At 68.9% G+C, this 57,671-nt stretch carries 44 protein-coding genes and 2 tRNA genes (1 of these 46 running past the window's edge); 28 read left to right on the top strand and 18 right to left on the bottom strand.

Annotated features, from left to right (window positions below):
* On the bottom strand, positions 1 to 779 hold the 5' portion of the coding sequence (locus ACWD3C_RS30530) for a glycosyltransferase family 87 protein (protein WP_451149396.1). It extends 721 nt beyond the left edge of the window; 779 of the gene's 1,500 nt are visible here — the first part of the coding sequence; it begins with the start codon at positions 777 to 779; its stop codon lies beyond the left edge, outside the window.
* Between the two features lie 129 nt (positions 780 to 908).
* Positions 909 to 3,551: a transglycosylase domain-containing protein gene (locus ACWD3C_RS30525; protein WP_451149395.1), complete on the bottom strand. Its 2,643-nt coding sequence runs from the start codon at positions 3,549 to 3,551 to the stop codon at positions 909 to 911.
* 373 nt (positions 3,552 to 3,924) lie between these two features.
* On the opposite strand from ACWD3C_RS30525, the gene ACWD3C_RS30520 reads away from it, so the two are divergent.
* From ACWD3C_RS30520 to ACWD3C_RS30505, 4 genes are all read left to right on the top strand, one after another.
* Entirely contained in the window at positions 3,925 to 4,608 is a 684-nt protein-coding gene (locus tag ACWD3C_RS30520; RefSeq protein WP_451149394.1) for a helix-turn-helix transcriptional regulator, read from the top strand.
* A gap of 43 nt (positions 4,609 to 4,651) precedes the next feature.
* Positions 4,652 to 5,734 carry an inositol-3-phosphate synthase gene (locus tag ACWD3C_RS30515; protein WP_451149393.1) on the top strand — a complete coding sequence of 361 codons (1,083 nt, stop codon included), beginning with the start codon at positions 4,652 to 4,654 and terminating at the stop codon, positions 5,732 to 5,734.
* Positions 5,735 to 5,842: 108 nt separating this feature from the next.
* On the top strand, positions 5,843 to 7,105 hold the full coding sequence (locus ACWD3C_RS30510) for an MFS transporter (protein ID WP_451149392.1): 1,263 nt from the start codon (positions 5,843 to 5,845) through the stop codon (positions 7,103 to 7,105).
* Between the two features lie 119 nt (positions 7,106 to 7,224).
* Positions 7,225 to 7,680: an LppU/SCO3897 family protein gene (locus tag ACWD3C_RS30505; RefSeq protein ID WP_451149391.1), complete on the top strand. Its 456-nt coding sequence runs from the start codon at positions 7,225 to 7,227 to the stop codon at positions 7,678 to 7,680.
* Positions 7,681 to 7,800: 120 nt separating this feature from the next.
* Here ACWD3C_RS30505 and ACWD3C_RS30500 read toward each other — a convergent pair whose 3' ends face one another.
* Positions 7,801 to 9,243 (bottom strand): CCA tRNA nucleotidyltransferase, encoded by a 1,443-nt coding sequence (locus ACWD3C_RS30500; protein WP_451149390.1) that lies wholly within the window; start codon positions 9,241 to 9,243, stop codon positions 7,801 to 7,803.
* A gap of 223 nt (positions 9,244 to 9,466) precedes the next feature.
* Here ACWD3C_RS30500 and ACWD3C_RS30495 point away from each other — a divergent pair, with 223 nt between their 5' ends.
* The 7 genes from ACWD3C_RS30495 to trxA all read left to right on the top strand — a co-directional run bounded on the left by ACWD3C_RS30495 (position 9,467) and on the right by trxA (position 19,192).
* Positions 9,467 to 11,887 (top strand): DUF6049 family protein, encoded by a 2,421-nt coding sequence (locus tag ACWD3C_RS30495; protein WP_451149389.1) that lies wholly within the window; start codon positions 9,467 to 9,469, stop codon positions 11,885 to 11,887.
* 47 nt (positions 11,888 to 11,934) lie between these two features.
* Positions 11,935 to 14,169, top strand: coding sequence for a murein biosynthesis integral membrane protein MurJ (gene murJ, locus ACWD3C_RS30490; protein WP_451149388.1), 2,235 nt, complete (start codon positions 11,935 to 11,937; stop codon positions 14,167 to 14,169).
* Between the two features lie 118 nt (positions 14,170 to 14,287).
* Positions 14,288 to 16,021, top strand: coding sequence for a protein kinase family protein (locus ACWD3C_RS30485; protein ID WP_451149387.1), 1,734 nt, complete (start codon positions 14,288 to 14,290; stop codon positions 16,019 to 16,021).
* Positions 16,022 to 16,046: 25 nt separating this feature from the next.
* Positions 16,047 to 16,760, top strand: coding sequence for an RNA polymerase sigma factor SigM (gene sigM, locus ACWD3C_RS30480; RefSeq protein ID WP_451149386.1), 714 nt, complete (start codon positions 16,047 to 16,049; stop codon positions 16,758 to 16,760).
* Positions 16,757 to 17,668, top strand: coding sequence for an anti-sigma factor family protein (locus ACWD3C_RS30475; RefSeq protein WP_451149385.1), 912 nt, complete (start codon positions 16,757 to 16,759; stop codon positions 17,666 to 17,668). Before sigM ends, ACWD3C_RS30475 begins: the two co-directional genes overlap by 4 nt.
* A gap of 176 nt (positions 17,669 to 17,844) precedes the next feature.
* The gene (trxB, locus tag ACWD3C_RS30470; protein WP_451149384.1) at positions 17,845 to 18,816 is read left to right on the top strand and encodes a thioredoxin-disulfide reductase; all 972 of its coding nucleotides are present in this window, start codon (positions 17,845 to 17,847) and stop codon (positions 18,814 to 18,816) included.
* Positions 18,817 to 18,859: 43 nt separating this feature from the next.
* Entirely contained in the window at positions 18,860 to 19,192 is a 333-nt protein-coding gene (gene trxA / locus ACWD3C_RS30465) for a thioredoxin (protein WP_122616554.1), read from the top strand.
* A 75-nt stretch (positions 19,193 to 19,267) separates the two neighbouring features.
* Here the strand turns inward: trxA and ACWD3C_RS30460 are convergent, their stop codons facing one another.
* From ACWD3C_RS30460 to rpmH, 9 genes are all read right to left on the bottom strand, one after another.
* Positions 19,268 to 19,885, bottom strand: coding sequence for a GNAT family N-acetyltransferase (locus ACWD3C_RS30460; protein WP_451149383.1), 618 nt, complete (start codon positions 19,883 to 19,885; stop codon positions 19,268 to 19,270).
* Positions 19,886 to 20,211: 326 nt separating this feature from the next.
* Positions 20,212 to 21,312: a ParB/RepB/Spo0J family partition protein gene (locus ACWD3C_RS30455; protein ID WP_451149382.1), complete on the bottom strand. Its 1,101-nt coding sequence runs from the start codon at positions 21,310 to 21,312 to the stop codon at positions 20,212 to 20,214.
* Positions 21,309 to 22,382, bottom strand: a complete 1,074-nt coding sequence (locus tag ACWD3C_RS30450) for a ParA family protein (RefSeq protein WP_451149381.1) — start codon at positions 22,380 to 22,382, stop codon at positions 21,309 to 21,311. The genes ACWD3C_RS30455 and ACWD3C_RS30450 overlap by 4 nt, the downstream gene beginning before the upstream one ends.
* A 373-nt stretch (positions 22,383 to 22,755) precedes the next feature.
* Positions 22,756 to 23,472, bottom strand: coding sequence for a 16S rRNA (guanine(527)-N(7))-methyltransferase RsmG (gene rsmG / locus ACWD3C_RS30445; protein WP_451149380.1), 717 nt, complete (start codon positions 23,470 to 23,472; stop codon positions 22,756 to 22,758).
* Between the two features lie 107 nt (positions 23,473 to 23,579).
* The gene (locus ACWD3C_RS30440) at positions 23,580 to 24,092 is read right to left on the bottom strand and encodes a Jag family protein (RefSeq protein WP_451149379.1); all 513 of its coding nucleotides are present in this window, start codon (positions 24,090 to 24,092) and stop codon (positions 23,580 to 23,582) included.
* Positions 24,093 to 24,111: 19 nt separating this feature from the next.
* On the bottom strand, positions 24,112 to 25,395 hold the full coding sequence (gene yidC / locus ACWD3C_RS30435; RefSeq protein ID WP_451149378.1) for a membrane protein insertase YidC: 1,284 nt from the start codon (positions 25,393 to 25,395) through the stop codon (positions 24,112 to 24,114).
* 3 nt (positions 25,396 to 25,398) lie between these two features.
* On the bottom strand, positions 25,399 to 25,752 hold the full coding sequence (gene yidD, locus ACWD3C_RS30430; RefSeq protein ID WP_451149377.1) for a membrane protein insertion efficiency factor YidD: 354 nt from the start codon (positions 25,750 to 25,752) through the stop codon (positions 25,399 to 25,401).
* Positions 25,749 to 26,120, bottom strand: coding sequence for a ribonuclease P protein component (gene rnpA, locus ACWD3C_RS30425; protein ID WP_451149376.1), 372 nt, complete (start codon positions 26,118 to 26,120; stop codon positions 25,749 to 25,751). Before rnpA ends, yidD begins: the two co-directional genes overlap by 4 nt.
* Before the next feature lie 21 nt (positions 26,121 to 26,141).
* The gene (gene rpmH, locus ACWD3C_RS30420; protein WP_003956500.1) at positions 26,142 to 26,279 is read right to left on the bottom strand and encodes a 50S ribosomal protein L34; all 138 of its coding nucleotides are present in this window, start codon (positions 26,277 to 26,279) and stop codon (positions 26,142 to 26,144) included.
* A gap of 421 nt (positions 26,280 to 26,700) precedes the next feature.
* Here rpmH and dnaA point away from each other — a divergent pair, with 421 nt between their 5' ends.
* The 9 genes from dnaA (at position 26,701) to ACWD3C_RS30375 (ending at position 39,915) form a co-directional block, all read left to right on the top strand.
* Complete coding sequence (gene dnaA / locus ACWD3C_RS30415) at positions 26,701 to 28,722, top strand: chromosomal replication initiator protein DnaA (RefSeq protein ID WP_451149375.1); 2,022 nt, start codon at positions 26,701 to 26,703, stop codon at positions 28,720 to 28,722.
* A gap of 1,126 nt (positions 28,723 to 29,848) precedes the next feature.
* Positions 29,849 to 30,979: a DNA polymerase III subunit beta gene (dnaN, locus tag ACWD3C_RS30410; RefSeq protein WP_451149374.1), complete on the top strand. Its 1,131-nt coding sequence runs from the start codon at positions 29,849 to 29,851 to the stop codon at positions 30,977 to 30,979.
* 272 nt (positions 30,980 to 31,251) lie between these two features.
* Complete coding sequence (gene gnd / locus ACWD3C_RS30405; protein ID WP_451149373.1) at positions 31,252 to 32,127, top strand: phosphogluconate dehydrogenase (NAD(+)-dependent, decarboxylating); 876 nt, start codon at positions 31,252 to 31,254, stop codon at positions 32,125 to 32,127.
* 53 nt (positions 32,128 to 32,180) lie between these two features.
* Positions 32,181 to 33,302: a DNA replication/repair protein RecF gene (recF, locus tag ACWD3C_RS30400; protein WP_451149372.1), complete on the top strand. Its 1,122-nt coding sequence runs from the start codon at positions 32,181 to 32,183 to the stop codon at positions 33,300 to 33,302.
* Entirely contained in the window at positions 33,299 to 33,859 is a 561-nt protein-coding gene (locus tag ACWD3C_RS30395; RefSeq protein WP_451149371.1) for a DUF721 domain-containing protein, read from the top strand. Before recF ends, ACWD3C_RS30395 begins: the two co-directional genes overlap by 4 nt.
* 330 nt (positions 33,860 to 34,189) lie before the next feature.
* Positions 34,190 to 36,253 carry a DNA topoisomerase (ATP-hydrolyzing) subunit B gene (gene gyrB, locus ACWD3C_RS30390; RefSeq protein WP_451149370.1) on the top strand — a complete coding sequence of 688 codons (2,064 nt, stop codon included), beginning with the start codon at positions 34,190 to 34,192 and terminating at the stop codon, positions 36,251 to 36,253.
* Between the two features lie 42 nt (positions 36,254 to 36,295).
* Positions 36,296 to 38,908: a DNA gyrase subunit A gene (gyrA, locus tag ACWD3C_RS30385; RefSeq protein WP_451149369.1), complete on the top strand. Its 2,613-nt coding sequence runs from the start codon at positions 36,296 to 36,298 to the stop codon at positions 38,906 to 38,908.
* 18 nt (positions 38,909 to 38,926) lie between these two features.
* Positions 38,927 to 39,715: a DUF3566 domain-containing protein gene (locus tag ACWD3C_RS30380; RefSeq protein ID WP_451149368.1), complete on the top strand. Its 789-nt coding sequence runs from the start codon at positions 38,927 to 38,929 to the stop codon at positions 39,713 to 39,715.
* 123 nt (positions 39,716 to 39,838) lie between these two features.
* Positions 39,839 to 39,915: transfer RNA gene (locus ACWD3C_RS30375), tRNA-Ile, on the top strand.
* A 258-nt stretch (positions 39,916 to 40,173) separates the two neighbouring features.
* Here the strand turns inward: ACWD3C_RS30375 and ACWD3C_RS30370 are convergent.
* A complete protein-coding gene (locus ACWD3C_RS30370) occupies positions 40,174 to 44,409 on the bottom strand; it encodes an nSTAND1 domain-containing NTPase (RefSeq protein WP_451149367.1) in 4,236 nt (1,411 codons plus the stop codon).
* A 684-nt stretch (positions 44,410 to 45,093) separates the two neighbouring features.
* Here ACWD3C_RS30370 and ACWD3C_RS30365 point away from each other — a divergent pair.
* From ACWD3C_RS30365 to ACWD3C_RS30355, 3 genes are all read left to right on the top strand, one after another.
* Positions 45,094 to 46,308: an amidohydrolase family protein gene (locus tag ACWD3C_RS30365; RefSeq protein WP_451149408.1), complete on the top strand. Its 1,215-nt coding sequence runs from the start codon at positions 45,094 to 45,096 to the stop codon at positions 46,306 to 46,308.
* Between the two features lie 197 nt (positions 46,309 to 46,505).
* Complete coding sequence (locus ACWD3C_RS30360; protein WP_451149366.1) at positions 46,506 to 46,706, top strand: ferredoxin; 201 nt, start codon at positions 46,506 to 46,508, stop codon at positions 46,704 to 46,706.
* Positions 46,703 to 47,626 carry an FkbM family methyltransferase gene (locus ACWD3C_RS30355; protein ID WP_451149365.1) on the top strand — a complete coding sequence of 308 codons (924 nt, stop codon included), beginning with the start codon at positions 46,703 to 46,705 and terminating at the stop codon, positions 47,624 to 47,626. The genes ACWD3C_RS30360 and ACWD3C_RS30355 overlap by 4 nt, the downstream gene beginning before the upstream one ends.
* A 63-nt stretch (positions 47,627 to 47,689) precedes the next feature.
* Here the strand turns inward: ACWD3C_RS30355 and ACWD3C_RS30350 are convergent, their stop codons facing one another.
* The 3 genes from ACWD3C_RS30350 to ACWD3C_RS30340 form a co-directional block, all read right to left on the bottom strand.
* Positions 47,690 to 48,460, bottom strand: a complete 771-nt coding sequence (locus ACWD3C_RS30350; RefSeq protein ID WP_451149364.1) for a glycosyltransferase family 2 protein — start codon at positions 48,458 to 48,460, stop codon at positions 47,690 to 47,692.
* Positions 48,461 to 48,468: 8 nt separating this feature from the next.
* Positions 48,469 to 49,122, bottom strand: coding sequence for a UTRA domain-containing protein (locus ACWD3C_RS30345; RefSeq protein ID WP_451149363.1), 654 nt, complete (start codon positions 49,120 to 49,122; stop codon positions 48,469 to 48,471).
* A 234-nt stretch (positions 49,123 to 49,356) separates the two neighbouring features.
* On the bottom strand, positions 49,357 to 49,668 hold the full coding sequence (locus ACWD3C_RS30340; RefSeq protein ID WP_451149362.1) for a DUF6344 domain-containing protein: 312 nt from the start codon (positions 49,666 to 49,668) through the stop codon (positions 49,357 to 49,359).
* Positions 49,669 to 50,005: 337 nt separating this feature from the next.
* Here ACWD3C_RS30340 and ACWD3C_RS30335 point away from each other — a divergent pair, with 337 nt between their 5' ends.
* Positions 50,006 to 50,134: a DLW-39 family protein gene (locus ACWD3C_RS30335; RefSeq protein WP_003999697.1), complete on the top strand. Its 129-nt coding sequence runs from the start codon at positions 50,006 to 50,008 to the stop codon at positions 50,132 to 50,134.
* A 313-nt stretch (positions 50,135 to 50,447) separates the two neighbouring features.
* Positions 50,448 to 51,953 carry a hypothetical protein gene (locus tag ACWD3C_RS30330; RefSeq protein ID WP_451149361.1) on the top strand — a complete coding sequence of 502 codons (1,506 nt, stop codon included), beginning with the start codon at positions 50,448 to 50,450 and terminating at the stop codon, positions 51,951 to 51,953.
* A 73-nt stretch (positions 51,954 to 52,026) separates the two neighbouring features.
* On the opposite strand, the gene ACWD3C_RS30325 is transcribed toward ACWD3C_RS30330, so the two are convergent.
* Both ACWD3C_RS30325 and ACWD3C_RS30320 read right to left on the bottom strand, forming a co-directional pair.
* Positions 52,027 to 54,063 carry a protein kinase domain-containing protein gene (locus tag ACWD3C_RS30325; protein WP_451149360.1) on the bottom strand — a complete coding sequence of 679 codons (2,037 nt, stop codon included), beginning with the start codon at positions 54,061 to 54,063 and terminating at the stop codon, positions 52,027 to 52,029.
* Between the two features lie 127 nt (positions 54,064 to 54,190).
* Positions 54,191 to 54,739, bottom strand: coding sequence for a helix-turn-helix domain-containing protein (locus ACWD3C_RS30320; RefSeq protein ID WP_451149359.1), 549 nt, complete (start codon positions 54,737 to 54,739; stop codon positions 54,191 to 54,193).
* A 182-nt stretch (positions 54,740 to 54,921) separates the two neighbouring features.
* On the opposite strand from ACWD3C_RS30320, the gene ACWD3C_RS30315 reads away from it, so the two are divergent.
* The 3 genes from ACWD3C_RS30315 to ACWD3C_RS30305 all read left to right on the top strand — a co-directional run bounded on the left by ACWD3C_RS30315 (position 54,922) and on the right by ACWD3C_RS30305 (position 56,960).
* Positions 54,922 to 54,994, top strand: a tRNA-Ala gene (locus ACWD3C_RS30315).
* A 251-nt stretch (positions 54,995 to 55,245) separates the two neighbouring features.
* Entirely contained in the window at positions 55,246 to 56,154 is a 909-nt protein-coding gene (locus tag ACWD3C_RS30310) for a DNA-processing protein DprA (protein ID WP_451149358.1), read from the top strand.
* A 230-nt stretch (positions 56,155 to 56,384) separates the two neighbouring features.
* Complete coding sequence (locus ACWD3C_RS30305; RefSeq protein ID WP_451149357.1) at positions 56,385 to 56,960, top strand: ComF family protein; 576 nt, start codon at positions 56,385 to 56,387, stop codon at positions 56,958 to 56,960.
* Positions 56,961 to 57,671: the final 711 nt, after the last annotated feature.

Genomic DNA, 57,671 nt, shown 5'->3' with positions numbered 1-57,671 from the left:
GCCAGCAGTGTGGTCCCGAACTCCCGCCACTTGCCCGCCCGCCAGCACAGCACGAGGAGCGGGCCGAGCACCAGGAAGGGGTAGAACTTGGCGGCCGTGGCGAGCCCGATCAGCACGCCGGACGCGAAGGGACGCTGTTGCGACCACATCAGCATGCCGGCCGCCAGGAGAGCCACGGCGAGCAGGTCCCAGTTGATGGTGGCCGTCAGCGCGAAGGCGGGTGCGAGGGCGACCAGGAGACCGTCCCAGGGGCGCCGGCGGTGGATGCGCGCGCAGCAGACGGCGATGACCGCCGCGCACACCATCAGCATCCCGGCGTTGACCATCCAGTACCACTGCTCCTGGTGCTGGATGCTGCCACTGCCGGGGGTGAGCCAGGACGCGACCTCCATGAACACACCGGTCAGCACCGGGTATTCGAGGTACTCCATGTCGCTGGGCAGCTTGTCGAAGTACGGGACCAGCCCGTCGGCGAAGCCGCGGCCCTGGTAGAGGTGCGGGATGTCCGAGTAGCAGGCGTGTGTGTACTGCGAGCTGGCCCCGAAGAACCAGCCTCCGTCATAACAGGGCAGCTTCTGCACCATGCCGAGGGCGAACATGCCGATCGCCACGAGCGCGACGACCCGCACGGGCGTCCACCAGGACGTCCCGAGCAGTGCGCGCCGCCCGATGGGGCCGCCGATCAGCTCACTGCCGGTCGCTGCGACCTCGTCCTCCTTGGTCGGCCGTACCGGCTCCGACTCGTCCACGCTCACTCGTGTCGTCTCTGCACTGGGCATGCCGCACATCCTGCCGTACGTGCCCAGGAACACGCTGAGGGCCGCCGCACCTGGTGGGGTGCGGCGGCCCTCGTTTCACGTGAAACACGTCACGGGGGGTGTTTCACGTGAAACACCCTCTGGGGGCGACTATCCCGTCGGTCCCGCGAAGATGCCTCCGTTCTGGTTGCCTCTCGTCGCATCTTCCGACTCCGTCGGCGTGCTGGTCACGTCCTCTTCCGGGGCGCTGGTCTCCGTTTCGACCGGGTCCGTACCCGTGTCCTCACAGTTGGGGTTGAACGGGTTGTTGCAGATCTCGGTCTCCGAGGGCGAGGGCTCGACCTTCGTCTCGCTCGGCGTCGGGCTCGGCTCGATGCTCTCTTCCGGAGACTCGGAAGGCGTCGGGGTCGGGGTCGGGGTCGGGTCCGGCTCGTCGTTGATCACCTCACCGATGGGCTTGGGCTCCGGGAACTTCTCCGCCGGCTGCCCCTTGAGCGCCTCTTCCATGTAGGCGTGCCAGATCCTGGACGGGAACGAGGCACCGTGGATCGTCTCCTCGCCACCTGTGCCGTACATCTCCAGGAACTCGCGGTTCTTGTTGTTCTCGTCGTCGTCCATGCGGTACATACCGATCGCGGTCGACAACTGCGGCGTGTACCCGACGAACCAGGCCGACTTGTTGCCGTCGGTGGTACCGGTCTTGCCGGCCACCTCACGGCCCTCCAGCTGAGCGTTGGTACCGGTGCCCTCTTCGACCACGGTCTTCAGTACGTCGGTGACATTGTCGGCGACGTCGTCGGTGAAGGCCTGCGTGGTCTCCGCGATCTCATCATGCTGGAAGACGGTGCCGTCCTGGTTCGTGACTTCCTTGACCGAGTAGATGTCGTGCCTCTCGCCGCTGGACGCGAAGGTGGCGTACGACCCTGCCAGGCGAATCGCGCTGGGGTCGGAGGTACCGATCGAGAACGTCGGGAAACTGGTGCCCGCCAGGCTGCTCTCGAGGATGCCCGCGTCCAGGGCGGATTCCTTGACCTTGTCCAGGCCGACGTCCATGCCGAGCTGAACGAAGGCGGAGTTCGCCGAGACCCTCATCGCCTCACGGAGGTCGATCATGTAGTCCGGCGCGGTACCGATGGACTCATCCCCGTCGTTCGCCTGCAGCCACTCCTTGCCCTTCCCGTTCTTCCAGACGTCGCCGTTGTACTCCTTGATCTTCAGCTTGTTCTTGCCGCTGTACAGGCTGTCCGGCGACACGATGGTGCGTTCGTCCTGCGCCTGGGTCTCGTCCCCCTCGGGATCGCGCACACCCCACTTCATGGCGGCCGCCAGCACGAACGGCTTGAACGTCGAACCCACCTGGGCACCGGTCTGGTCGGCGTTGTTGGTGAAGTGCTTGGTCGCGTCCACACCGCCGTAGATGGCCCTGATCGCACCACTGGCCGGGTCCACCGAAGCCCCGCCGAACTCGACGTGGGTGTCCGTCTCCGGGCGCTTCTCGGGGTCGATCTTCTCGTCGCGGACCTGCGTCACGGCCTTCTCGAGCTGACCGACCATCTTCTTGTCGAAGGTGGTGTGGATCTCGTAGCCGCCCAGTTGCAGTTGGTCCGCGGTGATCTCGGTGTTGTTGATGATGTACGCCTTGGCGAGATCGACGAGATAGCCGATCTGGCCGCTCAGCTGGGTGTTCGACCGCGGGCTCTGGATCTTGGGGAAGTCCGGGTACTTGTCCCGCTCCGCCTGCGTGAGGTGCCCGTCCTTGACCATCTCGTCGAAGATCCAGCCCCAGCGCTCCGTGGCCCGCTCGCGGTTGGCCTGAGGAGTGGCAGCGGGGTCGATCGACTCGGCGCCCGCCGGGTCGAAGTACGTGGCGCCCTTGAGCACCGTTGCCAGGAAGGCGCACTGGCTCGCGTTCAGTTTCTCGGCGTCCTTGTTGAAGTACGCGCGGGCGGCCGCCTGGATGCCGTAGGCGCCACGGCCGTAGTAGGCGGTGTTCAGGTACCCCTCCATGACCTTCTCCTTGGGCACCTTGGCGCCCACCTTTATGGAGATGAAGAGTTCCTGGAACTTCCGGGAGAGGGTCTGCGACTGATCGTTCAGCATCGCGTTCTTCACGTACTGCTGGGTGATGGTCGAGCCACCCTGCGTCTGGCCGCCCTTGGCCATGTTGACCAGGGCGCGGGCGATGCCCATGGGGTCGATGCCGTTGTCGTCCTCGAACGACTTGTTCTCGGCCGAAATGACCGCGTACCGCATCTCTCTGGGGATCTTGGAGTACGCGATGATCTGGCGGTTGATCTCACCACCGGTGGCGACCATCGTGGTGCCGTCGTCCCAGTAGTAGACGTTGTTCTGCGCTGTGGCCGCCTTGGCCGGGTCAGGTACACCCACGAGTGCGTAACCGATCCCCGCGACCGCCACCAGGCTGCCGACAAAGCCGATGAACAGCCCCGTCACGAGCCGCCACGACGGCACCCAGCGCGCGGCGCCGTACTTGCCCGCGCGCGGGTAGTCGATGAACCTCTTCCGGGAGGGCGGTGCCGCGCGGCCTCTGCCACGGCCCGCGGGGTCGGCAGCTCTGCGCCGACCGCCTCCACTTGCTCGCTGCGCCGCCCGCCGGGCCTCGGCGCGGCCACCGTACGGGCGTTCCTCACCTCCCGAGTCATAAGAGCCGGAAGGAGACCCGGTGGCGCCTCGCGGTGCCGCACGGCGGCCGAAGGACGCCGACTGGCCGCGTCGGGCCGCGGCACGTCCGCCTCCCTGCGGCTGCGGCGGTTTGCGACGGTGCTCGCTCATCGAACGACTACTCCTCGGGCAGGCGCACCCTTGCGCGCCTGGAAACGGCGGCTGGTTTCCGGTCCCCCCGAAGTACGGATGTGACCGTGCTCGCATTCACCCGTACTGCACCGAGGAGGACGACGTGCTCAGACGTCACTCGGTTCCCGGTGGTGTGCATGCCGCACAGACTACGCACTGTCAAAACCCACCGAGCACCGAACTTCACCCCAAATCAGGCAACTTGCTTCCTACGAATCGGTGATGTGATCCCGTTCACCGCACCCCCTCTTGTCGCGCCGGGAGAGGCGTTCTATCGTCTTGATGTATCGAGTCGATACATCAGCACGGCATAAGGGCGTATCGGCAAGGCTGCGGCAGAGAGGAGGCGACGATGAGCCGGCGTTCCGGGATCCTCGAGTTCGCCGTACTCGGTCTGCTCCGCGAATCTCCCATGCACGGCTATGAGCTGCGCAAACGACTCAACACATCACTGGGTGTGTTCCGAGCGTTCAGCTACGGGACGCTCTACCCCTGCCTCAAGACGCTGGTCGCCAACGGCTGGTTGATCGAGGAGTCGGGGGGCACCCAGGACGACGCTCCGGCCGCCCCGCTCACGGGACGCCGCGCCAAGATCGTCTATCGGTTGACGGCGGAAGGTAAGGAGCACTTCGAGGACCTGCTCTCGCAGACCGGGCCCGACGCGTACGAGGACGAGCACTTCGCCGCTCGCTTCGCCTTCTTCGGGCAGACCTCTCGGGATGTGCGCATGCGCGTCCTCGAGGGCCGCCGCAGCCGGCTGGAGGAGCGCCTGGAGAAGATGCGCGCTTCTCTGGCCCGCACCCGGGAGCGCCTCGACGACTACACCCTTGAGCTCCAGCGCCACGGGATGGAGTCCGTGGAGCGCGAAGTGCGCTGGCTGAACGAGCTCATCGAGAGCGAGCGGGCCGGGCGGGACCTCAAGGGTCCCGGCTCCGGGGGGTCCGCTTCGCAGGACACCACATCTGGAGCGTCGGGCGGCCTGCCCCGGTCCGGGGACGAGCCCCGGCCGGATACGCCCGACGACACCGCCACGTGAGGTCCGCTCAGGGCCTCACTCGTACACACAGGGAGCAACCGGAATGGGTTCGGTTCGCGTAGCCATCGTCGGCGTGGGCAACTGCGCCGCGTCGCTGGTGCAGGGCGTCGAGTACTACAAGGACGCCGACCCGGCGTCCAAGGTGCCGGGCCTGATGCACGTCAAGTTCGGCGACTACCACGTCAGTGACGTCGAGTTCGTCGCCGCCTTCGATGTCGACGCGAAGAAGGTCGGCCTCGACCTCGCGGACGCCATCGGCGCCAGCGAGAACAACACCATCAAGATCTGCGACGTGCCCACCACGGGCGTGACCGTCCAGCGCGGCCACACCCTCGACGGCCTCGGCAAGTACTACCGCCAGACCATCGAGGAGTCCACCGAGGAGCCGGTCGACATCGTCCAGGTCCTCAAGGACAAACAGGTCGACGTCCTCGTCTGCTACCTGCCGGTGGGTTCCGAGGACGCGGCGAAGTTCTACGCCCAGTGCGCCATCGACGCCAAGGCCGCCTTCGTCAACGCCCTTCCGGTCTTCATCGCCGGCACCAAGGAATGGGCCGACAAGTTCACCGAGGCGGGCGTCCCGATCGTCGGCGACGACATCAAGTCCCAGGTCGGCGCCACCATCACGCACCGCGTCATGGCGAAGCTGTTCGAGGACCGGGGCGTCGTCCTGGACCGCACGATGCAGCTGAACGTCGGCGGCAACATGGACTTCAAGAACATGCTCGAGCGCGAGCGCCTGGAGTCCAAGAAGATCTCCAAGACGCAGGCCGTCACCTCCCAGATCCCCGACCGGGACCTCGGCGAGAGCAACGTGCACATCGGGCCGTCCGACTGGGTCGCCTGGCTCGACGACCGCAAGTGGGCGTACGTCCGCCTCGAGGGCCGCGCCTTCGGTGACGTCCCGCTGAACCTGGAGTACAAGCTCGAGGTCTGGGACTCCCCGAACTCGGCCGGCGTCATCATCGACGCCCTGCGCGCCGCGAAGATCGCCAAGGACCGCGGCATCGGCGGCCCGATCCTCTCCGCGTCGAGCTACTTCATGAAGTCCCCGCCGGTCCAGTACTTCGACGACCAGGCCCGCGAGAACGTCGAGAAGTTCATCAAGGGAGAGGCCGAGCGCTAGCAGCGCACCATGCTGCGCGCCGAGGCTCGCTGAAAACGCTCCTGCCAGGGCTGCTGAGGGTCCCCGGGCGTACGCCCGGGGACCCTCCCGTATGTGAGGCTGTGCCCCATGGCCGTCGTCCGTGACCTGCGCGTCCTCCTGCGCTTCCAGGGCTTCAGACGCCTGCTCGCCGTACGCCTGCTCTCCCAGGGCGCCGACGGCGTCTACCAGGTCGCGCTCGCCACTCACGTCGTCTTCTCCCCGGAGAAGCAGACCTCGGCCGCCGCGATCGCCTCTGCGATGGCGGTGCTGCTGCTCCCGTACTCCCTCGTGGGCCCTTTCTCCGGCGTCCTGCTGGACCGCTGGCGCCGCCGCCAGGTTCTCCTGTACGGCAGCCTGCTGCGCGCTGTGCTGGCCTCCGCGACGGCCGTGCTGATGGTCAGCCACGTCCCGGACTGGCTCTTCTACGTCTCCGCCCTGTGCGTCACCGCCGTCAACCGCTTCGTCCTGTCCGGCCTGTCCGCCGCACTCCCGCGTGTGGTCGACGACGAGCGGCTCGTGATGGCCAACTCTCTTTCCCCCACCGCCGGAACGCTCGCCGCGACCGCGGGTGGCGGTCTCGCCTTCGTCGTACGGCTGGTGGTCTCGGACTCCGACGCCGCCGTGGTGCTCCTGGGTGCCGCCCTGTACCTGTGCGCGGGGCTGGCGTCGCTGCGCATGACGCGGGAACTGCTCGGTCCCGCCCGTGAGTTGGTACAGCCACGGCTCGGGAAGGCCTTGTCCGGCACCGTACGCGACCTGGCGGCAGGTGTACGGCATCTCGCCGCACCGCCCCGCCGGGAGGCCGCCTGGGCACTCTTCGCGATGACGTTGATGCGCTTCTGCTACGGCGCCCTGCTGGTCATGGTTCTGATGCTGTGCAGGTACGCCTTCTCCTCGAACGCCAACGACGGACTGGCCCTGCTGGGACTGGCGTTGGGCGTCTCCGGCGCCGGCTTCTTCGCGGCGGCCGTGGTGACGCCCTGGTCGGCGGGACAGCTCGGCCCCGGCCGCTGGATCGTCGTGTGCGCGGCGGCCGCGGCGGTCCTGGAACCGGCGCTCGGCCTTCCGTTCGCCACCGCCCCCATGCTGGTCGCGGCGTTCGTCCTGGGCCTGACCACGCAGGGCGCGAAGATCGCGACGGACACCATCGTGCAGTCCTCCGTCGACGACGGCTTCCGTGGCCGGATCTTCTCCGTTTACGACGTCCTGTTCAACGTCGCCTTCGTCGGCGCCGCCGGAGTGGCCGCCCTGATGCTGCCTCCTGACGGTCGCTCAGTCCATTTGGTGGTCACTGTGGCCATGATCTACGGAGTGATTGCTGCGGCTATGGCCCGCTTTGAGCGGCAGTAAGTGTCACATCAACGCCACAGAGCCCCCTGAAGTTCAGAGTTGTCTGTGAGTACCGATAGCTTACGGGCGTCTTATTTCGCGCCAAGCGCGCCTACTTCCTTCCAAGGGGGACCCTCAAAGTGACCACGCCGCCGCCCCAGGGCCAGAACCCGTTCGCTCCGCAGCCGGCCCAGCCGGGGGTGCCCCAGCAGCAGCCGTACCCGCCCCAGCAGGACACGACGTTCCAGGGGGCTCCGGTCCCGCCACCCGCACCGAAGAAGCGCTTCAGCAAGAAGCTGCTGCGCCTCGGAGCCGTCATCGTCGTCGCGATAGCCATCGCCGGGGGCAAGTGGTATCTGAATCAGACCGACGCCGAGACCGCGTCCGTGGGCAGTTGCATGCACAACGAGGGCACCATGAGCGAGCCTGACCTGAAGACGGTCGACTGCTCCTCGGGAGACTCCGAGTACGAGGTCGTCGAGAAGTTCGACGACACCAGCGACCGCAGCAAGTGCGAAACCGTCGCGGACGCCGAGATCGCCTACTACCAGATCGGTGACAACCACGACGTGGTGCTCTGCCTCAAGGAAGTGTGAGCAAGTCTCGCCCACCGCACGAGGGGGCGATGTTTCACGTGAAACATCGCCCCCTCGGCGTATGCGGAACCAGATCGCCGGGGTCATGTTTCACGTGAAACATGACCCCGTTTCGCGACCTCAGTCCTGCTCGGCCCACCACTCCTTGAGCGCCGCCACCGCCGCGTCGTGCTCCATGGGCCCGTTCTCCAGCCGTAGCTCCAGCAGGAACTTGTACGCCTGGCCGATGACCGGGCCGGGGCCGACGCCCAGGATCTCCATGATCTGGTTGCCGTCGAGGTCCGGACGGATGGCGTCCAGCTCCTCCTGCTCCTGGAGCTGCGCGATGCGCTCCTCCAGGCCGTCGTACGCCCGTGAGAGGGCCGCCGCCTTGCGCTTGTTCCGCGTGGTGCTGTCGGAGCGGGTCAGCTTGTGCAGACGGTCGAGGAGCGGGCCCGCGTCGCGCACATAGCGCCGGACCGCGGAGTCCGTCCACTCCCCGGTGCCGTACCCGTGGAAGCGCAGATGGAGTTCGACCAGCCGCGAGACGTCCTTCACGAGCTCGTTGGAGTACTTGAGCGCCGTCATCCGCTTCTTGGTCATCTTGGCGCCCACCACCTCGTGGTGGTGGAAGGAGACCCGCCCATCCTTCTCGAAACGACGCGTGCGCGGCTTGCCGATGTCGTGCAGCAGCGCGGCCAGCCGCAGGGTCAGGTCGGGGCGGTTGTCCTCCAGCGCCATCGCCTGCTCCAGCACGATCAGCGTGTGGTCGTAGACGTCCTTGTGCCGGTGGTGCTCGTCCCGCTCCAGACGGAGCGCCGGCAGCTCGGGCAGCACCCGGTCGGCCAGCCCGGTGTCGACCAGGAGCGTCAGACCCTTGCGCGGCTGCGGAGACAGGATCAGCTTGTTCAGCTCGTCCCGCACCCGCTCCGCCGAGACGATCTCGATGCGCCCGGCCATCCCGGTCATCGCCGCCACGACCTCCGGGGCCACCTCGAAGTCGAGCTGCGCGGCGAAACGCGCGGCCCGCATCATCCGCAGCGGGTCGTCGGAGAAGGACTCCTCAGGCGTACCGGGCGTGCGCAGTACGCGCTCCGCGAGGTCCTCCAGACCTCCATGCGGATCGATGAACTCCTTCTCCGGGAGCGCCACGGCCATCGCGTTCACCGTGAAGTCCCGGCGCACGAGGTCTTCCTCGATGGAGTCGCCGTACGACACCTCGGGCTTGCGCGAGGTCCGGTCGTACGCCTCGGAGCGGTACGTCGTCACCTCGATCTGGTAGCCGTCCTTCTGGGCCCCTACGGTCCCGAAGGCGATACCGACCTCCCAGAGGGCGTCCGCCCAGGGCCGCACGATCTTCACTACGTCCTCGGGGCGGGCGTCGGTGGTGAAGTCCAGGTCGTTGCCGAGCCGCCCCAGGAGTGCGTCCCGGACCGAGCCGCCGACCAGGGCGAGCGAGAACCCGGCCTCCTGGAAGCGGCGGGCGAGGTCGTCGGCGACAGGGGAGACTCGCAGCAGTTCACTCACCGCGCGGTGCTGCACCTGACTGAGGGCACTGAGGTTGTCTTCGTTGGCGTTCGGCACAACAGAAAAGGGTACGTGGCCCGGGCGGCCGCGAGCGCCTCCATTAAACGTGCACAGACGCCGTCCAGGAGCTGTCCCCTTAATACGTGCACGAATGGGACAGCTCGGCCCTGTCCCTCGATCTTGTGGAACAGACCGCGGCACTTCCTCTCGGCGCGCATCGTTACCATGCGTGGACGCACATTCCGACGACCACTGACGACGACGAGGGACGGGCGAGCGCGTGGCCGAGGCGGCAGACAACCAGGGGATGAGTCCCTCACCTGCCCGCCGGTGGCTCCGGCGCACCGGAGCACTGCTCGCCGGGGCACCCCTGCTGGCCGGCCTGCTCCAGCTGCCCGCCTCGGACGCGACCGCCGCCGGTCGGGCTTCCTTGGCCGCGGCCACCGGGTCGAACACGGTCGGCGTCTCCCTGAACGCGCTTACGCCCAGCGTCCCCGCGGACGGCGACACGCTCACCGTCTCCGGCACGGTCAGGAACAACGGCAAGCAGACGGTCACCGACGCCCATGTGGGACTGCGTGTGGGTGGCACCATGACCGGCCGTGCGGCGATCGACGATGCCGCCAAGCGCACCGACTTCAGCGAGTACGCCGACGGGGCAGAGGTCGGCGGAAAGTACGTCGAGAAGTTCTCCAAGCTCGTCCCCGGCGTCGCCCAGAACTTCAGCATCTCGGTGCCTGTCGATGAACTGGACCTCGGCTCCGACGGCGTCTACCAGCTCGGCGTCTCACTCTCCGGCCAGACCGCCGCCGTGCCGTACGAGCAGGTGCTCGGCATTCAGCGGACGTTCCTGCCCTGGCAGCCGGACGAGGCGGAGACGAAGACGAGGACGACCTACCTCTGGCCACTGATCTCCACGGTCCACCTGACGGCGGAGACGGGCCCGGGTGAGCAGCAGCCGCCCGTCTTCGACAACGACGACCTGGCCAAGGAGATCTCCCCGGGCGGCCGGCTGGACCACATGCTGAAGCTGGGAAAGAACCTCGACGTCACCTGGGTGATCGACCCGGATCTACTGGCCTCCGTCGACGCGATGACGCGCAGCTACGAGGTCAAGGTCGACGGCGACACCACGGCCGGTACGGGCCAGACGGTCGCCAAGGAGTGGCTCGCCGAACTGGAGAAGGCCGTCGAGGACAAGGAGGTCGTCGCCCTCCCCTTCGCCGATCCCGATCTCGCCTCGCTCGCGCACAACGGCAGGAACGTCACCGGTTCCCTCAGCCATCTCAAGGACGCGACCGACGTGGCCGCCGACACCGTCGAGACCGTGCTCCACGTGGAACCGAACACGGATTTCGCCTGGCCCGTGAACGGTGCCGTCGACCCGTCGATCGTCAAGGTCGCCACGTCCGCGGGCGCCGACACGGTGATCGCCCGCAACGACAGCCTGAAGGAGACCGGCGGCCTGCCGTACACGCCGAGCGCGGCCCGCCCCATCGGCGGCGGCATCACGGCCGTCGTGTCGGACGCGCGCCTTTCGACGGCGTTTCAGGGCGACATGACGAAGGCCGAGAACTCCACGCTGGCCGTGCAGAGGTTCCTCGCCCAGAGCCTGATGCTCGACCTCCAGGTGAACAAGCAGCGCACCGTCGTGATCGCCCCGCAACGCATGCCGTCCACGAGTCAGGCCCAGACGATGGCACAGGCACTGACGGCTCTCCAGGGCGGGACCTGGTCGCAGTCTCAGGACCTGTCCGATGCCGCCGCGGCGAAGCCGGACCCGGGCGCGACCACCAAGATCCCCTCGGCGTCGGCGTATCCCTCGTCGCCGCGCAAGCGGGAGCTGCCGACGTCTGCCTTCAAGGAGATCCAGAACACGCGGACCGGGCTCGACCGCTTCAGGGTGATCCTCACCAACCAGTCCCGCGTGGTCACGCCCTTCGGGCGGGCCATGAACCGCGAGATGTCCACCTCCTGGCGCGGCCGCGCCATCGAGGCGGAGACCTACCGCACGAGCGTGCAGGAGTACCTCGACACGCTCACCAGCCAGGTCCGGCTGATCGAGAAGTCGGAGATGAAGCTCTCGGGACGCAGCGCCACGATCCCCGTGACGGTGCAGAACAACCTCGTACAGGGCGTCGACCACTTGGTGCTGCGGCTCACTTCGGAGCAGCCGACGCGCCTGGAGATCGACGGCGAGAACTACGCGGAGCAGACCATCCAGGTCTCGGGCGGGCACAGCGAGTCGGTGAAGTTCACCACCGACGCCAACGCCAACGGCGAGGTCGCGGTGACCGCCCAGCTCTACACGCTGGACGGGCAGACCTACGGTGACGCCATGACGTTCGAAGTGAACGTCACCGAGATCACAGCCACGGTGATGCTGGTCATCGCCGGCGGCGTCCTGCTGCTCGTGCTCGCCGGGTTCCGGATGTACACGCAGCGCAAGCGCGCCGCCGCCCGGCGGGCGGAGGAGGACGTCTCACCGGACCAGGACCGGGCCGAGGAAGAAGAGCAGGGCCAGGCGGCGAACGCCGCGGACGTTCCCGCCGTACACCCTTCTGAAGCCGCACACGCTTCTGAAAGGGTGTCCCGCGCGGAGTCCGGGGCAGAGGAGCCGGAGCACCCGAGTGACCCGACACCGGACACCGCACCGGAAAGCGCCGACCCGTCCGACACGGGTGAGAGAGTGGACCGTTGAGCGACTGTCGTGGCCGGTCGGCCCGGGGACGATGAGGTGGGGTAACCATGAACGCGCCGTACGACGGTGACCGCGGCCAGGGCGCGGCCGGGTCGGGTTCCCCCGAGGGCCCGCCGCCCGAGCCGGGCCAGGTGCCGCCGCAGTCTCCGGCGGACGTGTACCTCCAGGACGCCTACGCCCAGGACCCCTACCGGGCACAGGACCTCTCCGCCCAGGACCCGGTCGCCGAGGCGCTCTACGACCGTGCCGCGCATCCCCCGCCGCCCCCGGGCACGTACCAGCCGCAGCAGCCGCTCTACGCCCAGCCGCCCACCCCGCAGCACGCCCCCGACCCGCGCGTATGGGCCCAGACCCCGGCACCCGAGCCGGACGGACCGACCCAGTACCTGCCCTACGGCGACGACCCGCGCACAACCCAGTACGTGGGCGTGGACGATCTGGTCACCCAGGCCGGGGAGGAGCGGCACGAGCCGGACGCGTTCGCGCACCTCTTCCGGGACCAGCAGCAGGGCGGCACATACCCGCCGGCGGGCCGGCCGTCGGTGCCCGGCCCCGCCCACGCGCCGACCGCGCAGGGCCCCGCCGGCCCGCCTCCGCCGACTGCCCCTCCGGCTCCGGCCGCCCCCGCACCGGCTCCCGCCGCGAAGAAGGGCGGCCGTGCGTCGGGGCTGCTGAAGTCGAGCGCCGTGATGGCGGCGGGCACCATGGTCTCCCGCCTCACCGGCTTCATCCGCTCCGCGATGATCGTCGCGGCGCTGGGTACCGCCCTGCTGGGCGACACGTTCCAGGTGGCGTACCAGCTGCCGACGATGATCTACATCCTGACCGTCGGCGGTGGTCTCAACTCCGTCTTCGTGCCGCAGCTCGTGCGCTCCATGAAGGAGGATGCGGACGGCGGCGAGGCATACGCCAACCGTCTGCTGACCCTGGTCATGGTGATCCTCGGTGCTCTCACCCTGGTCGCCATGCTCGCCGCGCCGCTCCTGGTCCGCGCGCTGTCGAGCTCGGTCGCCGGCGACCCCGCGGCCAACGACGTCGGCGTCACCTTCACCCGCTACTTCCTGCCCACGATCTTCTTCATGGGCATCCATGTGGTGATGGGGCAGATCCTCAACGCCCGCGGCAGCTTCGGGGCGATGATGTGGACCCCGGTCCTGAACAACATCGTCATCATCGTGACGCTCGGCGCGTTCCTGTGGGTGTACGGCAGCGCGGCCGACTCCGGCATGCGGGTCGACAACATCCCGCCGGAGGGCGAGCGGCTCCTCGGTGTCGGCATCCTCCTCGGTCTTGTCGTCCAGTCCCTCGCGATGATCCCGTACCTGCGGGAGACCGGGTTCAGGCTGCGGCTGCGCTTCGACTGGAGGGGCCACGGCCTCGGCAAGGCCGCGATGCTCGCCAAGTGGACGATCCTGTTCGTCCTCGCCAACCAGGCGGGTGCCCTCGTCGTCACCCAGCTCGCCACCGCGTCCGTCAAGGACACGAACATCGCAGGCACCGGCTTCAGCGCCTACGCCAACGCCCAGCTCATCTGGGGCCTGCCGCAGGCCATCATCACCGTCTCCCTGATGGCCGCCCTGCTGCCGCGGATCTCGCGCTCGGCCGCCGAGGACGACGCGGGCGCGGTACGCGACGACATCTCCCAGGGGCTGCGCACGACGGCCGTCGCGATCGTGCCGATCGCCTTCGGCTTCCTCGCGCTCGGCATCCCGATGTGCACGCTGATCTTCGGCTCCTCCGGCACGAGCTCGGCCACGAACATGGGCTACATGCTGATGGCCTTCGGCCTCGGTCTGATCCCGTACTCCGTGCAGTACGTCGTACTGCGCGCCTTCTACGCGTACGAGGACACCAGGACGCCCTTCTACAACACGGTCATCGTGGCCGCCGTCAACGCCGGGGCCGCCGCGGTCTGCTTCATCGTGCTCCCGGCCCGCTGGGCCGTGGTCGGCATGGCGGCCGCGTATGGTCTCGCGTACGCGATCGGCGTCGGCGTCGCCTGGCGGCGGCTGCGCAAGCGGCTCGACGGTGACCTGGACGGTTCCAGGGTGCTGCGGACGTACGCGCGGCTCTGCATCGCCTCGGTGCCGGCCGCTCTGCTCAGCGGCGCGGCCTGCTACGGGATCAGCCGGTCCCTGGGGCAGGGCGTCGGCGGCTCTATGCTCGCCCTCGCCGGGGGCGGCATCATCCTGCTCGGTGTCTTCTTCGTGGCCGCGCGGCGGATGCGCATCGAGGAACTCAACTCGATGGTCGGCATGGTCCGCGGACGCCTGGGGCGTTGAGGCGAGGGTAGGCGCACAACCATCGTCCGCCGCTGTGTGTCGCTCATAGTGGCGGACTGTGGGCACAATTGGCTTTGGCGTCGGACAGCGCGCAATGGATGGGGAGGCAGGAACGACGGTGGCGGAACGGAGCACGGCTGCCGTCGACGTGGCAGGAAACAGCGGTGACGAGCCGCTGACCGCCAAGGCGGACCAGTCCACGGCCGACGGGGTGGCCCAGAACCGGGAGCGGGACACGGAGAGCGCGGCGAGCGAGGAGGCACAGGGGAGCGGCGGGACCGAGGGTTCCGGGAAGACCACTCCGCCCGAACTGCACAGTGGGCACAAGCTCGCCAGACGCTACCGCCTTGAGGAGTGCGTCACCCGTCTGGACGGATTCAGCAGTTGGCGCGCGGTGGATGAGAAGCTCCGGCGCGCCGTCGGCGTGCACGTGCTGCCCGCCGACCATTCCCGGGCGCGCTCCGTGCTGGCCGCGGCCCGCTCGTCCGCGCTGCTGGGTGATCCCCGCTTCGTCCAAGTCCTGGACGCGGTCGAGGAGAACGACCTCGTCTATGTGGTGCACGAGTGGCTCCCCGACGCCACGGAGCTGACGGCGCTGCTGGCGTCCGGCCCGCTGGAGCCGCATGACGCCTACCAGATGGTCAGTCAGATCTCGCACGCCATGGCCGCCGCCCACCGTGAGGGCCTCTCCCATCTCCGGCTCAACCCCAGCGCGGTACTGCGCTCGACGTCCGGTCAGTGGCGCATCCGCGGGCTCGCCGTGAACGCCGCACTGCGCGGGATCAGCTCCGAGACCCCGCAGCGCACCGACACCGAGGCCATCGGCGCCCTGCTGTACGCCGCGCTCACCCAGCGCTGGCCGTACGACACCGACGCATACGGCCTGTCGGGGCTGCCCAAGGACGTCGGGCTCATCGCGCCCGACCAGGTGCGCGCGGGCGTCCACCGTGGCCTGTCCGAGCTCTCCATGCGCGCGCTCGCCAACGACGGCGCGACCGCCTCCCGCCATGAGTCCCCGTGCACCACGCCCGAGGAACTCGTGAAGGCGATCGCCGAGATGCCGCGCATCCGCCCGCCGGAGCCGGCGTTCACCGCCCCGCCCGAGTACCAGCGCACGACCTATCAGCAGGGCACGTACGGCCGCCAGGCCCCGCACCCCGGCGCCACCCAGCCCCTGCCGACACCGCCGCCCCCGCTGCAGAGCCGCACCGGCAAGGCTCTCAAGTGGGCTGTGTCCGCACTGCTGATCGCCGCGCTGGGGCTCGGCAGCTGGCAGCTCGCGGACGCGCTCATGGAGCGCGGTGGCACGTCGTCCGACGAGCCGGGGACGAGCCAGCCGACGGACGGGAACGACAAGAGCGGCGACGACAGCAAGGACCCGGCGAAGCCGATCGCCGTCGAAGGTGCCGAGGAGTATGTCGCGAGCGGCAGCGCCCAGGCCGCGGAGGACGTCGGCTACACGTACGACGGCGACAGCAGCACGTACTGGCGCACCAAGCGCTACGACGACGGTCCGAAGCTGGCGCCCTACAAGCCCGGCGTCGGCATCGTCTACGACCTCGGCTCCGCCAAGGAGATCTCGTCCGCGTCAATAGGGCTCCGGTACAGCGGGGATCACACGACGATCCACCTCTACGCGACGGACTCGCTGTCCCCGTCCACCTCAGTCGACGGGATGACGGAAATCGGCTCGGCCACCTCGACTGGTACCTCGCTGACAGTGAAGGCCTCGAAGCCCGTGAAGAGCCAGTACGTACTGTTGTGGATCACCGATGTGCCGAACGCACCCAGCGACGGCTTCAGCAGCGCCGGCTACAAGCAGGCCATCACCGACGTGACGTTCACGGGCTGAGGGGCTCGCCGAGGGGAGGGGTTCGATGGCAGACGGCGCCGATCACAGCGGAGTGAGTGATCAGGACCTCCTCGCCCGTCATGTCGAGGGTGATCCCGACGCCTTCGGTGAGCTCGTGCGGCGGCACCGCGATCGACTGTGGGCAGTGGCGCTGCGGACGCTGGGGGACCGTGAGGAGGCCGCGGACGCGGTTCAGGACGCGCTTGTCTCCGCCTACCGGGCCGCCCACACCTTCCGTGGCCAGTCGGCCGTCACGACGTGGCTGCACCGGATCACCGTGAACGCCTGCCTGGACCGCGCCCGCAAGGCGGCCTCCCGAAGGACGTCACCGGTGGACGACACCGAGCGCCTGGAGCAGCTCCTGGAGCCGCACGAGTCGGCATCCGCTCCGGCCGAGAGGAACGACTTGCACCGCGAGCTCCTGGAAGCGCTGGGCACCTTGCCCGCCGACCAGCGGGCCGCTCTCGTTCTGGTGGACATGCAGGGTTACCCGGTGGCGGAGGCGGCCCGGATCCTCGACGTGCCCACCGGCACCGTGAAGAGCCGCTGTGCCCGTGGCAGAGCCAGACTTCTGCCGCTCCTCGTCCATCTCCGTGCAGGAAACGGTGGCGAGGGCGGAAAGAAGTCGGGGGGAGGAAGGAACCGGACGCAGGGGACATCCGTCCCACCCGCAGCAGGACCACAGGATGCAGGGCCAAGCGATTCAGCTGCTGTGAAGGGCGGAGGTGGGCGAGCGTGACATCCACGACCGACACGGCCGGACACCCGGAGGTCACGGAACTCTCCGACCTCACCGAAGGTCTGCTCTCGCCGTCCCGTAGCTCGGACGTACGGCGGCATCTAAACGCCTGCCCACTCTGTGCCGACGTCTACGACTCCCTGGAGGAGATCCGTGGCATGCTCGGCACTCTTCCGGGCCCGCTGCCTATGCCCGCCGATGTCGCGGGCCGCATCGATGCCGCCCTGGCTGCCGAAGCTCTGCTGAACGCCACAGCGCCGGACCCCCATGACAAGGGGACTCCCGCAGCGGTCGGCGCGGCCCGTGCCGTGTCCGACGAGGACGACGACACCCATGTTTCACGTGAAACATCGTCCGCCGTGGACCGCCCCGCCGGCCACTCCCGCGCCTCCACCGGCCCGGGCCGAACAAACCGCAAGCGCTACGCCCGCCGTAGGACGGTGTTCCTTGGGACGGTCTTCACGGCTGCCGCTCTGGGTCTCGGCACGCTGCTCGTCCAGTCGATGAACGACAACTCCGGTGATGGCACCCCCCCAGCGGCCCTGTTCTCCGGCACGAAGCTGGAGGACCAAGTAACGGAGCTACTCGCCGGTGGCAAGGAATCCGTCGCCAGGAGTCCCTACGGCTCTGAGACTGACGTCGGCGCAACCGGGTCCACCATCGAGCCGCAAGGCACCTTCGTGAAGTCCGACGTACCCCCATGCGTCCAGGACGGCATCGGCCGCACGGAAACCGCTCTCGCCGTCGAACAGGGAACCTACGAGGGCAAGAACGCCTATCTCGTCGTGCTGCCCGACGAGTCCGACAGCACTCGTGTCATGGCGTACGTCGTCGACGCGGCCTGTGTGAGCGAGACCTCAGCACCCGCAGGCGAAGTCCTCTTGGAGCAGTCCTACCCGAAGTCCTGAGCACGGGCCCCGGCCGATCCACCACCTCCGGCATCCCCGCGTGGTGGTGGGTTGCCGTGTGCCCGGACACACCGGGAATGCGCGCCCCTTAGGATCCGTTGGGTGGGGTGAGAGTTCTGAGAGAGGCTCCCACCGGTAGCAGTACGCAGCAGTCTCCAGAGACGAGGAATCAAGCCGTGAGCGACGTCCGTAACGTGATCATCATCGGCTCCGGGCCCGCCGGCTACACGGCGGCGCTCTACACCGCGCGCGCGTCGCTGAAGCCGCTGGTGTTCGAAGGTGCCGTCACCGCAGGTGGCGCACTGATGACCACCACCGAGGTGGAGAACTTCCCCGGCTTCCAGGACGGCATCATGGGCCCCGAGCTCATGGACAACATGCGCGCCCAGGCCGAGCGGTTCGGCGCCGAACTCGTTCCGGACGACATCGTCGCCGTGGACCTCGCCGGTGAGATCAAGACCGTCACGGACACCGCCGGTACCGTGCACCATGCCGAGGCCGTCATCATCGCCACCGGCTCGCAGCACCGCAAGCTCGGCCTGCCCAACGAGGACGCTCTGTCCGGTCGCGGTGTCTCCTGGTGCGCCACCTGTGACGGGTTCTTCTTCAAGGACCAGGACATCGCCGTGATCGGTGGCGGCGACACCGCGATGGAGGAGGCCACCTTCCTCTCCCGGTTCGCCAGGTCCGTGACCGTCGTGCACCGCCGGGACACCCTGCGCGCCTCCAAGGCGATGCAGGAGCGGGCCTTCGCCGACCCGAAGATCAAGTTCATCTGGGACAGCGAGGTCGCCGAGATCAAGGGCGACCAGAAGCTGGCCGGGCTGACGCTGCGCAATGTCAAGACGGGCGAGACGTCCGAGCTGCCGGTGACGGGTCTGTTCATCGCGATCGGTCACGACCCGCGTACCGAACTCTTCAAGGGTCAGCTCGACCTGGACGAGGAGGGCTACCTGAAGGTCGACGCCCCCTCGACCCGGACCAACCTGACCGGTGTCTTCGGCTCCGGTGACGTGGTCGACCACACCTACCGTCAGGCGATCACCGCGGCCGGCACCGGCTGCTCCGCTGCACTCGACGCCGAGCGTTTCCTCGCCTCCCTCGCGGACAGCGAGCAGACCGCCGAGCCCGAGAAGACCACCGTCTGACCCTCATCCGCCCCACCGCACCAACCAGTTAAGGAGCCCCGCCGTGGCCGGCACCCTGAAGCATGTGACCGACGATTCCTTCGAGCAGGACGTCCTGAAGAGCGACAAGCCCGTCCTGGTGGACTTCTGGGCCGCCTGGTGCGGTCCGTGCCGCCAGATCGCGCCGTCCCTCGAAGCGATCGCCGCTGAGTACGGCGACAAGATCGAGATCGTCAAGCTCAACATCGACGAGAACCCGGGTACGGCCGCCAAGTACGGCGTCATGTCCATCCCGACTCTGAACGTCTACCAGGGTGGCGAGGTCGCCAAGACCATCGTGGGCGCCAAGCCGAAGGCGGCGATCGTGCGCGACCTGGAGGACTTCATCGCCGACTAGTCGGCAGTGTTGTTTCACGTGAAACACGAGTGGGCCGGCCCGAAAGGGCCGGCCCACTCGCTTTGTCCCGGTGCTCTACAGCGGCCGCAGTACGGGCTCCTTCTGCACGGCTCCCAGCAAGCGGTCGAGCGCCAACTCGACGTCCTCCTTCCAGGAGAGCGTGGTTCGCAGCTCCAACCGCAGTCGGGGATACCTGGGGTGAGGGCGGACTGTCTTGAAGCCCACCGCTGTCAGATGGTTGGCGGGCAGGACACACGCCGGTTCCTTCCACCGGGCGTCCCCGAAGGCCTCGATCGCCTTGAAGCCCCGGCGCAGCAGATCCTTGGCGACCGTCTGGACCATCACTCTGCCGAGCCCTTGTCCCTGATAGCCCGGCATGATGAAGGAGGTCATCAGCTGGACCGCGTCGGGGGAGACCGGGCTCGTGGGGAACGCGGTCGCGCGCGGCACATAGGCGGGCGGCGCGTACAGCACAAAGCCCGCCGGGATCTCGTCCACATAGACGACCCTGCCGCAGGATCCCCAGTCCAGCAGAACCGCGGAGATCCACGCCTCCTTCTCCAGCGCGGGCGTTCCCGCCTTTACCGCGGCCTCACTGCTGACTGGGTCCAACTCCCAGAAGACACACGAGCGACAGCGCTTGGGAAGGTCCTGAAGGTTGTCCAGCGTGAGCGGTACGAGTCGACGCCCCATGAAGGCTGTTCCTCGCTTCCTTCGCCCGCAGCGTCGCGGGCAGCTGTCAGAGCGCTCCGCTCCCTGAGCAGGCTGCCGACGAACCCGCCGACCGCCCCCAGCCCAAGGCCCGCGGCCACCAGTCCGGAACGGCTCACGGCTCGCATGGCCCCCGCCTCCCCAATGAAGGTGCCGCCAGGTGGATGCGCCATACCCGATCGCATCGTATCCACGAAGCGATTCCCTCGATACCGTCTGAAAGCAAAGAGCGGGCCGTTTTCCGGTACACACCGGACACGGCCCGCCCTGGCGGTCGACCGGTCGGAAAACGTCCGGCCGGCCGAGGCTCAGGCCTCCGCTTCCTCCGAGTCGTCGTCCAGGAGGCTCTTCTGAAGAACCGGGCCCTCGCCCGGAGCGAGGCTGCCGAGGATCCGCTCCAGATCCTCCATCGAGGCGAACTCGACGGTGATCTTGCCCTTCTTCTGGCCCAGGTCGACCTTCACCCGCGTCTCGAAGCGGTCCGAGAGCCGCGTGGCGAGGTCGCTCAGCGCCGGGGAGAGCCGGGTGCCGGCCCGCGGTCCCTTGGAGCGCGAGGCGGTCTTCGGCCTCGAACCCATCAGGGTGACGATCTCCTCGACGGCACGGACCGAGAGCCCCTCGGCGACGATCCGGTGAGCCAGCTTGTCCTGCTCCTCCGAGTCCTCCACGGAGAGCAGCGCCCGAGCGTGCCCCGCGGAGAGTACCCCTGCCGCCACCCGCCGCTGCACTGCGGGCGACAGCTTCAACAGACGCAAGGTGTTGGAGACTTGAGGGCGAGAACGGCCGATGCGGTCCGCCAGCTGATCGTGCGTGCAGTTGAAGTCCTTGAGCAACTGGTCGTAGGCGGCCGCCTCTTCCAGCGGGTTCAGCTGGGCACGGTGCAGGTTCTCCAGGAGGGCGTCCAGGAGGAGCTTCTCGTCGTCCGTGGCCCGCACGATCGCCGGGATCGCCTCCAGGCCGGCCTCACGGCAGGCCCGCCAGCGCCGCTCGCCCATGATGAGCTCGTAGCGCGTGGGACCCAACTGCCGTACGACGACGGGCTGGAGGAGACCGACTTCCTTGATGGAGGTGACGAGTTCGTGGAGCAGGTCCTCGTCGAACACCTCACGAGGCTGGCGCGGGTTCGGCGTGATGGAGTCGAGGGGCAGCTCGGCGAAGTGAGCACCGATGGGCGCTGCGGGCATTGCCACGGCACCGTTCGACGACGGCTCCTCTGTTTCACGTGAAACAGGCGGCAGCGTCGTCACCTTCGCGGCCGCCACTCCGCGTTCGGGGGTGAGGACAGGTACCGCCGCCGGTGAGGTCGACGCCGCACTCCCCGCCGCTGCCGGTGCCGTCTTCTCCCCTGTCGGGGCTGCGGGGATCAGTGCGCCGAGACCGCGTCCCAGCCCCCTCCGTCGCTCGCTCACTGGATCCCCTCCACCATGCTCTGGTCGCTCTGGGCGCCGATGTGGGCGTGCGTCGGGTCGTATCCGACGTCGATACCCTTCAGCGCGATTTCTCGGGCCGCCTCAAGATAGGACAGGGCACCGCTCGATCCTGGATCGTAGGTCAGCACCGTCTGGCCGTAGCTCGGTGCCTCGGAAATGCGGACCGAGCGGGGAATGCTCGTCCGCAGCACCTCGTCACCGAAGTGGTTGCGCACCTCGTCCGCGACCTGGGACGCAAGACGCGTCCGGCCGTCGTACATGGTGAGCAGGATGGTCGACACATGCAGGGCGGGGTTGAGGTGCCCCCGCACCAGGTCGACATTGCGCAGCAGTTGCCCCAGTCCCTCCAGCGCGTAGTACTCACACTGGATCGGGATGAGGACCTCCGCACCGGCGACCAACGCGTTGACCGTCAGCAGACCGAGCGAGGGTGGGCAGTCGATGAGGATGTAGTCCAGCGGCTGCTCATATGCCTGAATCGCTCGCTGCAATCGGCTCTCCCTCGCCACCAGGGACACCAGCTCGATCTCCGCACCGGCGAGATCGATCGTGGCGGGGGCGCAGAAGAGACCCTCGACATCGGGAACGGGCTGGACGACCTCGGAGAGCGGCTTGCTGTCGATCAACACGTCGTAGATGGAAGGAACCTCGGCGTGGTGGTCGATGCCCAGCGCGGTGGACGCATTGCCCTGAGGGTCGAGGTCGACCACCAGGACACGGCCACCGTGCAGGGCCAGCGACGCGGCAAGGTTGACCGTGGTCGTGGTCTTGCCCACCCCGCCCTTCTGGTTGGCGACCACCATGACACGGGTCTGCTCGGGCCGCGGCAGACCCTCGCCGGCGCGGCCCAGAGCCTCCACCGCCAGTTGGGCAGCACGACCGATGGGAGTGTCGTCCATCGGGGGCGGTGTTTCACGTGAAACATCCTCCCCCATCGACTCGGTACGGGGACCGGGGACCGGATCGGTCATCGGTCCCGCGATGTTGGCGTCGGACCGCAAGGATTCACTCTCCTCGACTTCAGGCTCGCAATGAACAGAGCCTCCCATGTCTTCGGGGTCGTGAACCAGTGAGGCCTGGTCTTCTGTGGAGAAATCCACCTCTGTGGACAACTCCGTTACCTCTGCGGGTGATGCGGGAGGCTTACGGTCCCGGGGGCTGGCCGCAGCGCGGCCGCGACTGATGATGCCGTGCAGCAGTGAGCGACGTTTCACGTGAAACACGATGCCTAGCGGTCCCGGCCATACCGGCGCGACACTCCGAGATGCGTAGGTTTGGCAGCTTGTGTGGAGTACGGCTGGTCGTCAGGACGGATCAACGAACGTGACGAAAAACTCCCGACTCCGTCCACGAAGCCGGGAGCCCCTGTCCCCTTCTCAGCCCCTGCCAACCCGGCAGGCCGCCCTGTTCCGTCCCGCAAGCTCAGCGACGGCGACGCGTCCGCCCCGTCCGTGCCGCCTTGGCGCGCTTGGCCGCGAAACGGACGCCGCCGGGGCTCTCCCCGACCTCGACCCGCACCACGGTGGACAGCGGATCCACGACGCCCTCGCCGACGTGCAGGATGGATGTCTCCACGGCACCGAGCTTGCTCAGAGCGGTGGCCGCGCTCTTGAGCTCCTCCTCGGCGGTGTCGCCCTTCAGCGCGAGCATCTCCCCGTACGGACGCAGCAGCGGAATGCCCCAGGCGGCCAGCCGGTCCAGCGGAGCCACGGCCCGTGCCGTCACGACGTGGACCGGGGGCAGCTTGCCCATGACCTCCTCGGCGCGGCCACGGACGACCGTCACATGGTCGAGGCCCAAGAGCTCGACGACCTCGGTGAGGAAGTTCGTGCGACGCAACAGAGGCTCCAGCAGCGTGATCTTCAGATCCTCCCGGACGAGGGCCAGCGGGATGCCCGGGAGCCCGGCGCCGGAACCCACATCGCACACGGTGACACCCTCGGGCACGACCTCCGAGAGCACCGCGCAGTTCAGCAGGTGCCGCTCCCACAGCCGGGGCACTTCACGGGGACCGATCAGGCCGCGCTGCACGCCCGCCTCGGCCAGCAGTTCCGCGTACCGCACCACGTCTACGAAGCGATCGCCGAAAACCGCCCGGGCCTGCTCGGGAGCGGGGGGGAGCTCCGCTGCCTCTGTCACGGGAACCGTCCTTCCGTACCGCACAAGCGCACTCGCGCTGGCTACCAGGCTGACAAAGTTCGGCCCCGCCTGCGCAACAGACGGGGCCGGGGGAACTACGTACTGGATCAGGCGGGAAGCACGACGACGAAGCGCTCCGGCTCCTCGCCCTCGGACTCGCTGCGCAGGCCCGCGGCCTTGACCGCGTCGTGCACCACCTTGCGCTCGAAGGGCGTCATCGGCTTCAGCTTCACCGGCTCGCCGGAACTCTTCGCCTCGGCAGCGGCCTTGGCGCCCAGCTCCGAGAGTTCCGCACGCTTCTTGGCCCGGTAGCCCGCGATGTCCAGCATCAGACGGCTGCGGTCGCCGGTCTCCCGGTGCACGGCCAGGCGCGTGAGCTCCTGGAGCGCTTCCAGCACCTCGCCGTCCCGGCCGACGAGCTTCTGCAGATCGCGGCTGCCGGCGTCGCTGATGATCGACACGGCGGCGCGGTCGGCCTCGACGTCCATGTCGATGTCGCCGTCGAGGTCGGCGATGTCCAGCAGACCCTCGAGGTAGTCCGCCGCGATCTCGCCCTCCTGCTCCAGGCGGGTCAGGGTGTCGCCACCCTCGGAGGCGGCGGAGGTGGTGCCTTCCGTCACGGGATGGACTCCTTCTTGCTTACTTCTTGGACGGGGACTTGGGGCGCTGCTGGCCCTTGCGCTGACCGGACTGGGCCTTGCTCCGGCCGCCGGAACCCGAGCCCGGCTTGGGCGTCGCTTTCTTGGCGGCGGCGGGCTTGGCGTCCTCCGGCTCGTCGGACTTGCTCAGCGAGGTGGTGGTCTTCGGCTCGGAGTCACCGCCCTGCTTCTGAGCACCCGACTGGCGCTGCGCCTTGCTCTGCCGCTTGGGCTGCTGGCGCCTGGGAGCGGCGGTCGTCGGCGTACCGTCCTCGACCGTGGCGACGGCCGAGGCCTCGCTCTTGACCACGCTGCCGTCGGACTGGGCCGCGAGGCCCGCCTTGTTCAGGCCGTTGACGAACTTGCGCTCGTACTCGTTGCGGTCGCGGCCCTTGGCGACGATGGCCTTGACGATGGCGCGCTCGCTGCGGCTGCGGGTCTTGCCGTGGTGCGTGACGTGCTTGTACAGACGGTCCAGGTACGCGGCCTGGGCCTTGGAGCCCGGGGTCGGGTTGTTGTGGATCACGTACATCTGCTGACCCATGGTCCACACGTTGGTGGTCAGCCAGTAGACGAGGACACCGACCGGGAAGTTGATGCCGAAGACGGCGAACATGACGGGGAAGACGTACATCAGCATCTTCTGCTGCTGCATGAACGGCGTCTTCACCGTGGTGTCGACGTTCTTCGTCATCAGCTGGCGCTGCGTGTAGAACTGCGACGCCGACATCAGGACGATCATGATCGCGGTGATGACGCGGACGTCGGTGATGGAGGAGCCGAGCGCCTCCACCTTCGACGAGCTGTCCGTGAACTTCGCCGCGAGCGGAGCGCCGAAGATGTGCGCCTTCTGCGCACTCTCCAACAGCCGGGTGTTGATCACGCCGATGGTGTCGTTCTGCGCGATGCTGTTGAGCACGTGGTACAGGGCGAAGAAGAACGGGGACTGCGCCAGGATGGGAAGGCACGAGGACAGCGGGTTGGTACCCGTCTCCTTGTACAGCTTCATCATCTCTTCGGACTGACGCTGCTTGTCGTTCTTGTAGCGCTCCTGGATCTTCTTCATCTCGGGCTGGAGCGTCTGCATGGCCCGGGTCGCCTTGATCTGCTTCACGAAGAGCGGGATCAGGCAGATGCGGATCAGGATCACCAGGGACACGATGGACAGGCCCCAGGCCCAGCCCGTGTCCGGGCCGAAGATGGCGCCGTACACCGAGTGGAACTGGACGATGACCCAGGAGACGGGTGTCGTGATGAAGCTGAAAATACTGGCAATCGTGTCCACTAATCAGGCTCCTTGAGCATGGGACGGGGTCTCGGCGGCCGGGCCCGGGGCAGTGGTGTCCCCGGTGGCCGGTTCGGCGGCGGAGGGCCCGCCCTTGCGTGCGTGCCAGGCGTTGCGCAGCGCTTCGTGCCACCGCGGTCGCTTGCGCGGCGGGACATGGTCCACACCGCCGAGCGACCACGGATTGCACCGCAGGATGCGCCAGGCGGTGAGTGCCGTTCCCTTGATCGCACCATGCCGGTCGATGGCCTGGTAGCCGTAGTGGGAACACGACGGGTAGTACTTGCACACCGGCCCGAGCAGCGGGCTGATGGTCCACTGATACAGCTTGATCAGCGCCAGCAACGGGTACTTCATCGCACGCCCCCTCCCAGCAGCCGCTGAAGGGCGGCATCCAGGTCTCGGGCCAGTTGTACGTGGTCGACGTCACCCGCACCGGGCAGCGCTCGTACGACTACCAGGCTACCGGGGGGCAGCAGGGCCACTCGCTCACGCATCAGATGGCGAAGCCTGCGCTTCACCTTGTTGCGTACGACCGCTCCCCCCACGGCCTTGCTCACGACGAAACCCGCACGCGTCGGGGGAGCGCTCTCCCCAGGCGCGTGCGGGTCCGTGGCACCGCTACGTAGGTGAACGACAAGGAGTGGGCGTCCGGCCCGGCGCCCTCGTCGTACCGCGGTCGCGAAGTCCTCGCGCCGCCTCAGCCGGTTCTCGGTGGGCAGCACGACGTCATGACCTGACCGGGATCAGGCGGACAGACGGGCGCGACCCTTGCTGCGGCGGGACGCGAGAATCGCGCGGCCGGCACGGGTGCGCATACGCAGCCGGAAGCCGTGGGTCTTCGCGCGACGACGGTTGTTCGGCTGGAAGGTGCGCTTGCTCACTCGGGGGCTCCAGAAATAAATCGGTAGTGGCGGGGTGCCGTCCTGGCTGTCACCGTGCGCCCACGAGTAGCTCGTATTAACGCCCGAGTGCACCGCTTTCCGATCACCTGACGCGATCTGTGCCCATCGGAGGCAGGCGGCAGCAGCCATCGACAACTCGACCTGGTTACGGTACGCGCGGCTACGCCATCCGGTCAAACCAGGGGCGACGGGGAGACACTATCCACAGGCTGGGGACAACAACTTGAACCGCACCGGTCGCCCTGACTACCGTGGCTGAACTCCGATTCGTTCCACCTGCCCCAGCAGATTCGTTCCCGCCCCACCCGTCCCGGCTTCGGGCCAGACCGCCCCACCCGACGTACAACCCGACTAGTTCCCAGAACCACACGTTCGTGGGACCCGTGAGAGAGCGTGCCCTGTGGCTGACGTACCTGCCGATCTTGCCGCAGTGTGGCCACGAGTGCTGGAACAACTCCTCGGTGAGGGCCGCGGGCAGGGTGTCGAGGCGAAGGACGAGCACTGGATCAGACGCTGTCAGCCCCTCGCGCTGGTGGCGGACACCGCACTTCTCGCCGTCCCGAACGAGTTCGCCAAGGGCGTGCTCGAAGGCCGTCTCGCGCCGATCGTCAGCGAGACGCTGAGCCGCGAGTGCGGCCGCCCGATCCGCATCGCGATCACCGTCGACAGCTCGGTGGGCGAGCCCTCCTCTCCGCCGGTGCCTGCCGCTCAACCCCGGTACGAGGAGCCCGAGCTCCCCGCCGGCCCGGGACAGAACCGGGACGACGAGTACGACGGTCGGGGCCGCGGCGGCTACAACGGCCAGGGCCGGGGCATATACGACAGCCGGCCCCGGGATCCGTACGAGGGCTACGGCCGCCACCGCGCCGACGACCGCGGCGCCGGCCGCGCCGAACACCTCCCCGGCGGCTCAGGCGACCACTTGCCGCCACAGCGCACGGGCCCGCACGGCGGTGACCGGAGCGACCAGCTCCCGACCGCCCGGCCCGCTTACCCGTCCGACTACCAGCGCCCCGAGCCGGGTGCCTGGCCTCGGCCCTCGCAGGACGACTACGGCTGGCAGCAGCAACGCCTCGGCTTCCCCGAGCGCGACCCGTACGCCTCCCCTTCCTCGGACTACCGTCCGCAGTCGATGGAGCGGCCGTCGTACGAGCAGCAGCGACAGGAGTACGACTCCTCGCGCGCCGACTACGACCAGGGCCGGGCCGATTACGACCAGGGCCGCGGCGACTACGACCAGCGCCCCGACCGTCGTGAGCTGCCCGAGCCCTCCGCGGGCTCCGGTCATGTGCACCGGGGCGGGCCGGTCGGCTCGACGCTGCCCGCCTCCAGCGGCGCCCCCGGCCCGCTGGCCGCGCAGCCCGCGCCGGCGACCGGGCCGGGCGAACCCACGGCGCGCCTGAACCCGAAGTACCTCTTCGACACCTTCGTCATCGGTGCCTCCAACCGTTTCGCGCACGCGGCCGCGGTCGCCGTCGCCGAGGCGCCGGCGAAGGCGTACAACCCCCTCTTCATCTATGGGGAGTCGGGGCTCGGCAAGACGCACCTGCTGCACGCCATCGGGCACTACGCGCGCAGCCTCTACCCCGGCACGCGCGTGCGCTATGTGAGCTCGGAGGAGTTCACCAACGAGTTCATCAACTCCATCCGCGACGGCAAGGGCGACAGCTTCCGCAAGCGGTACCGGGAGATGGACATCCTGCTCGTCGACGACATCCAGTTCCTGGCGGACAAGGAGTCGACGCAGGAGGAGTTCTTCCACACGTTCAACACGCTCCACAACGCCAACAAGCAGATCGTGCTGTCCAGCGACCGGCCGCCGAGGCAGTTGGTCACGTTGGAGGACCGACTGCGGAACCGTTTCGAGTGGGGCCTGACCACCGACGTCCAGCCGCCCGAACTGGAGACGCGTATCGCGATTCTGCGGAAGAAGGCGGTGCAGGAGCAGCTCAACGCCCCGCCGGAGGTGCTGGAGTTCATCGCCTCCCGGATCTCGCGCAACATCCGGGAGCTGGAGGGCGCGCTGATCCGCGTGACGGCGTTCGCGTCGTTGAATCGGCAGCCGGTGGATCTCGGACTGACCGAGATCGTGCTCAAGGATCTGATCCCGGGCGGTGAGAACGCGGCGCCCGAGATCACGGCGACCGCGATCATGGCCGCGACGGCGGACTACTTCGGGCTGACCGTGGAGGATCTGTGCGGGACCTCGCGGGGGCGTGCGCTGGTGACGGCTCGGCAGATCGCCATGTATCTGTGCCGTGAGCTGACCGATCTGTCGTTGCCCAAGATCGGGGCGCAGTTCGGTAACCGGGACCATACGACTGTCATGCATGCCGATCGGAAGATCCGTGCGCTGATGGCCGAGCGGCGGTCCATCTACAACCAGGTGACTGAGCTCACCAACAGGATCAAGAACGGCTGAGGTACAGGGTGTGCCTTGCGGCGGGGGTTCTTCGCCCCCGCCGCCCCTACCCGTCCCATCCTCCAGGGGGCTCCGCCCCTTCGACCCCGCCAGGGGGCGGAGCCCCCTGGACCCCCGGACCTATGCCCACCCACCACCCGACTCGGCAGGTCAGGAAGTGGGCCTCGCACCCCTCAGCCCGTCCGGCGTTTCAGGACGCGGCCGTAAGCCGACGGTTGAGGTCCAGGGGCACAGACTCAGCTGCTGCGGCCCAGGGCGCAGCCTCGACAGCCGGCTTCAAGGGACGGAAGCCGGGTTCCTCGGTGCTTCGAAGCCGTGTTGCGTGTTGTCCGCTCGTCATCGGGTGTTCGATTCCGTGCCGAGTTACGGTCGCTCTCCACAGATTCGGGGACTTTCTGGTGTCCACACCCTGGGGACTGGGGAGTTATGCAGATCGTGTCCACAGGGGGAGCTGTCTAGAGGGCATCGGGGCAGGTCATGTGCCTGTGGATCGGTGGACGAACGATCTCCACAGGCTGTGGACAACGAGAGGATCCACAGGCTGTGTACGGAGTTGTCCACCGGCAACCCACAGGCTGTGGTCGGTTGTCCCCAGTGATCCGCGGCTTCTCCACATGGCTGTCCACTGTTCGGCAACACAACGCGCCCTCTCACCGCGTCGAGTGAAAGGCGTCACATCAAGGTGCCGGGTTGGGCTGTGGGAAAGGTGGGTAAACCTGGGGACGCAGTTGGGGAGAAGTGGCCCGAGGCTGTGCATGGGGTGTGCAGAACTTTCTGTTCTCCACAGAGACCCCTGGTTGTCCACCGCCTCCGCCCACAGGGTCCGTGGACAAAATATCGCCTCTGAGCTGCGAAAACGTAGTTATCCACGGTTTCCACAGGCCCTACTACTACTCCCAACCAGAGAGAGCGAGGAATTCGTTTCGAAGCGGGTCCTGTGCACAACTCGCTCTCGGTTGCCGGGCAGCCGCTCGTCACGACTTGACCCCGAGGGGCACCTACTGTCAGTGCTGTGCGTCAGACTGTTCCCCGGTGTCCTTCCCCTCCCAGAGGGCCCACGACACCAAGTCAGACGACGAAGGCCAGGCAGGGCGAGAAGCGCCGGCAACAGCAGGAGGCGGCAACAGTGAAGATCCGGGTGGAACGCGACGTACTCGCGGAGGCAGTGGCCTGGGCGGCGCGCAGCCTCCCGGCCCGTCCGCCGGCGCCTGTCCTCGCCGGCCTCCTGCTGAAGGCCGAGGACGGTCAGCTGAGCCTGTCCAGCTTCGACTACGAGGTCTCCGCGCGTGTGTCGGTGGAGGCGGAGGTCGAGGAGGAGGGCACGGTTCTCGTTTCCGGCCGCCTCCTCGCCGACATCTCCCGCGCACTCCCGAACCGGCCGGTGGAGATCTCCACAGACGGTGTACGGGCGACCGTGGTCTGCGGGTCCTCGCGATTCACACTCCACACCCTGCCTGTGGAGGAGTACCCGGCCCTGCCGCAGATGCCGACGGCGACCGGCACCGTCCCCGGCGAGGTCTTCGCCTCCGCCGCCGCCCAGGTGGCCATCGCCGCCGGGCGCGACGACACGCTGCCCGTCCTCACCGGCGTACGCATCGAGATCGAGGGCGACACGGTCACGCTGGCGTCCACCGACCGCTACCGCTTCGCGGTTCGCGAGTTCCTGTGGAAGCCGGAGAACCCGGAGGCGTCCGCGGTCGCCCTGGTGCCCGCCAAGACGCTCCTGGACACCGCCAAGGCGCTCACGAGCGGCGACAGCGTGACGCTGTCGCTGTCCGGCTCCGGTGCGGGCGAGGGGCTCATCGGTTTCGAGGGCGCCGGTCGCCGTACGACGACCCGTCTCCTGGAGGGTGACCTCCCGAAGTACCGCACGCTGTTCCCGACGGAGTTCAACAGCGTCGCCGTCATCGAGACAGCCCCCTTCGTGGAGGCCGTCAAGCGTGTGGCCCTGGTCGCCGAGCGCAACACCCCGGTGCGGCTGAGCTTCGAGCAGGGCGTGCTCATCCTGGAGGCCGGCTCCAGCGACGACGCACAGGCTGTGGAAAGGGTCGACGCCCAGCTGGAGGGCGACGACATCTCGATCGCCTTCAACCCGACCTTCCTGCTGGACGGCCTGAGCGCCATCGACTCCCCGGTGGCCCAGCTCTCCTTCACGACGTCCACGAAGCCCGCGCTGCTCAGCGGCAAGCCGGCGATGGACGCGGAGGCGGACGAGGCGTACAAGTACCTGATCATGCCGGTGCGGCTCAGCGGTTGAGCGATGCGAGGGTGCTCAGCCTTGGCGGAGCTGTCGGCTGGGGGTGTGGGGGTTATCCCCCACAAGATCGCGGTATGCCGGTGCGGCTCAGTGGCTGACGGTTGTCCACAGTGCTCCCGGGCCCGGTGGATCGCCGGGCCCGCGTGGTGAAGCCGCAGGTGATGGCGTACTTCTGAGCGGCTGTGCCCACAGGTGTGCACAAGCGTCCGGGTTTAGGCTCAGGCATGGGTACGAAGTGCCCTCATGCCACGTCGCAACCTAAGGAACAACTGATGGAGCTCGGTCTCGTCGGCCTCGGCAAGATGGGCGGCAACATGCGCGAGCGGATCCGCCGCGCGGGCCACACCGTCGTCGGATACGACCGCAACCCGGACCTCGCCGATGTCCGCAGCCTCGAAGAGCTTGTGGGCAGGCTCAAGGGCCCGCGTGTGGTGTGGGTGATGGTTCCGGCCGGTGGCCCGACCCAGTCGACCATCGACGAGCTGGCCGAGCTCCTGGAGCCCGGTGACGTCGTCGTGGACGGCGGGAACTCGCGCTGGACGGACGACGAGAGGCACGCCGAGGAGCTGGCGGCCAAGGGCATAGGCTTCGTCGACTGCGGGGTCTCCGGCGGCGTCTGGGGCCTGGAGAACGGCTACGCGCTGATGTACGGCGGCGACGCGGAGAACGTCGCCAAGGTGCGGCCGGTCTTCGACGCCCTCAAGCCCGAGGGCGACTCCGGCGCGGTGCACGCGGGCAAGGTCGGCGCGGGCCACTTCGCGAAGATGGTCCACAACGGCATCGAGTACGCGATGATGCAGGCGTACGCCGAGGGCTGGGAGCTGCTGGAGGCGGTCGACTCCGTCACGGACGTGCGCGAGGTGTTCCGTTCCTGGCAGGAGGGGACGGTCATCCGTTCCTGGCTCCTCGACCTGGCCGTGAACGCCCTCGACGAGGACGAGCACCTGGACCGGCTCAAGGGTTATGCACAGGACTCCGGCGAGGGCCGGTGGACTGTGGAGGCGGCCATCGACAACGCCGTGCCGCTGCCCGCGATCACGGCCTCCCTCTTCGCGCGGTTCGCGTCGCGCCAGGAGGACTCTCCGCAGATGAAGATGATCGCGGCGCTGCGGAACCAGTTCGGCGGCCACGCGGTCGAGACGAAGTAGTCCACAGGGCCGCGTGTTCGGTCCACAACCCTGGGGGAGGTCGGCACCCGACCATGCACGTCACGCATCTGTCGCTGGCCGACTTCCGCTCGTACGCCGGGGTCGAGGTCCCGCTCGACCCCGGCGTCACCGCGTTCGTGGGCCCCAACGGGCAGGGCAAGACGAACCTGGTCGAGGCGGTCGGCTACCTCGCCACCCTCGCCAGCCACCGGGTCGCCTCGGACGCGCCCCTGGTCCGCATGGGCGCCGACCGCGCGATCATCCGGGCCCAGGTCAGGCAGGGCGACCGGCAGCAGCTGGTCGAGCTGGAGCTGAACCCCGGCAAGGCCAACCGGGCCCGCATCAACAGGTCCTCGCAGGTCAGGCCCCGTGATGTGCTCGGCATCGTACGGACGGTGCTGTTCGCGCCCGAGGACCTCGCCCTGGTCAAGGGCGACCCCGGCGAGCGGCGCCGGTTCCTCGACGAGCTGGTCACCGCCCGCTCGCCGCGCATGGCGGGTGTCCGTTCCGACTACGAGCGGGTCCTCAAGCAGCGCAACACCCTGCTGAAGACGGCCGCGCTGGCCCGGCGGCACGGCGGCCGGGCCATGGACCTCTCCACCCTGGACGTCTGGGACCAGCACCTCGCGCGCGTGGGTGCCGAACTGCTCGCCCAGCGCCTCGACCTGGTCGCCGCGGTCCAGCCGCTCGCCGACAAGGCGTACGAGCAGCTGGCGCCCGGCGGCGGTCCGGTCGCCCTGGAGTACAAGTCGTCCGCCCCCGGAGAGGCACACACGCGTGAAGCCCTCCACGACCAGCTGATGGCCGCGCTCGCCGAGGTCCGCAAGCAGGAGATCGAGCGGGGCGTCACCCTCGTAGGACCCCATCGGGACGATGTGGTCCTCAAACTCGGTCAGCTGCCCGCCAAGGGGTACGCGTCCCACGGCGAGTCCTGGTCGTACGCCCTGGCGCTGCGCCTGGCCTCGTACGACCTGCTGCGGGCCGAGGGCAACGAACCGGTGCTCGTCCTCGACGACGTCTTCGCCGAGCTGGACACCCGCAGAAGGGAGCGGCTCGCGGAACTCGTCGCCCCCGGGGAGCAGGTCCTGGTGACCGCCGCGGTCGACGACGACGTACCGGGCGTGCTGACGGGGACGCGGTACACCGTGGCGGACGGGGCGGTGGAGCGCGTATGAGCGAGCCCGGAGAACGCCCCGAGGCGCCCAGGACTCCCGGGGTACCCAAGACCCCCGAGCCCTCCGGCGTCGACCTCGCGCGCGTGGCGTTGCGTGCGGCGAGGGAAGCGGCACGCGCGCGTGGGGACGCGGTACAGCAGAAGAAGCAGGCGCGGCGCGGAGGCGGTCTGCGCTCCGGCGCGGGCGTCGACGGGCGCGACCCGATGGCCCTCGGCGCCGCCATCAACCGCCTGATCACGGAGCGCGGCTGGGAGGCCCCGGCGGCGGTGGGCGGTGTCATGGGGCGCTGGCCGCAGATCGTCGGTGAGGACGTGGCCAAGCACTGCGTGCCGGAGAGGTACGACGAGGACGAGCGCGTGCTGGTCGTGCGCTGCGACTCCACGGTATGGGCGACGAACCTGCGCCTGCTCGCCCCGCAGGTGGTCGCCCGGCTGAACGAGGACCTCGGTCACGGCCGGGTGCGCGTGCTCAAGGTGCTCGGCCCCGGTGGCCCCGCCCGCCGCTTCGGTCCCCTGCGTGCCCCGGGGAGCTCGGGGCCCGGGGACACCTACGGGTGACCGGAGTCACAGTGTCGGTTCCCGCACAGAAGCGCACACGGTTGCGAACGCCGACCTGACTCGGGAGTAGCGAAGGGTTGACACCCGGAAGCGCTGAGTGCCTCCGTGAGCCTCTTGGAGCCCCGTTCCGCATATGGGGAGTCGGCCGACACCGGTTCAGGGCGGCACATGAGGACTCAGGTCCCGGCAAACCCCCATCACTGTCGGCGCTACCGGTAGACTGGAAGCCAATCCCGCCCCACTTGTGGGACACACACCGAGCAACGCTGACCAAGGCTTACCAACGCAACATGCCGCAGCCGCTCCGGTCATCCGCCGCGAGCCTGGCTTGTGCTGTGCCAGAAAGGGCGCTTCGTGGCCGATTCCGGCAACCCCAACGAGAACATCCCGTCCACTGCCGCCGGCGAGAACGGCGAGGTCAAGGCCTCGTACGACGCCAGTGCGATCACCGTCCTCGAAGGGCTGGACGCGGTCCGCAAGCGACCCGGTATGTACATCGGTTCCACCGGTGAGCGAGGCCTGCACCACCTGGTGCAGGAGGTCGTCGACAACTCGGTCGACGAGGCGCTGGCCGGCCACGCGGACACGATCGACGTCACGATCCTCGCCGACGGCGGTGTACGGGTCGTCGACAACGGCCGGGGCATCCCGGTGGACATGCACCCGGTCGAGAAGAAGCCGGCCGTCGAGGTCGTGCTGACCGTGCTGCACGCGGGCGGCAAGTTCGGCGGTGGCGGGTACGCCGTGTCCGGCGGTCTGCACGGTGTCGGTGTGTCCGTCGTGAACGCGCTGTCGTCGAAGGTCTCGGTCGACATCAAGCGCGACGGCTACCGGTGGACCCAGGACTACAAGATGGGCGTCCCGACGGCCCCGCTCGCCAAGCACGAGGCGGTCGAGGACTCCGGTACGACGGTCACCTTCTGGGCCGACCCGGACATCTTCGAGTCCACCGATTACTCCTTCGAAACGCTCTCGCGGCGCTTCCAGGAGATGGCGTTCCTCAACAAGGGTTTGACGATCAAACTCACCGACGAGCGCGAGTCGGCCAAGGCCACCGCCGGGGCGGACGAGGCGGGCGCGGACGAGTCCCCCGAGGTCAAGACCGTCACGTACTTCTACGAGGGCGGCATCATTGACTTCGTCAAGTACCTCAACTCCCGTAAGGGAGACGTGGTCCACCCGACCGTGATCTCTCTCGAGGCCGAGGACAAGGAGCGGAAGCTCTCCCTCGAGGTCGCGATGCAGTGGAACAGCGGTTACAGCGAGGGCGTGTACTCGTTCGCCAACATCATCCACACCCACGAGGGCGGTACGCACGAGGAGGGCTTCCGGGCCGCGCTGACCAGCCTGATCAACCGCTACGCGCGCGACAAGAAGCTGCTGCGGGAGAAGGACGACAACCTCACCGGTGACGACATCCGCGAGGGTCTGACGGCGATCATCTCGGTCAAGCTCAGTGAGCCCCAGTTCGAGGGCCAGACCAAGACCAAGCTGGGCAACACCGAGGCGAAGACCTTCGTCCAGAAGGCCGTCCACGAGCACCTCACCGACTGGCTGGACCGCAACCCGAACGAGGCCGCGGACATCATCCGCAAGTCGATCCAGGCGGCCACCGCGCGCGTGGCGGCCCGCAAGGCGCGCGACCTGACCCGCCGCAAGGGCCTCCTGGAGACGGCGTCCCTGCCGGGCAAGCTGAGCGACTGCCAGTCGAACGACCCCATCAAGTGCGAGATCTTCATCGTCGAGGGTGACTCCGCCGGCGGCTCGGCCAAGTCCGGCCGCAACCCGGAGTACCAGGCGATCCTCCCGATCCGGGGCAAGATCCTCAACGTCGAGAAGGCACGGATCGACAAGATCCTGCAGAACCAGGAGATCCAGGCGCTGATCTCCGCCTTCGGCACGGGCGTGCACGAGGACTTCGACATCGCCAGGCTCCGCTACCACAAGATCATCCTGATGGCGGACGCCGACGTCGACGGCCAGCACATCAACACCCTGCTGCTGACCTTCCTGTTCCGCTTCATGCGGCCGCTGGTCGAGGCCGGGCACGTGTTCCTGTCGCGTCCCCCGCTCTACAAGATCAAGTGGGGCCGGGACGACTTCGAGTACGCGTACTCCGACCGCGAGCGCGACGCGCTGATCGAGCTGGGCCGCCAGAACGGCAAGCGCATCCGCGAGGACTCGGTCCAGCGCTTCAAGGGTCTCGGCGAGATGAACGCCGAGGAACTGCGCATCACGACCATGGACCAGGAGCACCGCGTCCTCGGCCAGGTCACGCTCGACGACGCCGCCCAGGCCGACGACCTGTTCTCGGTGCTCATGGGCGAGGACGTCGAGGCGCGCCGCCAGTTCATCCAGCGCAACGCCAAGGACGTCCGCTTCCTCGACATCTGAGTCGGTCTCAGCTGACCGAACCAGGAAGGACCTTCACCAGCAATGACCGACGAGAACATTCCAGCCGTCCCTGTGCCGGCCGTCCCCGTCCCGGTGGACGAGGGCCTGGCGCTCCGTGTCGAGCCCGTCGGGCTCGAAACCGAGATGCAGCGCTCCTACCTCGACTACGCGATGTCCGTCATCGTGTCCCGCGCGCTGCCCGACGTACGGGACGGTCTCAAGCCCGTCCACCGCCGTGTGCTGTACGCCATGTACGACGGCGGCTACCGGCCCGAGAAGGGCTTCTACAAGTGCGCCCGCGTCGTCGGCGACGTCATGGGCAACTACCACCCGCACGGCGACTCCTCGATCTACGACGCGCTGGTCCGACTCGCGCAGCCGTGGTCGATGCGGATGCCGCTGGTGGACTCCAACGGCAACTTCGGCTCTCCGGGCAACGACCCCGCGGCCGCCATGCGCTATACCGAGTGCAAGATGGCGCCGCTGTCGATGGAGATGGTCCGCGACATCGACGAGGAGACCGTCGACTTCACGGACAACTACGACGGCCGCTCCCAGGAGCCGACCGTTCTGCCCGCCCGCTTCCCGAACCTGCTGATCAACGGCTCGGCGGGCATCGCGGTCGGCATGGCGACCAACATCCCGCCGCACAACCTGCGCGAGGTCGCGTCCGGCGCCCAGTGGTACCTGGAGAACCCGGAGGCCTCGCACGAGGAGCTCCTGGACGCCCTGATCGAGCGCATCAAGGGCCCCGATTTCCCGACCGGTGCCCTGGTGGTGGGCCGCAAGGGCATCGAGGAGGCGTACCGCACCGGGCGCGGCTCGATCACCATGCGCGCGGTCGTCGAGGTCGAGGAGATCCAGAACCGCCAGTGCCTGGTGGTCACGGAGCTGCCGTACCAGGTCAACCCCGACAACCTCGCGCAGAAGATCGCCGACCTGGTGAAGGACGGCAAGATCGGCGGGATCGCCGACGTACGGGACGAGACGAGCTCTCGTACGGGCCAGCGGCTGGTCATCGTCCTGAAGCGGGACGCGGTCGCCAAGGTCGTACTGAACAACCTCTACAAGCACACGGACCTGCAGACGAACTTCGGCGCCAACATGCTGGCGCTGGTCGACGGCGTGCCGCGCACGCTCTCCCTGGACGCGTTCATCCGCCACTGGGTGACGCACCAGATCGAGGTCATCGTCCGCCGTACGAAGTTCCGGCTGCGCAAGGCCGAGGAGCGGGCGCACATCCTGCGTGGCCTCCTGAAGGCCCTGGACGCCATCGACGAGGTCATCGCGCTGATCCGGCGCAGCGACACCGTCGAGATCGCGCGCACGGGCCTGATGGGGCTCCTGGAGATCGACGAGATCCAGGCCAACGCCATCCTGGAGATGCAGCTGCGCCGTCTGGCCGCCCTGGAGCGCCAGAAGATCCTCCAGGAGCACGCCGAGCTCCAGGCGAAGATCACCGAGTACAACGAGATCCTCGCCTCGCCGGTCCGCCAGCGCGGCATCGTCAGCGAGGAGCTCGCCGCGATCGTCGAGAAGTACGGCGACGACCGCCAGACCAAGCTGGTGCCGTACGACGGCGACATGTCCATCGAGGACCTGATCGCCGAAGATGACATCGTGGTGACCGTCACACGCGGCGGTTACGTCAAGCGCACCAAGGCCGACGACTACCGTGCCCAGAAGCGCGGCGGCAAGGGCGTACGCGGTACGAAGCTCAAGGAAGACGACATCGTCGACCACTTCTTCGTGTCGACCACGCACCACTGGCTGCTGTTCTTCACCAACAAGGGCCGTGTGTACCGGGCGAAGGCGTACGAGCTTCCCGACGCCGGACGTGACGCGCGTGGACAGCACGTCGCGAACCTGCTCGCCTTCCAGCCGGACGAGGCGATCGCCGAGATCCTCGCGATCCGCGACTACGAGGCGGTGCCGTACCTGGTGCTGGCCACGAAGGGCGGTCTGGTGAAGAAGACGCCACTGAAGGATTACGATTCGCCGCGTTCCGGCGGTGTGATCGCGATCAACCTCCGCGAAAAAGACGACGGTTCCGACGACGAGCTGATCGGAGCGGAACTTGTTTCGGCGGAAGACGACATCCTTCTGATCAGCAAGAAGGCGCAATCGATCAGGTTCACGGCTACCGACGACGCGTTGCGCCCCATGGGCCGTGCCACCTCGGGCGTCAAGGGCATGAGTTTCCGCGAGGGGGACGAGCTGCTCTCGATGAATGTTGTTCGAACCGGTACGTTCGTGTTCACTGCCACCGATGGCGGGTACGCGAAGCGGACCGCCGTCGACGAGTACCGCGTCCAGGGTCGCGGCGGCCTCGGCATCAAGGCCGCCAAGATCGTCGAGGACCGCGGTTCGCTCGTGGGCGCGCTGGTGGTCGAGGAGACCGACGAGATCCTCGCCATCACGCTCGGGGGCGGTGTGATTCGTACGCGGGTCAATGAGATCAGGGAGACGGGCCGTGACACCATGGGCGTCCAACTGATCAACCTGGGCAAGCGCGATGCCGTAGTGGGCATCGCACGCAACGCCGAGGCGGGACGCGAGGCGGAGGAAGTCGACGGCGGGGACGCCGTGGACGAGGCCGCCGAGGCTGTCGCGACCACAGGCACGGACGAGGGCGAGCCGTCCTCGGCAGAGTAGCGCGAGGAGAGAGTCATCGTGAGCGGAGCCACGGGCGCCGGATCGTCCGGTACTTCGGCCGGCGGTTCGACCGGTACGGGAACGGACGGCGGCGGTCATGGCTCCGCCGCGCGGATGACCGACTCGCACACGACCAACCTGCAGGCGATCAAGCCAGGTGCGAAAGACTCGCCCTCGCACGACACTCATGGATCCCAGGGGGGAACTGTGACGGACACCCGAGGTCCGCAGAGCCAGCAGTACATGGCTGGAGCGGGCCCGGCCGCTCCCGGCGCCCCGGGCGCGGCCCCGCCGTCGGCCGGCTCCCCGCTGCCGGGCGAGCGTCAGTCGCAGCAGCCGGGCGGGCCGTACCACCCGCCGCAGGCCTACCCGGCGGCCCCGGAGCCCGCGGGAGCGGCGGTACGGCGGCCGCGCACGGGCGCGCGGACGATCCCCCGTACGCGCAAGGCACGCCTGCGCGTGGCCAAGGCCGACCCGTGGTCGGTGATGAAGGTCAGCTTCCTGCTCTCCATCGCCCTCGGCGTCTGCACGATCGTCGCGGCCGCGGTGCTGTGGATGGTCATGGACTCGATGGGAGTCTTCTCCACGGTCGGCGGCACGATCTCCGAGGCGACCGGCTCGAACGAGTCGAACGGCTTCGACCTCCAGTCGTTCCTGTCCCTCCCCAACGTCCTGATCTTCACCTCGGTCATCGCCGTCATCGACGTCGTCCTCGCCACCGCCCTCGCCACCCTCGGCGCCTTCATCTACAACCTCTCCGCCGGCTTCGTCGGCGGCGTGGAACTGACGCTGGCGGAGGACGAGTAACGGCGCCTCACCAGGGCGCTTCACCAGGACGAGGGGCCCCGGCCCCAATCGATTTTGGGACTGACCGCGTCGTGCGCTAATCTTCAGAGGTCAGCGCGCGGGACGCATCCCGCAGAGCGCGGCGGGGCTATAGCTCAGTTGGTTAGAGCGCATCCCTGATAAGGATGAGGCCACAGGTTCAAATCCTGTTAGCCCCACCAGCGAAAAGACCCCCAGCCAGTCATGGTTGGGGGTTTTCGACGTCTACGGCTTCCACGGCGTCTACGGCGACATCTGCGGCCGACGGCCGGGCATGGCCGGGCATGGCCGGGCATGGAAACGCCCGATCGCTGGCGACGGGGGATGCACCAGCGATCGGGCTTGTGGCCAACAGTAACAAGCCTGCTCGCGTGGTGGGAGTGGACTGCTCAGCCACTAGTGCGACTTGTGATCGGGATCACGTGACGCGGTTGGCTCCGTCACTGCTCGCACGGGGGGTCGTACGAGAGACGGGGCAGGTACTCGTGCCATTTTTCCGGTGTCAGGACGCCCCGGGTCGTCGAGCAGATGTGACGGACTGCCGCGTCGACGCCCAGGTTCCACAGGCGGACGGTGTCGGTGCCGCTGGAGATCCCGAGCATGTGGCTGTTGGGGCTGAACAGCAGGAAGTTGCCGGTTTTCGCGTTGGGGCTCACGGACTGGCCGATGGGCGAGGCCTCGGACGGGGCGGTGACCTTCCAGAGGCGGACCGTGTCGTCGTTGCCGCCGCTGGCGAGGGTGCGGCCGTCCTGGTTGAACGTCAGCGAGACGACCGCTTCGGTGTGACCGGTGAGGGTGGAGCCCGGCCGGGGTGTGCCGGGCGAGTCGGTGGCCTCCCACAGGCGGACGGTGCGGTCGTCGCTGCCGCTGGCCAGGGTCTTGCCGTCGGGGCTGTAGGCGAGCGCGTTGACGGGCCCCACGTGCCCCTTGAGGGTGCCGAGCGGTGTCACGCGGCGGGGGTCGGTCACGTTCCAGAGGCGGACCGTGCCGTCGGCGCTGCCGCTGGCGAGCGTGTGGCCGGCGGGGCTGAAGACGAGGGAGTTGACGTAGCCCGTGTGGCCGGTGAGCGGGGCGCCCAGGGGAAGCAGGCGGGACGGGTCGCTGATGTCCCACAGCTGTACGGTGCGGTCGTCGTGGGCCGTTGCCAGTGTGCGTCCGTCCGGGCCGAAGGCCAGTGCGTCGGGGCCCGCGAACCGGCTCCGCAGCTCGACGGGCGGGCCGTGGGCGACGGGCCGGGCCGGGTCGGTGACGTTCCACAACTGCACCGCGCGGTTTCCCAGCAGTACCGCGAGGGTGCGGCCGTCGGGGGAGAACGCCAGCGTGCGCAGGCCGCCATCCGCGGGGGTGAACGGTTCGCCCAGCGACACGGGCCGGTCGGGTGTCCGTACGTTCCACAGCCGGACCCTGCCGTCGCGCGAGGCCGTGGCGAGTACCCGGCCGTCCGGGTGGAACGCTCCCCTGCGGCCGGTCATGTCCGACGTCGGTATCGACCACAGGCGGACCCTGGCGTCGCCGGTCCCGGTGGCGAGGGTGCGGCCGTCGGGGCTGAAGCCGATGGCGTACATCTCGCCGCTGCTGCCCGCGAGAGGCTCGCCGACCCGTGAGGGGTACATCGGGTTGGTGACATTCCACAGGCTGGCCGTGCTGTCCGCGCTGCCGGCGGCGAGCATGGTTCCGTCGGGGCTGAAGGCCACGGACCAGACGGGGCCGGTGTGGCCGGTGAGGGGCGCGCCGAGTGATGCCGGGTGACGCGGGTCGGCCACGTCCCAGAGCTGGACGGTGTCGTCCGAACTGCCGCTGGCGAGGGTGCGGCCGTCGGGGCTGAAGGCCACGGAGTGCACCAGGGCCCGGTGGCCGGTCAGCACCGTGTCGATGGGCGTCGGATCACGCGGGTCGGCCATGTCCCACAGCCTGATCGTCTCGTCGTCGCCACCGGCCGCCAGTGTCCGTCCGTCGGGGCTGAACGCCACGCTCCGTACGGCGGCGGTGTGGCCGGTCAGGGCATCGAGCGCCTTCGGTTCGCCCGGGTCGCTCATGTCCCACAGGCCGACGGTGCGATCCTCGCGGGCGGCGGCCAGCGTGCGTCCGTCCGGGCTGAAGGCAAGCAGGTAGATCGTGCCCTCGGGACCGGTCAACGGTGCTCCGAGCGGGCGCGGGCGGCTCGGGTCCCGTATGTCCCACAGGCGGATCGTGCCGTCGTCCCCGGTGCTGGCGAGGGTGCGTCCGTCCGGGCTGAAGACGGCGCTGCTCACCCAGCTCGTGTGGCCGGTGAGGGGTTCGCCCAGGGGCTCGGGGCGGGTCGGGTCCGCCACGTCCCACAGGCGGACGGTGCGGTCGTAGCTGGCGGTGGCCAGAATCCGGCCGTCCGGGCTGAACGTGGTGAGGTAGACGGCGCCGGTGTGGCCGAGGAGCGGCGTGGCCAGGGGCGCGTTCACGATCGAGATCAGCCGGTTGTTCGCGCCCTCGTCGTCCGGGCGCAGGCGGTGTGCCACCAGGTCGAGCTGAGCGGACAACGACGGATTCGTGTACTGGAAGCGATCGGCCTCGGCGACCACCTGCTCGAACACCGCGTCGTTCCGCTGCTGCCACGCGACCACCGCGGAACCGACGGCGAGCATCGCCAGGACGACCAGGGCCGACACCGCACCACGGCTGATCCAGACCGTACGCCTGCGCAGCCGGACCGAAGCGGTGAGGAATTCCACGGCGCTCCGGGTCAGAAGGGTGTCACCGGCGGACTTCGCCCAGGTGTGGGCCTGTTCCAGGCGTGAGCCGCGGTAGAGCAGCGACGAGTCGCGGTTCGAGCCCTCCCAGGCCCTGCCGTCCTCCTCCAGCCGCTGCCGCAGCAGGTTGCCGGTCCTGTCCTCGTCGATCCAGCCGCGCAGGCGTGGCCAGGCGTGGAGCAGCGCCTCATGGGTGATCTCCACGGTCTCCGCGTCGAGTGTCACCAAGCGGGCGCGCACCAACGCTTCGAGCGACTCCTCCGTCCTGCCGGGATCCGCCGACTCCGCCGCCAGCTGGCGCCGCGTCCCCCGCCTGCGGGTGGCCTGGGTGTCCTCGCCGAGCCGGACCAGCCGGAGAAGGAGCAGCCTCGCGGCCGTACGCGCCCCCGGGCCGAGGCCCGACCAGGCCCGCTCGGCGGTCGCCGCCACCGCTCCCTGGATTCCGCCGGCCGCGCGATAACCGGCCAGCGTCAGCCTTCCCGCCTTCCGACGCTGCCAGGTGGCGAGCAGGGCATGGGAGAGGAGCGGCAGCACCCCCGCGTTGTGCGTCCCGCGCGGGCCGTCGGCGCTCACCTCCCGGACGATCAGCTCCGCCAGCCCCGGTTCGAGCTCCAGACCCACGGCCCTGGCCGGGCCGGTCACCGCTTCGCGCAGCTCCGCCGTGGTCAGCGGCCCGAGCACCATGTGCCGGTGCTGCAGGGCGTCGGACAGTTCGGGATACCCCAGGCACTGCTCGTAGAAGTCGGCGCGGATGCCGAGGACGACGAGGACGGGGGCCCGTTCACCGGGGGCGCCGAGGGCATCCGGGTTGGCGGGTGAGCAGGCGGCGTGGAGGATCTGGACGAACGTGCGCCTGTCCGCCTCGTCGGAGCAGAGGGTGAACGCCTCCTCGAACTGGTCCACGATGAGGACCGGGCGGGTGGGGGAGGGTGTCTCGCGGGATGCTTCGTGGGGCGTTTCGCCGGGTGTCTCGCGGGATGCTTCGCGGTGCGCCCACGCCGTGACGGCTTCCCGGACGGCGTGGGCGAAGTGTGCGGTACCGGGTTCGGGCTTCTTCGCCGGGGGGTCCTGCGACGCAGGCGCTGGGGATTCCTTCGCCGCGTGTTCCCTTGCCGCGGATTCCTTCGCCTGGGGCTCCCGCGTCGAGGGTTCCCCCGTCGCGGATACGACGGGTACGAGCTCGGGGATCCGGCGGGTCAGCTCCGCGAGGGGATCGGCTCCCGGTACGAGTTGCAGCACCTCCCCCGCCGGGCTGTTCTCCTCGCCCAGCGCGCCGTTCCGCAACGCGGGCACCAGGCCGGCGTTCAGCAAGGAGGACTTTCCCGCCCCCGAGGCGCCCACGAGCATGACCAGGCCGCCTGTCTTCTCCGCCGCGCGGAGCTGGGCAAGAAGGGCGTCCGTGCTCCGCTCGCGGCCGAAGAACCAGCGGGCGTCCTGCTGACGGTACGAGGCCAGCCCCCGGTACGGGCACACACCACCGGGGATGGCCGGGCCCTCGGCCGAGGCCCGTTGCTCCCCTTCAGCGATGCCGTCCGTACCGTCCGCACCGCCCGTACCGTCCGCGCCTCCCGACCCTTCCGCGGTGGCCGTGGATATCGCGGAGCGGTCGCCGACCGGGTCGGCCACCGCGTGCTCCCACAGGCGCTGCCACTGCCCCAGGTCGTACAGGCCCGTGGAGACGGGCGTGGGCTGCGCGCGCCGTGCCTGGGGGATCAGGACGTGGAGCACCGCCGCGAGGGCGGCGAACTGGGCAGGCACGTTCTTGGCCCGTCGCCAGTCGCTGATCCGCTGAGCGGACACCCGCACGGGACGCCCTCGATCGTCGACGCGCTGAAGCCGGACGACTGCCTCGGACACGCTCTTGAGCGGAGGGTTGCCGGCCTCCCTGTAGAGCAGCGCGAGGCGTTCCGCGAAGGCTGTGCGTGCCCCTGAGTCGGAACTCAAGGCCTCCACTCCTTACTTCCCCCGCACCTGGACATCCGGACCGGAAAACTCACTCTATATGGCTGACCTGCGGTTAAGCCCTTGGCTCGGGACAGGAATCTCCTCGCCGGGGGCCACAGCTGGCAGGATCACGACCCCGTAGCGACCCCGTCGCGCGTCGTCCGGACAAGCCAGCAGCTCAGCGCTCGGAGAGTCGGAGAGACAGCTCATGACGCCGCATGTTCTCGGTCAGCTTCCGCCGGAGTTACGAGACGGTCGAGACGGTGGCGACAGTCTCGCCGCGGGGCTTCCCGCCACGTGGGCTTGAGACATCCGTGGGTCCGGGTCCCGTCCCGGCCGCCATCACCTTGACCCACCTTGACCACGCGTCCGTCCGCCTTTCCGCGGCGCGGACGGACGCCGCCTCCACCGTTCGGTACCGGTCCCCACGAGGGGAGGGACCGGTGCCGAACGCCGTGGTGTGCGCGGCATGTGCTCCCGGCCGACATCACCCGGCCGACATCACCTGACCGACATCACCTGACTGACAACAACTGACATCACCCGCCTGACATCACTGGAACCTGTCCACCGGCAAACGCGCGGTAGTCGGCAGGTGTGGCCCTTGCTGTCTTCGCGTCGGCTCCATATTCTCGATCTGACGATCCGTCAGGTTTCACTCGAGTGCCTTCAGCCGGCAGGGGGTAGGGCGTGATCAGCAGCGAGAGCAGCGGCACCAAGGATCTCCCCAGGGTCATCAGCGTGGACGATCATGTGATCGAGCCCGCGCACCTCTTCGAGACGTGGCTCCCGGCCAAGTACCGGGACAAGGGGCCGAAGCCCTTCACCGCCGGTATCGGCGACCTCCAGTACATCGGCGGGAAGTACCGGTTCACGACGGACCCGGAGGGCCAGGTCACCGACTGGTGGGAGTACGAAGGCGAGATCTTCCCGTACAAGCGCATCATCGCGGCCGTCGGCTTCTCGCGGGACGAGATGACCCTCGACGGGATCACGCGCGAACAGATGCGGCGTGGCTGCTGGGATCCGAAGGCCCGGCTGGAGGACATGGACCTCAACCATGTCGAGGCCTCGCTCTGCTTCCCGACGTTCCCGCGGTTCTGCGGGCAGACCTTCGCGGAGGCCAAGGACAAGGAGGTCGCGCTCGCGTGCGTGCGGGCCTACAACGACTGGATGGTCGAGGAGTGGTGCGGCGACAGCGCGGGCCGGCTGATCCCGCTGTGCCTGATCCCGCTGTGGGACGTCGAGCTGGCCGTGGCGGAGATCCGGCGCAACGCGGCCCGCGGCGTACGGGCGGTGACCTTCAGCGAGATCCCGACGTACCTGGGGCTGCCGTCGATCCACTCCGGCTACTGGGACCCGTTCTTCGCGGCCTGCGAGGAGACCGGGACCGTGGTCAACATGCACATCGGCTCGTCGTCACAGATGCCGGCGGCTTCGCCGGACGCGCCGCCCGCCGTCCAGGCCTCGCTGAGCTTCAACAACGCGATGGCCTCGATGATGGACTTCCTCTTCTCCGGGGTCCTGGTGAAGTTCCCGCGCCTGAAGCTCGCCTACAGCGAGGGACAGATGGGCTGGATTCCGTACGCCCTGGAGCGGGCCGACGACGTCTGGGAGGAGCACCGGGCGTGGGGCGGGGTCCGGGACCTGATCCCGGAGCCGCCCTCGACGTACTACTACCGGCAGATCTTCTGCTGCTTCTTCCGCGACAAGCACGGCATCGAGGCGATCGAGACCGTGGGCGTGAACAACGCGACCTTCGAGACGGACTACCCGCACGTCGACTCGACATGGCCGGAGACGAAGAGGGTGGCGGCGGAGCATGTGGCGGGTCTGTCCGAGGACGTGACGTACAAGATCTTGCGGGGCAACGCCATTCGAATGCTGGACCTGTCGTTCGACCGGTAGGAGGGCGACCGGCAGGAGGGCGACGGGGAGGTGTGCGCGGCGAGTAGGAGGGCGGCGGGCGGTTGCCCGGCCGGTTCAGGGAGCCGCCCGGCGGGCAGCCAAGTCACGTAGGTCCCCGGTCTCCGGTCTCGGGGTTGGTTCGGACCGGCCTTTCGACGGGTGCCGAGGGCGATGGCTCGCTTGCGACGGGAGTGGACATGAAGGTCTCCGTTGACCCCAGCCGCTGCTACGGCTCCGGGGATTGCGTCTACAGGGTTCCGTCCGTCTTCACGGTGGTCGACGGATACGGCGCCGTCATCCCGGGCCGTGAGGACACCGGCGAGGATCCACAGGTCCGGGAAGCGGTGGAGGGGTGTCCGTCGCAGGCGATCATGATTTCCGAGCGGGCGGTCGGATGAGCGGTCTCGTATCGGAGGCCCTGGTCACGCTCGGGCGCCGGTACGTGCGGGACGCTCCGGGCTCGTTCGGCAAGGGGCCGCCGGCCGTGCGCTGCCTGAACTCCCATTTACGGGAGCACCCTCGCCGTAGGGTCGTCGAGACCCGCTCGGGTGCCCGGTTCGCGGTCGACACCCGGGACCTGATCCAGCGGTACCTGTACCTCTTCGGGGTGTGGGAGCCGCACATGACGAGCTGGCTCCAGCGTCGGCTGAGGCCGGGGGACGGCTTCGTCGACGTCGGTGCCAACGTGGGCGTCTTCAGCGTCCTCGCCGCCCAGCTCGTCGGCGACAAGGGCCGGGTCGCGGCGATCGAGGCCTCCCCCGTGCTCCATCGCCGCCTGGTGCAGCAGGCACGGCTCAACGGCTGCGGGAACATCCGGGCGGTCAACGCGGCCGTGTCGGACCGTCGCGGGATCTTGACGTTCGTGCTGGCCAGCTCGCGCAACATGGGCGCGAACAGCATCGTCCCGTACGACGGTCCGGCCGAATCCATGTTCGAGATCGAGGCCTTCCCGTTGCCGGAGTTGCTCGATCCGGCGGAGATCGCGACCGCCCGCGTGATCAAGATCGATGTGGAGGGCGCCGAGGGGAGCGTCGTACGCGGACTCGCGCCCGTGCTCGACCGGCTACGGCCCGACGCGGAGATCACCGTCGAGGTGACCCCCGAACGCATGGCTCGGCTCGGTGACCGTGCCCAGGACTTGCTGAGGACGATGACCGACGTCGGCTTTCACGTCTATCGGCTGGCCAATGACTACGCCCCCGAGAGCTATCCGGCGGCGTTGAGCGGAGCGCCCGGAGTGCCGGTGCGCCTGCGGGGGCCGGTCGTCGTCGAGAGCGACCTGATCTTCTCCCGGGTGGACGCGGAGACGCTCCCGTGACCTGCTCCCTTCGTCGTCCGCCACGCATCGATGATCAGCCTTGGGGACGTCAGCGGCGTCGACTCACCGGCCGGCGGCGGGACAGTGCCACCGGAAGTGCGCCAGCGCCCGCGCCCTGGCCTCCACGACAGCCATCCGCGCCTCCCGCTCGGCGGGATCCACGTGCGACGCCTGCCCCGTCACCTGCCCGTCCCACTTCCGGTAGAGGAGCCCCACCTCCCGCGAGAACCACCCGCGGCTCACGGAGTTGAGCGCGAGCAGCAGGCCGGTGTCCTCGGAGGCCGGCAGCGCCATCCACCCGCCGAGGGCGAGCAGCAGGTCCCGCCGTACGAAGAGCGTCGCCGGGTGCACCTGCGTGCGGAAACCGTTCGCCTTCCAGAAGTCGAGCACCGCCCCCCGCTCGATGGGTCCGTTCTCCGGATCGCCGGGGAAGCCGACCGTGGAGCCGTCCGGCATGAGGTCCAGGGCACGCGAGGTCGCCCAGCCGATGGCGGTGTTCCCTTCGAGGGCGGCCAGGTCGCGGGCGAGGGCGCCCGGGGCAAGCCGGTCGTCGGCGTCCAGGACCTTCACGTACTCGCCGTCGGCGTGGGCGAGGGCCAGGGTGCGGGCGACGCCGGGGCCGCCGGGGCGGTCGGGGCGGCCTTGGCGGAAGGTCACGCGGGTGTCGTCGGGGACGTACGGGGCGACGGCGTCCGTCCGGCCGTCCTCCTGGACCACCCAGTGCCACTCCCAGCCGTCGGGCAGCTCCTGCTCGCACAGCGACTTGTGGGCATCGGGCAGGAACGGGGCCGAGGGGGCGTGGACGGCGGTGACGATGATGACACGCCGGCTCAAGGCGGCACTCACCACCTTTCCAGGAAGGTGGTGAAGAGCAGCTCCGTACGGTCGCCGGGCAGCGTGACGTCGGAGATGTCCACCACGCGGCCGTCGATGTCGTACGACGTCTTGCGGAGCAGGATCACCGGCGTCCCGGACGGCAGCTCCAACTCCTCCGCCTCCTCGGGAGTCGGCGGACGGGCGGTGAACCGCTCCTCGACGCGGCCCAGCTCGATGCCCACGGTGTAGAGCTGGCTCTGGGTGCCTCCGGGCCAGGGCTCTTTGGAGTCGTCCAGGAGGTCGGGGTTCCCCGCGATCATGTCGCGGGGAACGCGCGAGGTCACGAGACTGAACGGGGCCGTCTCGGCGGCGCGTCGCGTCCGGTAGGTGCGCTCGACGAGGGCTGTGCCCTCCGGGACGCCGAACGCGTCCGCGAGGTCCTTGGGCGCCTGGATCTCGCGGTATCTCGCGTAGAACACGAGGTCCTGGAGCTCAAGGCCCGTGTCGTGCTCCGTGGCGCCGGTCTCGGCCCGCTTCCGCAACGGCTCGCGGGCGCGGTTCTTCTCCCACTGGAGCCGCCCGTTGTCGCGGAGCGCCGGCAGCCGTTCACCCGGCCCGCGCCTGCCCTCACAGAGGGACCGGCGGAGGTCGTCCGCGATCACTTCGTACGCCTTCGGCATTCGTGCTCACCGGTCTGTGTGGGGTTGTGCTCAACCAGACTACGACTCCTGAAGAAGGCTTGATGCGTCATGGAGCGGCCCCCGACCGGTTCGGTCGGGGGCCGCTCCGCAGGTGGCGTCGTCGTACGCAAACTCGCCCTGCGTCATGGGAGAGGGGCTCTGGTAACTCTGGTAACTCTGGGAGCTGCGGGAACTCCGGGAGTACGGGGGTTACGAGGCTACGGGGCTACGGGGCTACGCCAGGGACGGTTCCTCGGGCTCGTCGTCCGTGGGCGGGCGGTGGCGGCAGCTCGGGGAGGAGCCGTGGGCCTCGGCTCGGATGCGCTGCTTCATCGTGGGAGGCAGGGCGCGGGCGTGGGCGAGGCTCCACCGGCACATCGCCGGGACGGCGGGCACGGTCGCCGCGGCGGGCGCGGTGTTGCGGGCCGTCTCGGCCTGCGGTACCGCGGCGGCTGCCGTGGTTGTGGTGAGTCCGAGCGCCGTGCACAGTGCGAGGAAGGCGGTGACGACGGCTGTCCACAGGTTCTTGACCTTGTTCTGGAGCATGGCCCCTCACTTTCGGGTTGGGCGATTTGCGTACTTTCCTCATGATGTGTATGGAGGCCGCGAATCGGTGGACCGACGCCCGTGGCGCGTCGATCTTCGGATGAACACCACCCGGATGGGGGTAGGCGGTCCGGAAAGTAACCGAAGGCGTACGGATTGCGTTGAAATATCGCGTTCGCGGTGTTTGATCGGCCCGAGATCGGAGCGCTGCCGTCCGGTTCTACTGTGGTGCGGTGGTCGGGAGTTGAGGGTCGGCGCAGGTCACCGATCGATATCGGTCGGTGTGTATAGTCGGGCGCCAGAGGTCCCCTACGTCAAGGAAAGACGAGGTCGCGCGGTGAAGAAGCTTCTCCTGGTCGCACTGGCCGCCATCGGCGGGCTCCTCGTGTACCGCCAGATCCAGGCGGATCGCGCCGAGCAGGATCTGTGGACGGAGGCGACTGACTCCGTGCCCACGGGTTCGTGAGTATCGACAGCAGTCTCAACGCAGACCCCGGCCGCCCTCGCGGCCGGGGTCTTGTGCTGTGCGGCTCGGTGTTCTGGAGTTGTCCGGGGAGTTCGGGCGTGTTCAGGGATGTTCGGGGGGTGTTCGGAGAGGGCGATCGATTTACCTTCGTGAATATTTCGCTTGCGATGGCAAAATTTCGACCCCTGCTCCGGCCCTTGCTCCGGCCCTTGTAGAAGGTGTTTCGGGCGCTCGTTCGGATAGCGCGGGTGGCTCGCGGGCCCGCGGGGCAGGATGAGCGGCGTCCGAGGCGATGACGAGGGGTGGGCGCGTGATGGGGCGGCGCACGATCTGGTGGCGGGCGTTGGCAGCCGTGGGAGCGATCCTGTGCGTGACGGCGACGACGCTGACCGGACAGGCCGCCGCGGCCGGTACGCCGAGTCCGTACGCCTACGCCGAGGACGCCACGACGGTCGAGGGCGCGACGAGCACCCTCGGCGCCGTACGCCTGCTGGCCGGTCAGACGTATCGCAGTTCCCTCGGCGAGGACGGCAAGGTCTACTTCCGTCTCGACCTCGACGCAGCCGCCGACGCGTACGTCTCCGCCACGGCCGTGCCCGAGCCGGGAACGGAGGTCGCCTCCTCGGACGGCGTCAGGGTGTCCGTGCAGGACGCCGACGCCCACCGCTGCTCCACCGAGACGGCCCGCTTCGGCCCGACCCGTAGCCCGCACCCCGTCACCGCCTGGGCGTCGCGCGAGATCGGCAGCGATCCGTACATGTGCCAGGGGGCCGGGACGTACTACGTCCTCGTCGAGCGCGTCGGTACGAGCACGTCCTCGCCCGACAACTCGGGGGCGTCGGGTGAGTCAGGGGCGTCGGGAGAGTCGGCCGAGTGGGGGCTCGAACTCGGTTACGTCTCCGAGCCCGCCCGGCAGCAGGGCGGCTCGACGACCGCTCCCGACGTGTGGGACTCGGCGTCGCCCGAGGCCCTGCCCGGCGCCGCCGAGAGCCGCGGGGGTGGTACGAGCTTCGCCACGGCGAGCCCCGTGGCGCAGGGAGTCTGGGAGGACGGGGACGGGATCAGGCCGGGCCAGACCCTCTACTACAAGGTGCCCGTCGACTGGGGCCAGCAGGTTCATGCCACCGCCGAACTGGGCAGCGCGAGCGGCGATGACGGCGACGGCATCGTGGCTGCCGCGCTCGTCATGTCCCTCTACAACCCCGTACGCGGATTGGTGGACGACGCGCTCTCCAGGTACGTCGGCCGCCAGCAGTCCACCGACCTGGGTCCGCTGCCGCCGGTGTCGTACGACAACAGGTTCGCCGTCGACGCCGAGATGAGCGGGATGCGGTTCGCGGGCTGGTACTACCTCGCCGTGCACCTCGGGGCCCCGGTCGCCGAGAGGTTCGGCGACGGGCCGTTCGGGCTGACGCTGCGGGTGCGGGTGGACGGTACGGCGGAGGACGGGCCGGCGTACGTGGGGGTGGCCGAGCCGCGGGGTGTGTTCGAGGTGACGGGGGAGGAGTTGCAGGAGGCGGAGAGCGGGGCGGCGAGTGGGGCGGCGGGGGGTGCCGCGGGCTCTGGGGATGCCGGGGGTGCGAGCGGGGCCGGGAGTTCCGAGGGGGACGGTGGGGCCGGGGGCTCCGGGAGCTCCAGCGGCTCCGGGGGTGACGACCTCGCGATGGAGCTGGTCGCCGCGGGCGGGATCGGTACGGGGACCTTGCTGGTGCTCGGGCTCGGGGTGTGGACCGTTGTGGCGCGCCGGCGGGCGAGGGCGGCCGCGCCGACGGAAGCGGGCGGGGCTGTCGCGAAGCACGGGGCGCCGCGGGACTGGTGATGGGCGGCCTGTCGGCCTGAAGGGGCTGGAAGGTCTGGAGGGGCTGGGTCTGGAGGGGCCGGAGCGGCCGGGGTCAGAGCTGGGCGAGGGCCCAGAAACCCACCGCGAAGCACGCCAGCGCGAGGAGCAGTACCGGGACGGCCACCTTCGCGGGCGGGCCCGGACGGCGTCGTGACTTTCTCCGCGCTCGACGTGGAACCTGCGGGGTTCGAGCGGTGTATGAACCAGTAGAGGCGTACGCGTGCTGCTGCACCGCCGTGGCCGGAGCCTGCGAGGGGCTCAGCGGCTGGTGCGGCTGAGGGGAGGGCACATGCGCGGGTTCTCCGTGCGGAGCGTGGACCGGGCTGGGGACCGGCAGCGCGACCGACGTGGGGGGAGTGGGCGGCTGCTCCGGTTGTGGCTGTGGTTGCTGCTGTGGCTGCGGGTAGTGGGGGGTGTGCTGTTCCCTCTGGCCCGTCGGCGCGTGGGCGGCGAGTACGTGGGGCGGCGGCAGGTGGAAGCTCCCGGTGTCCGACATTGTCGACGGCTGTGGGGGCGTGGGGTCCCGGTCGGGAAGCGGTGGTACGGCGATGGGGGTGGACTCCGGCGTCGGGCTGTGCGGCGCGGGCTCCTGAGACGCGGCGCCCAGGCCCGGGACGGTGCCTGCACCTGCACCTGCACCTGTGTCTGTGCCTGTACCCATGCCTGGCCCGTGATGCCACGGACCGGACGCATGCCCAGAGCCGGACCCGCCCCCGCCCCCGGACCCGGGCCCGGGGGCGGCCCCGACGCCGGAGCCGGTCGGCGGCGGCGCCGTGCTGGGCATGGGCGGGGGCAACACGGCACCCGTGGCAGGGGGTTGAGGCACGGAACCCGTGGGAGCAGCTGTCGGCCCGGCTCCCACGCCGGAGTTCGACGGCGGTTCATGGGGCGGCATGGGCGTGGCGTCCGTACGGGACAGCGGCACGGCACCAGGACCCGGCTGCGCGGAGGAGGCGCCCGTCTCCGGCCGGGAGGTCGGCGCGGGTGGGATGTTCCTGCCCGGTACGGGAGTTGGCGAGCCCGGGGTGCTGCCGGGGCCCCCGCTCGCGCCCATGCCCGAACTGGTTCCGCCTCCGCTTCCGCCCCCAGCGCCGTGGTCCTGGTCGGCCCCCGTCCCCGCCCCGAAACTCGGCGAGACACCCGAGCCGCCTCCGCGCGCCGCTCGCAGGCCCCCGCTGCCGCTCCCCGTGTCCAGCCCGGACGCCCTCCTCAGCGGGCCATCGGGGCCGAACCCCTCCGGCAGGGGCCCGAGTTGGTCGAAGACCTCGACCAGTTCGTCGTCGGGGCCGGGCTCGGGCAGGAGCTCGGCGGCGGAGGCGAGGGCCTTGCGGGCGCCGGTGGCGGTGCGGAAGCGGGCGTGGGGGTCGGGCTGGAGAAGGGTGGCCACGACCTGCCACAGGGGCTCGGGGATGCCCTTGGGCGGACCGGGCGTGCCATGGGCGGCGAAGTACTCGATGAGCGCCTTGGCGTCGGGTTTGGCGCCCTCCAGGAGATACAGGGCGACGAGGCCGACGGCGAAGAGGTCGGCCGGGAAGTCCGGGTCCGCGCCCATCATCTGCTCGGGGGCGAAGTAACCGGGCGTCCCCACCACGTAGTCGGTCTCGGTCAGCCGGGGTTCGCCCAGGCGCATGGCGATGCCGAAGTCGGACAGGCGCAGATGCGGCCGGGCCGTACCGGTGGCCTCCAGCAGGACGTTGGCGGGCTTGATGTCGCGGTGGACGACATCCTCCGCGTGCACCGCGGCGAGCCCGGACAGGAGCTGGTCGAGCAGGGTGCAGACGAACGCGGGCGGCAGCGGCCCGTAGTCGTTGACGAGGTTGACCAGGGAGCCTCCGGCGACCAGCTCCATGGTGAACAGGACCTTGTCGTCGTCGGCGGCCCAGCTGGCCGGGGCGAGCACATGGGGGTGATCGATGCGCAGGGCCTGTTCCCGTACGAAGCGCAGCAAGGAGTGCGCGTCGCTCTGCTGCAGGACCTTGGCGGCCACATAGCGGCGCCGACGGTGGTCCCAGGCACGCCAGACCGCGCCGACTCCCCCGCGTCCGATCGGGTCGGCCAGCTCGTACCGGCCGGCGAAGACCTCACCCATGGCTGTGCGTCGCTCCCCCTTCGCTTACCCCCTTGGTACCCCCCTCGGCGAGTGATACGACCCTCCTCGCAACCCCCTCGGCCGTCGGCCCGGTCGCCGAACCCCCTTCGGCGACCGGACCTCGGGCTCAGTTCTGGTGCGACTGGTAGTGCGCGACCGCGTCGGAGGTGCGGCCCGCGCCGTACACCCGGAGGAACTCTGCCAGTTCCGGGTGGGTCGGGGCGAGGGTGTCCGCCGCCTCGATGATGTCGCCCGCGGCCGCCACCGAGCGCAGCAGCGACTGGATCTCGCGGACGACCCGCTTGACCGTCGGCGCTCCCGAACTGCTCGTCGACTGCGTGGTGTTGCTCAGTACCGAACCCCCCTGCGACTTCTTGATCTCGTCCATGCGCTCGGTTGCCTCCGCGGCGCTCACACTGCCGTCCGCGACCTGCCCCGCCAGGTCCTGCAGCAGCTGCACCCGCTGGACGACCGCGGGATTGCCGATCTTGGCGCGCTGACCGCTCATCAGCTGTGACAGCATCGGCGCGGACAGTCCCAGTACCCCCGCGAGACGAGCCTGGTTGAGCCCCAGATCGTCGATGAGCCTACGGAAGAGCGCCCCCAACGGCTCCCCGTACCAGTTCCGCTGCAGCTCCCGGGCTCTTGCGGTTGCTTCCTGCTGTGCGGCGTCCATTGCGTCTCCCCATCGCTTCCCCAAATACCGTGGTTCGCTGTCGCGAACCACGACGAGCATCCTACGGAGAGTGGTCGTCCACGGGGACCCCCCATCTTTTTGCGAGATCCCCGGGATGACCCGGTACTCTGGTCTGCGGCGCCCGCCGGTGGAGGCTTCCTCCGGACGTACGCGTCTCTTCCGGGGCCTTAGCTCAGTTGGTAGAGCGCTGTCTTTGCATGGCAGATGTCAGGGGTTCGACTCCCCTAGGCTCCACACATAAATGCCCTCTGACCTACGGAAACGTAGACAGGGAGTTCTTTTTGTCCTGATTTCCGTGTGCACGTGTGCGCACGGATTCGCTGAGGGTGTACCAGGGGAGCTTTCTCTCGTGGGCAGCGCAAACGGCTCGGTGCGTGGATTGAGGATGCCCGCCCTGTCCTGAGGGCTGCGGGAGGTCGATAGGGAGCCGGCCACGTGGGCGGTTACCCATGACGCTGTCGTCGGCAGGCAGTATCGTCGGGTGTATGGAGGAGCGCTGGGGGGATGAGCGGGCGGCGATGGCCGTGCTGCTACGGCGTGCCCACAGCGAGCGTCAGGAACGGGAAGCCGTGGCGCGTGTGATGGAGGTCGGCAGCGCCTGGCAGGTCCTCAGCGGGGAACAGCCTTCTCTGTTCGGCGGCTCCGCCGAGGACGAGCTGCCTGCTGTCCGGGCGGAGCTGGAGCGCTGGGCAGGGCAGGGAATTGGGGTGCATGCGCTGACCGAGTCGGACTATCCGCAGCAGCTGAGCAGTGCCTTCGACGCCCCTGGTCTCATCTTCACTCGCGGAGCCCTGAGCCCTAAGGACGACGGCGTCGCCGTCGTCGGCTCGCGCAGCGCTGCACCGCGGGCCCTGGCCGATGCGGTAGCGATCGCGCGTGGTCTTGTCGCGCGTGGGCTGAGTGTGGTGTCCGGGCTGGCGGCGGGGATCGACACGGCTGCGACCGAGGCGGCGCTGGCCGGCGGCGGACGAGTGGTCGGCGTGATCGGCACGGGTGTCTACCACGCTTATCCACCGGAAAACCTTGGGCTGCACCGCCGAGTCGTGGCCTCAGGGTTGGTGCTCTCACCATTCTGGCCAGACACCCCGCCGTCGAAGACGACCTTCCCGCGCCGCAACGGCACAATGTCGGCTTATTGCCGGGCCACGGTGATCGTGGCGGCGGGCCCGCGCAGCGGTACTCGTATCCAGGCCCGCAAAGCGGTTGAGCACGGCCGCCCGGTGATCCTGCTGCGCTCGGTCCTAGATGGGAACGACTGGGCGCGCGAACTGCTGGAGCGACCGGATGCGCACGTCGCCGATGATGTCGATGGTGTCTTGGCGGTGCTGGACGAGATCGTGCGCCGTCCGGCGGACGTCGACCGGCTGCTGCGGGATCTCGTCGATCTGCGGTGACGCGAGAGTTGGGAGACGCGCAGGGCGTTCGCGCAGCCGAGATCGTTGCTCGTACCCGGTTCACCGATCATTTCCTGGCTCCTGTCCGATCCGGCCGTGGCATCTGCGCAGTGTGTGCTGGACCGCTCGCCGGAGGCGACCCGCTATGTCCCACGTGCACAACCCAGGATCGTCAGGCGCAAGCACTTGGCACGCGTACGGCGGACCGGGTCGTCTTCGCTGCGTACTCGGTGGCGGGCAGCCAGTCTGACTGGGACATGTACCGCTACAAGGCCGCGCCTGGTGCGGGCAACCCGTCGTGGATGCGGACGGCGGGACTGGCCGCGTACTTCGGCTTGATGCACCGTGCCTGCCTCGATACCGGGCCGCTGGGCCAAGTCGATTCCCTTGCAGTGGTGCCCTCACTCAGCGGCAGGCCGTCACCGCATCCACTTCAAGCCCTCGTCGCATACCTGCTGCCGGGCGTTCCCTCCGTCTCACTGTCCGCAGCCCCGGTGGAACGGGGAGACCGTGATCAGCGGCGGGTGTTCCGGCCCGACTTCTTCGCCGTGCACGAGTCCGAGGCGGTACGCGGTCGGCACATCGTGCTCGTCGACGACACCTGGGTGACCGGCAACCACCTTCAGTCCGCAGCGGCGACTCTGCGGCAGGCGGGCGCGACTCACGTGACAGGCCTGGTCCTGGCCCGTCGGCTGCGCCCGGATTGGGGAGCGAATGCCGCTTTCATCACCGAGCGACTTTCCCGACCCTACGACGTCACGCTCTGTCCGGTGGGCGAGCACATCTCAGTCGCAGAAAGCGGATGACGACGGCGCCATGGTCTTCGACTGCGCCTAGTGTCGGCCTTCGGCGCGGCGGCTGTTTCCTTCTCTCGGGACGCCACCCAGCTAATCGGACAACCTTGTCGGCGTCGCTTGAACCCAAGTTCAGGCGCCCCCGACAAACCTCCTGCCCGGGACAACTTGATGCCGTTCGGGGACCGGGGTGACATGGCGCGGCACGGATACCGTCGCGGTACCCGTACGTTCGTCCGCGGCAGCCTCCGGCGGTGCCTCACCAAGTGGTGTAGCGGCGATCACAGGTGAAAGCGCAGGTTACGGGCCGGGTTCGTCGGTGCTACACCACTTGGTGGGGCACCACCCAGCCTCCCGCCCGTCGGTGCGAGCGCGCCCGTACGTCATGACTCACGGATACCCATCCAGTCGATGTGCGGCGGCGGTCAGCGAACGGTTCCCGGCGTGTCCTGCCCTCCTGAGGCTCTGGGGCCATCCGGGGGAGCGTGCCTGTAGACGCCACGGTGGCCGTTATCCACTCGATCCGCTCCACCGCCGCAGCAACCGAAGACGCGGCGTAGTCGATAGCCCACCAGGGAGAGGGGAAGCCGACCTCTGCTTACCAGAGGGGGCGTTCCTGGGTCGTAAGTGTCGCCGTTCCGTGAACCGTGACCCCCTATCGGTCGATGAAAAGTGACCCCTTCCGTGATCGAGTGATCAGTCTGGCTCCATGGGAGTCAGGTG

This window comes from Streptomyces sp. NPDC002845 (assembly GCF_053591955.1).
The sequence above is the reverse complement of the archived record's forward strand: the minus strand, read 5'-3'. Positions and strand labels throughout refer to the sequence as shown.

Bases quoted from the DNA above. Each gene is read 5' to 3' on its own strand.
- ACWD3C_RS30525 (WP_451149395.1), bottom strand. From the start codon at position 3,551: ATGAGCGAGCACCGTCGCAAACCGCCGCAGCCGCAGGGAGGCGGACGT.
- ACWD3C_RS30520 (WP_451149394.1), top strand. From the start codon at position 3,925: ATGAGCCGGCGTTCCGGGATCCTCGAGTTCGCCGTACTCGGTCTGCTC.
- ACWD3C_RS30515 (WP_451149393.1), top strand. From the start codon at position 4,652: ATGGGTTCGGTTCGCGTAGCCATCGTCGGCGTGGGCAACTGCGCCGCG.
- ACWD3C_RS30510 (WP_451149392.1), top strand. From the start codon at position 5,843: ATGGCCGTCGTCCGTGACCTGCGCGTCCTCCTGCGCTTCCAGGGCTTC.
- murJ (WP_451149388.1), top strand. From the start codon at position 11,935: ATGAACGCGCCGTACGACGGTGACCGCGGCCAGGGCGCGGCCGGGTCG.
- sigM (WP_451149386.1), top strand. From the start codon at position 16,047: ATGGCAGACGGCGCCGATCACAGCGGAGTGAGTGATCAGGACCTCCTC.
- ACWD3C_RS30460 (WP_451149383.1), bottom strand. From the start codon at position 19,885: ATGGGGCGTCGACTCGTACCGCTCACGCTGGACAACCTTCAGGACCTT.
- ACWD3C_RS30450 (WP_451149381.1), bottom strand. From the start codon at position 22,382: ATGGGAGGCTCTGTTCATTGCGAGCCTGAAGTCGAGGAGAGTGAATCC.
- yidD (WP_451149377.1), bottom strand. From the start codon at position 25,752: ATGAAGTACCCGTTGCTGGCGCTGATCAAGCTGTATCAGTGGACCATC.
- gnd (WP_451149373.1), top strand. From the start codon at position 31,252: ATGGAGCTCGGTCTCGTCGGCCTCGGCAAGATGGGCGGCAACATGCGC.
- recF (WP_451149372.1), top strand. From the start codon at position 32,181: ATGCACGTCACGCATCTGTCGCTGGCCGACTTCCGCTCGTACGCCGGG.
- ACWD3C_RS30395 (WP_451149371.1), top strand. From the start codon at position 33,299: ATGAGCGAGCCCGGAGAACGCCCCGAGGCGCCCAGGACTCCCGGGGTA.
- gyrA (WP_451149369.1), top strand. From the start codon at position 36,296: ATGACCGACGAGAACATTCCAGCCGTCCCTGTGCCGGCCGTCCCCGTC.
- ACWD3C_RS30360 (WP_451149366.1), top strand. From the start codon at position 46,506: ATGAAGGTCTCCGTTGACCCCAGCCGCTGCTACGGCTCCGGGGATTGC.
- ACWD3C_RS30355 (WP_451149365.1), top strand. From the start codon at position 46,703: ATGAGCGGTCTCGTATCGGAGGCCCTGGTCACGCTCGGGCGCCGGTAC.
- ACWD3C_RS30345 (WP_451149363.1), bottom strand. From the start codon at position 49,122: ATGCCGAAGGCGTACGAAGTGATCGCGGACGACCTCCGCCGGTCCCTC.
- ACWD3C_RS30340 (WP_451149362.1), bottom strand. From the start codon at position 49,668: ATGCTCCAGAACAAGGTCAAGAACCTGTGGACAGCCGTCGTCACCGCC.
- ACWD3C_RS30330 (WP_451149361.1), top strand. From the start codon at position 50,448: ATGGGGCGGCGCACGATCTGGTGGCGGGCGTTGGCAGCCGTGGGAGCG.
- ACWD3C_RS30325 (WP_451149360.1), bottom strand. From the start codon at position 54,063: ATGGGTGAGGTCTTCGCCGGCCGGTACGAGCTGGCCGACCCGATCGGA.
- ACWD3C_RS30320 (WP_451149359.1), bottom strand. From the start codon at position 54,739: ATGGACGCCGCACAGCAGGAAGCAACCGCAAGAGCCCGGGAGCTGCAG.
- ACWD3C_RS30310 (WP_451149358.1), top strand. From the start codon at position 55,246: ATGGAGGAGCGCTGGGGGGATGAGCGGGCGGCGATGGCCGTGCTGCTA.